At 61.6% G+C, this 56,608-nt stretch carries 55 protein-coding genes (2 of these 55 only partly in view); 38 read left to right on the top strand and 17 right to left on the bottom strand.

What is annotated here, in order from left to right:
* The 4 genes from recQ to AB4O16_RS24270 all read left to right on the top strand — a co-directional run.
* A protein-coding gene (gene recQ / locus AB4O16_RS24255; protein WP_160388197.1) for a DNA helicase RecQ crosses the window boundary here: on the top strand, positions 1-980 show its 3' portion. 1,147 nt of this gene lie to the left of the window's left edge; only the last 980 of its 2,127 coding nucleotides appear in the window; its start codon lies off the left edge, out of view; it ends in the stop codon at positions 978-980.
* A gap of 119 nt (positions 981-1,099) precedes the next feature.
* The gene (locus tag AB4O16_RS24260) at positions 1,100-1,534 is read left to right on the top strand and encodes a MarR family transcriptional regulator (RefSeq protein ID WP_160388198.1); all 435 of its coding nucleotides are present in this window, start codon (positions 1,100-1,102) and stop codon (positions 1,532-1,534) included.
* A gap of 127 nt (positions 1,535-1,661) precedes the next feature.
* Positions 1,662-2,852, top strand: coding sequence for a type IV pilus assembly protein FimV (locus tag AB4O16_RS24265; RefSeq protein ID WP_460156024.1), 1,191 nt, complete (start codon positions 1,662-1,664; stop codon positions 2,850-2,852).
* A gap of 33 nt (positions 2,853-2,885) precedes the next feature.
* Positions 2,886-3,173 carry an Rdx family protein gene (locus AB4O16_RS24270; RefSeq protein WP_160388200.1) on the top strand — a complete coding sequence of 96 codons (288 nt, stop codon included), beginning with the start codon at positions 2,886-2,888 and terminating at the stop codon, positions 3,171-3,173.
* Here the strand turns inward: AB4O16_RS24270 and AB4O16_RS24275 are convergent.
* Both AB4O16_RS24275 and AB4O16_RS24280 read right to left on the bottom strand, forming a co-directional pair.
* Positions 3,167-4,060, bottom strand: coding sequence for a DMT family transporter (locus AB4O16_RS24275; protein ID WP_460156025.1), 894 nt, complete (start codon positions 4,058-4,060; stop codon positions 3,167-3,169). The two genes, AB4O16_RS24270 and AB4O16_RS24275, sit on opposite strands and share 7 nt — an antisense overlap.
* A 71-nt stretch (positions 4,061-4,131) precedes the next feature.
* Positions 4,132-4,896 carry an AraC family transcriptional regulator gene (locus tag AB4O16_RS24280; RefSeq protein ID WP_160388202.1) on the bottom strand — a complete coding sequence of 255 codons (765 nt, stop codon included), beginning with the start codon at positions 4,894-4,896 and terminating at the stop codon, positions 4,132-4,134.
* A 134-nt stretch (positions 4,897-5,030) separates the two neighbouring features.
* Here AB4O16_RS24280 and AB4O16_RS24285 point away from each other — a divergent pair, with 134 nt between their 5' ends.
* On the top strand, positions 5,031-5,846 hold the full coding sequence (locus AB4O16_RS24285; protein ID WP_160388203.1) for a UDP-2,3-diacylglucosamine diphosphatase: 816 nt from the start codon (positions 5,031-5,033) through the stop codon (positions 5,844-5,846).
* Positions 5,847-6,023: 177 nt separating this feature from the next.
* Here the strand turns inward: AB4O16_RS24285 and AB4O16_RS24290 are convergent, their stop codons facing one another.
* Both AB4O16_RS24290 and AB4O16_RS24295 read right to left on the bottom strand, forming a co-directional pair.
* Positions 6,024-6,614, bottom strand: coding sequence for an HD domain-containing protein (locus tag AB4O16_RS24290; protein ID WP_160388204.1), 591 nt, complete (start codon positions 6,612-6,614; stop codon positions 6,024-6,026).
* Between the two features lie 27 nt (positions 6,615-6,641).
* A complete protein-coding gene (locus AB4O16_RS24295; RefSeq protein ID WP_460156026.1) occupies positions 6,642-6,953 on the bottom strand; it encodes an Mpo1-like protein in 312 nt (103 codons plus the stop codon).
* Positions 6,954-7,113: 160 nt separating this feature from the next.
* Between AB4O16_RS24295 and AB4O16_RS24300 the strand changes: the two genes are divergently transcribed.
* Positions 7,114-8,175, top strand: coding sequence for an AraC family transcriptional regulator (locus AB4O16_RS24300; RefSeq protein WP_460156027.1), 1,062 nt, complete (start codon positions 7,114-7,116; stop codon positions 8,173-8,175).
* On the opposite strand, the gene AB4O16_RS24305 is transcribed toward AB4O16_RS24300, so the two are convergent.
* Entirely contained in the window at positions 8,132-9,586 is a 1,455-nt protein-coding gene (locus AB4O16_RS24305) for a TrkH family potassium uptake protein (RefSeq protein ID WP_160388206.1), read from the bottom strand. The two genes, AB4O16_RS24300 and AB4O16_RS24305, sit on opposite strands and share 44 nt — an antisense overlap.
* 121 nt (positions 9,587-9,707) lie before the next feature.
* Between AB4O16_RS24305 and AB4O16_RS24310 the strand changes: the two genes are divergently transcribed.
* The gene (locus tag AB4O16_RS24310) at positions 9,708-10,274 is read left to right on the top strand and encodes an NAD(P)H nitroreductase (protein ID WP_460156028.1); all 567 of its coding nucleotides are present in this window, start codon (positions 9,708-9,710) and stop codon (positions 10,272-10,274) included.
* Positions 10,275-10,402: 128 nt separating this feature from the next.
* Here AB4O16_RS24310 and AB4O16_RS24315 read toward each other — a convergent pair whose 3' ends face one another.
* The 6 genes from AB4O16_RS24315 to AB4O16_RS24340 all read right to left on the bottom strand — a co-directional run bounded on the left by AB4O16_RS24315 (position 10,403) and on the right by AB4O16_RS24340 (position 14,678).
* The gene (locus AB4O16_RS24315; protein WP_460156029.1) at positions 10,403-11,746 is read right to left on the bottom strand and encodes a sensor histidine kinase; all 1,344 of its coding nucleotides are present in this window, start codon (positions 11,744-11,746) and stop codon (positions 10,403-10,405) included.
* Between the two features lie 182 nt (positions 11,747-11,928).
* Entirely contained in the window at positions 11,929-12,378 is a 450-nt protein-coding gene (locus tag AB4O16_RS24320; RefSeq protein ID WP_218475416.1) for a Spy/CpxP family protein refolding chaperone, read from the bottom strand.
* A gap of 193 nt (positions 12,379-12,571) precedes the next feature.
* Positions 12,572-13,249, bottom strand: a complete 678-nt coding sequence (locus tag AB4O16_RS24325) for a response regulator transcription factor (RefSeq protein ID WP_160388210.1) — start codon at positions 13,247-13,249, stop codon at positions 12,572-12,574.
* A gap of 7 nt (positions 13,250-13,256) precedes the next feature.
* Positions 13,257-13,670 carry a translation initiation factor 2 gene (locus AB4O16_RS24330; protein ID WP_460156030.1) on the bottom strand — a complete coding sequence of 138 codons (414 nt, stop codon included), beginning with the start codon at positions 13,668-13,670 and terminating at the stop codon, positions 13,257-13,259.
* 110 nt (positions 13,671-13,780) lie between these two features.
* Positions 13,781-14,080: a YciI family protein gene (locus tag AB4O16_RS24335; protein WP_007984134.1), complete on the bottom strand. Its 300-nt coding sequence runs from the start codon at positions 14,078-14,080 to the stop codon at positions 13,781-13,783.
* Between the two features lies 1 nt (position 14,081).
* Entirely contained in the window at positions 14,082-14,678 is a 597-nt protein-coding gene (locus AB4O16_RS24340) for a septation protein A (protein ID WP_160388212.1), read from the bottom strand.
* An 87-nt stretch (positions 14,679-14,765) separates the two neighbouring features.
* Here AB4O16_RS24340 and AB4O16_RS24345 point away from each other — a divergent pair, with 87 nt between their 5' ends.
* The 7 genes from AB4O16_RS24345 (at position 14,766) to arfB (ending at position 22,412) form a co-directional block, all read left to right on the top strand.
* On the top strand, positions 14,766-15,629 hold the full coding sequence (locus AB4O16_RS24345; protein ID WP_160388213.1) for a PHP domain-containing protein: 864 nt from the start codon (positions 14,766-14,768) through the stop codon (positions 15,627-15,629).
* Positions 15,630-15,642: 13 nt separating this feature from the next.
* Positions 15,643-16,272, top strand: a complete 630-nt coding sequence (locus AB4O16_RS24350; RefSeq protein WP_160388298.1) for an L-threonylcarbamoyladenylate synthase — start codon at positions 15,643-15,645, stop codon at positions 16,270-16,272.
* Positions 16,273-16,332: 60 nt separating this feature from the next.
* Positions 16,333-17,091: a segregation and condensation protein A gene (locus tag AB4O16_RS24355; RefSeq protein ID WP_173862173.1), complete on the top strand. Its 759-nt coding sequence runs from the start codon at positions 16,333-16,335 to the stop codon at positions 17,089-17,091.
* 11 nt (positions 17,092-17,102) lie between these two features.
* The gene (scpB, locus tag AB4O16_RS24360) at positions 17,103-18,062 is read left to right on the top strand and encodes an SMC-Scp complex subunit ScpB (protein ID WP_460156031.1); all 960 of its coding nucleotides are present in this window, start codon (positions 17,103-17,105) and stop codon (positions 18,060-18,062) included.
* A gap of 258 nt (positions 18,063-18,320) precedes the next feature.
* On the top strand, positions 18,321-19,541 hold the full coding sequence (gene rluB, locus AB4O16_RS24365; RefSeq protein ID WP_460156032.1) for a 23S rRNA pseudouridine(2605) synthase RluB: 1,221 nt from the start codon (positions 18,321-18,323) through the stop codon (positions 19,539-19,541).
* A 918-nt stretch (positions 19,542-20,459) separates the two neighbouring features.
* The gene (locus tag AB4O16_RS24370; RefSeq protein WP_160388216.1) at positions 20,460-21,872 is read left to right on the top strand and encodes an amino acid permease; all 1,413 of its coding nucleotides are present in this window, start codon (positions 20,460-20,462) and stop codon (positions 21,870-21,872) included.
* A gap of 126 nt (positions 21,873-21,998) precedes the next feature.
* Positions 21,999-22,412, top strand: coding sequence for an alternative ribosome rescue aminoacyl-tRNA hydrolase ArfB (arfB, locus tag AB4O16_RS24375; protein ID WP_460156033.1), 414 nt, complete (start codon positions 21,999-22,001; stop codon positions 22,410-22,412).
* Here the strand turns inward: arfB and AB4O16_RS24380 are convergent.
* The 6 genes from AB4O16_RS24380 to phhA form a co-directional block, all read right to left on the bottom strand.
* On the bottom strand, positions 22,409-23,608 hold the full coding sequence (locus tag AB4O16_RS24380) for an MFS transporter (protein WP_460156034.1): 1,200 nt from the start codon (positions 23,606-23,608) through the stop codon (positions 22,409-22,411). The genes arfB and AB4O16_RS24380 overlap by 4 nt on opposite strands.
* 98 nt (positions 23,609-23,706) lie before the next feature.
* Positions 23,707-23,892: a hypothetical protein gene (locus AB4O16_RS24385; protein ID WP_160388219.1), complete on the bottom strand. Its 186-nt coding sequence runs from the start codon at positions 23,890-23,892 to the stop codon at positions 23,707-23,709.
* Positions 23,893-23,964: 72 nt separating this feature from the next.
* Complete coding sequence (locus tag AB4O16_RS24390; RefSeq protein ID WP_008051162.1) at positions 23,965-24,096, bottom strand: hypothetical protein; 132 nt, start codon at positions 24,094-24,096, stop codon at positions 23,965-23,967.
* Between the two features lie 273 nt (positions 24,097-24,369).
* Positions 24,370-25,563: an amino acid aminotransferase gene (locus AB4O16_RS24395; protein WP_460156035.1), complete on the bottom strand. Its 1,194-nt coding sequence runs from the start codon at positions 25,561-25,563 to the stop codon at positions 24,370-24,372.
* Complete coding sequence (locus AB4O16_RS24400; RefSeq protein WP_046816880.1) at positions 25,563-25,919, bottom strand: 4a-hydroxytetrahydrobiopterin dehydratase; 357 nt, start codon at positions 25,917-25,919, stop codon at positions 25,563-25,565. Before AB4O16_RS24400 ends, AB4O16_RS24395 begins: the two co-directional genes overlap by 1 nt.
* Before the next feature lie 106 nt (positions 25,920-26,025).
* The gene (phhA, locus tag AB4O16_RS24405) at positions 26,026-26,817 is read right to left on the bottom strand and encodes a phenylalanine 4-monooxygenase (RefSeq protein WP_160388221.1); all 792 of its coding nucleotides are present in this window, start codon (positions 26,815-26,817) and stop codon (positions 26,026-26,028) included.
* 280 nt (positions 26,818-27,097) lie between these two features.
* Here phhA and AB4O16_RS24410 point away from each other — a divergent pair, with 280 nt between their 5' ends.
* The 24 genes from AB4O16_RS24410 to AB4O16_RS24525 form a co-directional block, all read left to right on the top strand.
* A complete protein-coding gene (locus tag AB4O16_RS24410; protein WP_095945466.1) occupies positions 27,098-28,657 on the top strand; it encodes a sigma-54-dependent transcriptional regulator in 1,560 nt (519 codons plus the stop codon).
* Positions 28,658-28,814: 157 nt separating this feature from the next.
* The gene (locus AB4O16_RS24415; protein WP_095945465.1) at positions 28,815-28,982 is read left to right on the top strand and encodes a periplasmic nitrate reductase, NapE protein; all 168 of its coding nucleotides are present in this window, start codon (positions 28,815-28,817) and stop codon (positions 28,980-28,982) included.
* A 37-nt stretch (positions 28,983-29,019) separates the two neighbouring features.
* Entirely contained in the window at positions 29,020-29,286 is a 267-nt protein-coding gene (locus AB4O16_RS24420) for a chaperone NapD (RefSeq protein WP_460156036.1), read from the top strand.
* Positions 29,277-31,781 carry a nitrate reductase catalytic subunit NapA gene (gene napA, locus AB4O16_RS24425; RefSeq protein ID WP_460156037.1) on the top strand — a complete coding sequence of 835 codons (2,505 nt, stop codon included), beginning with the start codon at positions 29,277-29,279 and terminating at the stop codon, positions 31,779-31,781. The genes AB4O16_RS24420 and napA overlap by 10 nt, the downstream gene beginning before the upstream one ends.
* A gap of 11 nt (positions 31,782-31,792) precedes the next feature.
* Complete coding sequence (locus AB4O16_RS24430; protein WP_460156038.1) at positions 31,793-32,284, top strand: nitrate reductase cytochrome c-type subunit; 492 nt, start codon at positions 31,793-31,795, stop codon at positions 32,282-32,284.
* A gap of 9 nt (positions 32,285-32,293) precedes the next feature.
* Positions 32,294-32,890, top strand: coding sequence for a cytochrome c3 family protein (locus AB4O16_RS24435; protein WP_085723386.1), 597 nt, complete (start codon positions 32,294-32,296; stop codon positions 32,888-32,890).
* Between the two features lie 203 nt (positions 32,891-33,093).
* Positions 33,094-33,834 carry a flagellar basal body rod protein FlgF gene (locus tag AB4O16_RS24440; protein WP_160388223.1) on the top strand — a complete coding sequence of 247 codons (741 nt, stop codon included), beginning with the start codon at positions 33,094-33,096 and terminating at the stop codon, positions 33,832-33,834.
* Positions 33,835-33,879: 45 nt separating this feature from the next.
* On the top strand, positions 33,880-34,665 hold the full coding sequence (flgG, locus tag AB4O16_RS24445; RefSeq protein WP_047532060.1) for a flagellar basal-body rod protein FlgG: 786 nt from the start codon (positions 33,880-33,882) through the stop codon (positions 34,663-34,665).
* A 52-nt stretch (positions 34,666-34,717) separates the two neighbouring features.
* Positions 34,718-35,413, top strand: coding sequence for a flagellar basal body L-ring protein FlgH (gene flgH, locus AB4O16_RS24450; RefSeq protein ID WP_150716535.1), 696 nt, complete (start codon positions 34,718-34,720; stop codon positions 35,411-35,413).
* A gap of 27 nt (positions 35,414-35,440) precedes the next feature.
* Positions 35,441-36,529, top strand: a complete 1,089-nt coding sequence (locus tag AB4O16_RS24455; protein ID WP_160388299.1) for a flagellar basal body P-ring protein FlgI — start codon at positions 35,441-35,443, stop codon at positions 36,527-36,529.
* A gap of 11 nt (positions 36,530-36,540) precedes the next feature.
* Entirely contained in the window at positions 36,541-37,827 is a 1,287-nt protein-coding gene (gene flgJ / locus AB4O16_RS24460; RefSeq protein WP_460156039.1) for a flagellar assembly peptidoglycan hydrolase FlgJ, read from the top strand.
* Between the two features lie 23 nt (positions 37,828-37,850).
* Complete coding sequence (gene flgK / locus AB4O16_RS24465; RefSeq protein ID WP_160388225.1) at positions 37,851-39,896, top strand: flagellar hook-associated protein FlgK; 2,046 nt, start codon at positions 37,851-37,853, stop codon at positions 39,894-39,896.
* Positions 39,897-39,909: 13 nt separating this feature from the next.
* Complete coding sequence (locus AB4O16_RS24470; protein WP_460156040.1) at positions 39,910-41,481, top strand: flagellar hook-associated protein 3; 1,572 nt, start codon at positions 39,910-39,912, stop codon at positions 41,479-41,481.
* Between the two features lie 113 nt (positions 41,482-41,594).
* Entirely contained in the window at positions 41,595-45,188 is a 3,594-nt protein-coding gene (locus AB4O16_RS24475; RefSeq protein WP_460156041.1) for a glycosyltransferase, read from the top strand.
* A 514-nt stretch (positions 45,189-45,702) separates the two neighbouring features.
* Positions 45,703-46,476 carry a glucose-1-phosphate cytidylyltransferase gene (gene rfbF, locus AB4O16_RS24480; RefSeq protein WP_160388228.1) on the top strand — a complete coding sequence of 258 codons (774 nt, stop codon included), beginning with the start codon at positions 45,703-45,705 and terminating at the stop codon, positions 46,474-46,476.
* Entirely contained in the window at positions 46,458-47,540 is a 1,083-nt protein-coding gene (gene rfbG / locus AB4O16_RS24485; RefSeq protein WP_160388229.1) for a CDP-glucose 4,6-dehydratase, read from the top strand. Before rfbF ends, rfbG begins: the two co-directional genes overlap by 19 nt.
* A complete protein-coding gene (locus AB4O16_RS24490; protein WP_460156042.1) occupies positions 47,537-48,097 on the top strand; it encodes a dTDP-4-dehydrorhamnose 3,5-epimerase family protein in 561 nt (186 codons plus the stop codon). The genes rfbG and AB4O16_RS24490 overlap by 4 nt, the downstream gene beginning before the upstream one ends.
* On the top strand, positions 48,094-49,320 hold the full coding sequence (locus AB4O16_RS24495; protein WP_460156043.1) for a methyltransferase domain-containing protein: 1,227 nt from the start codon (positions 48,094-48,096) through the stop codon (positions 49,318-49,320). Before AB4O16_RS24490 ends, AB4O16_RS24495 begins: the two co-directional genes overlap by 4 nt.
* Entirely contained in the window at positions 49,317-50,438 is a 1,122-nt protein-coding gene (locus AB4O16_RS24500) for a DegT/DnrJ/EryC1/StrS family aminotransferase (protein ID WP_460156044.1), read from the top strand. Before AB4O16_RS24495 ends, AB4O16_RS24500 begins: the two co-directional genes overlap by 4 nt.
* Entirely contained in the window at positions 50,435-51,100 is a 666-nt protein-coding gene (locus AB4O16_RS24505) for an acetyltransferase (protein WP_160388233.1), read from the top strand. Before AB4O16_RS24500 ends, AB4O16_RS24505 begins: the two co-directional genes overlap by 4 nt.
* A 30-nt stretch (positions 51,101-51,130) precedes the next feature.
* Positions 51,131-51,859, top strand: a complete 729-nt coding sequence (locus tag AB4O16_RS24510) for a cephalosporin hydroxylase family protein (protein ID WP_160388234.1) — start codon at positions 51,131-51,133, stop codon at positions 51,857-51,859.
* A 52-nt stretch (positions 51,860-51,911) separates the two neighbouring features.
* Complete coding sequence (locus AB4O16_RS24515) at positions 51,912-54,833, top strand: TIGR00180 family glycosyltransferase (RefSeq protein WP_460156045.1); 2,922 nt, start codon at positions 51,912-51,914, stop codon at positions 54,831-54,833.
* Positions 54,834-54,968: 135 nt separating this feature from the next.
* Complete coding sequence (pseC, locus tag AB4O16_RS24520; RefSeq protein WP_160388236.1) at positions 54,969-56,159, top strand: UDP-4-amino-4,6-dideoxy-N-acetyl-beta-L-altrosamine transaminase; 1,191 nt, start codon at positions 54,969-54,971, stop codon at positions 56,157-56,159.
* Positions 56,159-56,608 carry the 5' portion of a pseudaminic acid biosynthesis-associated methylase gene (locus tag AB4O16_RS24525; RefSeq protein ID WP_460156046.1) on the top strand. 171 nt of this gene lie beyond the right edge of the window, so only the first 450 of its 621 coding nucleotides appear in the window; it begins with the start codon at positions 56,159-56,161; its stop codon lies beyond the right edge, outside the window. The genes pseC and AB4O16_RS24525 overlap by 1 nt, the downstream gene beginning before the upstream one ends.

Genomic DNA, 56,608 nt, shown 5'->3' on the forward strand with positions numbered 1-56,608 from the left:
ACGAAGACATGCCCGAGCCTTGCGGTCATTGCGACAACTGCGTCGATGGCGTGCAGACCTGGGATGCCACCGAGCCTGCGCGTCAGGCGCTGTCGGCGATCTACCGCACCGGCCAGCGCTACGGCGTCGGGCACCTGGTGGATGTATTGCTGGGCAAGGACAACGAAAAGGTGCGCAACTTCGGCCATCAGCACCTGTCGGTGTTTGGTGTCGGCAAGGCGAGGGCGGAGGGCGAATGGCGCTCGTTGTTCCGTCAGTTGGTGGCCCGAGGTCTGGCCGACATCGACCTCGAAGGCTACGGTGGCTTGCGTCTGAGCGACAAATGCCGGCCGCTGCTCAAGGGCGAGGTGACGCTGGAGTTGCGTCGCGACCTCAAGGCGCAAACCGTGGCGAAAAGCAGCAAGAGCCAGGCGAGCCAACTGGTGCGCGGCGAAGAGCGCGAACAGTGGGAAGCCTTGCGCGCCCTGCGGCGCAAGCTCGCCGAAGAACATGGCGTGCCGCCGTACGTCATCTTCCCCGATTCGACCTTGCTGGAAATGCTCCGCAGCCAGCCCACCTCGCTGGCGGAAATGGCCACGGTCAGCGGCGTCGGCGCGCGCAAGCTCGAGCGTTATGGCGAGGCGTTCCTCGAAGTGCTCGGCGGCCAGGTCGAGGCGCCGAAGGTGGTGGCCGACGTGCGTCACGAACTGATCACCCTGGCGCGCGCCGGCATGACGCCGGTGCAGATCGCCGGTCAGTTGCAGTGCTCGGAAAAGAACGTCTACACCATGCTGGCCGAAGCCATCGGCAAACAGCAGTTGTCGCTGGAACAGGCGCTGGATCTGCCTGAAGAGCTGATGGGGGAAGTCCAGGACGCCTTCCTCGATGGCGAAGGCGAGTTGCCGCCGGTTTCCGAGATCGCTGCGCTGTTCGCAGGCAGGGTACCGGAAGGGGTTTTGTACTGCGTCCGCGCTGCCTTGCAGTCGGAATTCGAGATTTGAGACATCGGCAGTGCTGATGTAACGATTCACTACAGATCAAGCCTTGCCTCAAATCGAGGCTCATGCTTAGCTGACTAATAATTAGTTTTAATTTATTTCAGTCTAATCATGAGTGTTTTATGCCGTTAACCGATCAACACCGCTTTGGCATGCAATTGGCCCAGATGTCCCGTGGCTGGCGCGCCGAACTGGATCGCCGACTGGCGGGCCTGGGCTTGTCCCAGGCACGCTGGCTGGTGCTGCTGCACCTCGCGCGTTTCGAAGAAGCCCCCACCCAGCGTGAGCTGGCACAAAGCGTCGGCGTCGAAGGCCCGACCCTGGCCCGTTTGCTCGACAGCCTGGAAAGCCAGGGTCTGGTGCAACGCCAGGCCGTGCTGGAGGACCGTCGGGCGAAGAAAATCGTGCTCTGCGCGCCGGCCCGCCCCCTGATCGAACAAATTGAAACCATTGCCACGCAACTGCGCCACGAACTGTTCGAAGGCGTCGATGAGGCGGACTTGAAGGTGTGCATGCGGGTCCACGGGCATATCCTGGGCAACCTTGAAAAATCCTGAGGCATAACCGACCGCCAGGCTTTTGAGCCAGCGCATTGAGCAGACTATAAGAACTACTCGGCAATATCGTGTTCGTAACGGACGTACGAACCTGTTCGGGTAGTTTTTGCAGATCTCAAGGATGCTCATGCTCAAGTGTTGGCGATTGGTTTTACGCATTGGTTCTCTGGGGTTGCTGGCCGGGGTCGCGGTCACTTACTCGGCATGGACACTGGCGCTGGGCCTGGGGGAAATCACCCTGCATTCGGCGCTGAACCAGCCGTTGCGTGCCGATATCGCCCTGGTGGATGCGGCCGGCCTGGAGGAGAGCGAGCTGTCGGTGAGCCTGGCAACGGCAGACGAGTTCAGCCGCGCCGGGGTCGACCGGGTGTATTTCCTCGACAACCTGAAGTTCACCCCGGTCCTGCGCGGCAATCGCCGCCTGATCCAGGTGACTTCCAGCAAACCGGTCAGCGAACCCTTTCTGAATTTCCTCGTGCAACTCGACCAGCCCAACGGTCGGTTACTGCGCGAGTACACGGTGCTGATCGATCCGCCGGGTTCGCCTGGGGTTGTTCCTGCCACTGATGAAGTCGTTTCGATTTCGCCTGCGTCCGCATTTCCCAGTGTTCAACCGGTCACAGCGCCGTCACCCGTGGCCAGGACGACGCCGGAGGCCGACGCCCCCCCGGTCGACTCCGCTGACGAGCAACTGGCTGACAGCGCCCTGCAAACCACTGTCGATGAGCTCAACGCGAAGCTTCAGGGCCAGGAAGTGCTGATCGCCGAGCAGAAGCAGCGGTTGGCCGAGCTGCAGACCCAGCTGGCGGAACTCAAGAAGGTCAAGGCGCAACCGATGGCTTTCGATACCGTGGCGCCAGCCTCCGCCAAGGTTGAAAGCCCCGGGATTGGCTGGCTGCAGATTACCGGTGTGTCGGCGCTGGTGGTGTTGCTGGCGCTGCTCTGGTTTGTTCGTCGTCGGCGCCGGGAACATCAGGCCATAACGTCAGAGGATGGGCCTTCGCCGCATGAACCGTTGCCGGAGATTTTTACCGAGCCAGTGAAGTGGCCGACCGTCATGCCGCCGTCCCCTGCGTCGTGCGACGAGGTACCAGCCAGCGAAGGGCCTGAGCCGGTCGCAGCGGGTGTGGCGATAGCCGCTGAAACCGCGATTGACGATGGCTACCGGCTCAACCTGGATGAGCTGTCCATTGCGTCGAACTGGGAGGTGATCAACCCAGACGATAACAGCCAACCGGCTGCCCTGACCGCGCCTGCGTTCGCGTTGGAGGAACTACCTGCTCCAGCGACTCGGCAGCAGTCGGTCGGGCTATCATAGCGGCGTCGTCAAACTCTGGAGCCTTGTCCCATCATGACCGCTGCCAAACCCGAAATCGTCATCACCTATTGCACGCAATGCCAATGGCTGTTGCGTGCGGCCTGGCTGGCCCAGGAACTGCTCAGCACCTTTGGTGATGACCTGGGCAAAGTCTCCCTGGTGCCGGGCACCGGCGGGGTCTTTCATGTGTTCTGTGACGCTGTGCAGATCTGGGAGCGCAAGGCGGACGGTGGCTTCCCCGAGGCCAAGGTGCTCAAGCAACGGGTCCGCGACCAGATCGATCCGGACCGAGACCTGGGACACAACGACCGCACTCAGTGAGACGCGGCCTCGGCGGCAACGGCTTGCTTGCTGGAGCCACTTGAGAACCGGCTGGACACCACAATCGCCACAATGATCAGCGCGCCTCCGAGCAACATGCGCAGGGTCGGGTTTTCGTTGAACAGCAGCCACGCGACGGTGATGCCGTAGACCGGCTCCAGGGCGAACACCACGGCGGCGGTGCGTGCCTTGATCACCGCGAGGCTGGCGACGAACAGGCTGTGGGCGACGCCGGTACAGAACACACCGAGCAGGCCGATCCACAGCCAGTCGATGGCGCGCACGTCGCTCAACTGAGGCGCCGCCACCGGCAGCAGGCACAGGGCAACCACCACGTTCTGGCACAACGCTGCCTGCACGGGCGGAACGCGTCCGGAGCTGGCACGGTTGGTCAGCGACAGCAGGGCGAACAGCAACCCGGAAGCCACGGCCCACAACAGGCCGGTGGTGGCGCCGCTGGCCAGATCGAAGTCAGGCGTGACCAGCACCAATCCGACACTCACCAGCAACACCAGCACGATTTCATTGGCGCGAATGCGCTCGCGGAAGATCAGCCCTTCGAGGATCACGGTAAAGGCCGGGAAGCTGGCGAAGCCGAGCGTCGCAATCGCCACGCCTGCGACTTTCACCGCAATGAAGAAGCTCACCCAGTGCCCGGCTAGCAACAAGCCGCTGAGCAGCAGCCGACGCCAGTCCACGGCCTCGAGTTTTTGCCAGCGCGTCTGGCTGGCGAACCGTGCAAAAAACCCCAGCGCGAGCACAGCGAAAGCGGCGCGGCCGAACACGATGACCGCCGGTGACGCGGCAGCCAGTTTGCCGAACACGCCGGTCAGGCCGAACATCAGTGCGCCTATATGCAAGGCGCCAAGGGCGGTACGGGGAGTCATTGCAATCCTTAACGACAAACGAACAGAGGCCTTATTGAAGCGCGTAACCGCCCGGCAAGTCTGTCGGCAGACTAGCGTTTTTTGTCGCCAGTCTCGCGCCGCAGTTTGCTGGGCGATGCCCCGAACTCGCGCAGCACCGCCGCCGCGAACGCACTCTGGGAGCTGTAGCCGACGCGGCTGGCAATCTCGCCGATGGCCAGCGCCGAGTTGCGCAGCAAGCCCACCGCGATGTGCAAGCGTCGGCTGCGGATGTAGTCCATCGGCGTCTGCCCGCACTCGGCCACGAACCGCGCATGCAAACGGGCGCTGGAAAGGCCGGCCACCCGGGCCAGGTCGGCCACTTGCAGCGGGTAGGCCGCGTACTGATCGATGTGTGAGTTCAGCGCAGCGTAGGGCAGGCGCCGACCGCCGACGGCGTCGGGCCTGGCGTTGTTCAGACTGGCCAGCAACAGCACCGCGCCTTGCTGGGCGATCAGCGGGTCATCGACCGGACTGTTCGCCAGCCAACTGACGAGTTGGCTTTGTCCCGCGTCCAACGACAGGCGGCCGGGGTTGTCGAGCAAACGTCGGCTTGGCTCGGCGTGATCGCCCAACGACTGGGCGACCCATTGTTCACTGGGCACATCCAGCACCAGGCAGCGGCTGCCATTGGGGCTGCCACACGCATGATGAGCGCCCGACGGTATCACCACGAAGCTCTGCTGGACCACCTGGCTGCCACGGCCGTCAACCTCGAAATCCAGGGCGCCCGAAAGCCCGAACACCAGTTGCGCGTGGTCGTGGCTGTGGACGATCAGGTCGTGGCTGTATTGGCGCAGCGTGAGGATCGGTCTCATCGCGGGTCTCCCGGTTCAGGGCGTCAGTCTACACCGAGCGGGCCTGCAAGCGCTGTCACAGGACTGACTTGGCGCTGTCATGGACGATTAACCGGGCCGGAGCAGACTTGGCAAAACTTGCCTGAGGGTTGCCCATGACCAGCGCCGAGCTCGCCAAACCCACCCGTAAGCAACGCGTACGGACTTTATGGATTTCCGATGTGCATCTGGGCACCCGGGATTGCCAGGCTGAACACCTGTCGCGGTTTCTCAAGGGTTACCATGCGGACAGGATCTACCTGGTCGGCGACATCATCGACGGCTGGAAACTGCGCGGCGGCATGTACTGGCCGCAGGCACATACCAACGTGATCCGGCGCCTGTTGACCATGAGCAAGCGTGGCACCGAGGTGATCTACGTCACCGGCAACCATGACGAATTCCTGCGCCGCTATTCGAAGCTGATCCTGGGCAATATCCAGCTGGTGGACGAAGCCGTGCACGTCACCGCCGACGGCCGGCACCTGCTGGTGATCCATGGCGACCAGTTCGATGTGATCACCCGCTACCATCGCTGGCTGGCCTTTCTCGGTGACTCGGCCTACGAATTCACCCTGACCCTCAACCGCTGGCTCAATCATTGGCGCGCGCGATATGGCTATGGCTACTGGTCGCTGTCGGCCTATCTCAAGCACAAGGTGAAAACCGCGGTCAGCTTCATCAGCGACTTCGAAGAAGCCATCGCCCATGAATGCGTCAAACGCGAACTGCACGGGGTGGTGTGCGGGCACATTCACCATGCCGAGATTCGCAAGGTCGGCGAGGTGGACTATCTCAATTGCGGCGACTGGGTGGAGTCGTGCACGGCGCTGATCGAGCATTGGGATGGTTCGATCGAGCTGTATCGGTTGGCGGATGCGCAGGCGCGGGAGGCGCAGTTGAAGGCGGCTAAAGTCGCAGAACTGGCTTGATTGATTTGATTTTTGTGGCGAGGGGGCTTGCCCCGTTGGGCTGCGCAGCAGCCCCAAAACCATTCACCACGGAATGCCAATAGATCGGCACTTGTAGGTTTACGGCGGCTTCGCCACCGAACGGGGCGGTGCGGCGATCCGACAAGCCCCCTCGCCACAATGGTTCCGCCGGATCTGTCAGGCTGGCGAATGCTCTTGCATCGCCGCCTTGTAGATCGAATGCCTCGGGTGCGCAAACAGGCGCTCCATCATCGGCTCGAAAAAGCTCAATGGCAGCGTGTCATATTCCGGGTCAAACGCCGCCGCATCGTACCTGGCGCAGAACTCGACGGTCGCCTGGTATTGCGGATGGTCCTGGAATTGCTCGCGCAGATGCCGATCCATGCCCAGGTGATGAAAAAAGTAGTAGCCCTGAAAGATCCCGTGCTTTTCCACCATCCACAGGTTCTCGGCGCTGACGAACGGCTTGAGGATCGCCGCTGCGATGTCCGGGTGATTGTAGGAACCCAGGGTGTCGCCGATGTCGTGGAGCAGGGCGCAGACCACGTACTCTTCGTCGCGACCATCGCGCCAGGCGCGGGTGGCGGTTTGCAGCGAGTGGGTCAGGCGATCCACCGGGAACCCGCCAAAATCACCCTCCAGCAACTTCAGGTGCGCCACGATCCTGGTCGGCAATTGTCGTGCGTAGGCACTGAAGTCCGCGGCGATGATCGCCCAGTCTTCCTGAGTGCCGTCCTTCATGTGGGTGAAGCGGGCATTGGCATTCATGAGCAACTCTCTTGTGGCGGCTGTCGGCTAGAACGGAACGCGCCCCAGGACCATGTCCCGGTACATGACAAAATCGCCGAGCAGGCTATAGAAGGGGTGTTGGAAGGTGGCCGGACGGTTCTTCTCGAAGAAGAAGTGACCGACCCAGGCAAAGCTGTAACCTGCCAGAGGCAGGGCCCACAACAGCATCCAGGCACCCCGACCAATGGTCAGCGCCAGTATCAAGATAACCAGCGTTGTGCCGATAAAGTGCAGACGGCGACAGGTTCTGTTGCTGTGTTCGCTGAGGTAGTAAGGGTAGAACTCAGCGAAACTGTTGAATCGTTTGACGTTTTCCACGACTGCGATCTCTGTGGTTATTGTTCTGACGGCAAGTTGTTCTGCGGGTAGCTTATTTGAGTCTAGAGTGATCAATGGCATCAGCCAGTGACAATAGGCGCCACTTTAGTATCCTTCGGTCAATAGCCGTCACAGGCGGCTCACCATGTAAGAAAACGCCATGAGCGAACGAACGACTTCTGCAAGCTGGGCGATGGGGATTGTCAAAGCGCTGGAGATGGACGGCCTGGATTGCCGGGTTCTGTTCAAGCAGCTGGGGCTCGACTACGCGGCACTGGATGAGCCGGATGCACGCTTCCCGCAAGATTCCATGACACGACTGTGGCAACGCGCCGTCGAACTGTCCGGCAACCCGGCCATCGGCCTGAACATGGGCAAGGTGGTACGGCCGGCGCAGTTCCATGTGACCGGTTATGCCTTGATGTCCAGCCGGACGCTGGCCGAAGGCTTTCAGCGTCTGGTGCGCTATCAGCGAATCATCGCCGAAAGTGCCGACCTGAGTTTCAAGCTGCTGGAAGAAGGCTACGCGCTGATTCTGACGGTGCATGGCGACCATCTGCCACCGACCCGGCAAAGCGCCGAGGCTTCGCTGGCCTGCGCCCTGGCGCTGTGCGGCTGGTTGACCGGGCGAACGTTGCATCCACGCAAAGTGTTGGTGCAAGGCGCCGAGCCGGTCAACCTGGAACCCTACAAACAAGCCTTCCATGCACCGCTGGTGTTCAACGCGCCTTACGATGCGCTGATTTTCGAGCGCGCGGACATGGAAGCGCCACTGCCAACGGCCAACGAAGCCATGGCATTGCTGCATGACCGCTTTGCCGGTGAATACCTGGCACGCTTTTCCGAAAGTCGCGTGACCCACAAGGCGCGGCAGGTGTTGTGCCGGCTGTTGCCCCAGGGCGAACCCAAGCGCGACGCCGTGGCGCAGACCCTGCATCTGTCCCAGCGCACCTTGCAACGGCGCTTGCAGGAAGAGGGCACGAGCTTTCAGGTATTGCTGGACGATACCCGGCGCGAACTGGCCGAGCAGTACCTGGCGCAACCGACCATGACCTTGCTGGAGATCGCCTACCTGCTGGGGTTCGCCGACCCGAGCAACTTCTTCCGGGCTTTTCGCCGCTGGTTCGATGCCACGCCCGGCGAGTACCGGATGCGGCTGATGCAGGCTCCTGAAGCGGTCAATGACGCCAAAATGCCGGAATACAAAGCACAAACACAGTGATGATCTCCAGTCGGCCGAGCAGCATGCCGAACGACAGGATCCACTTGGCGGCATCCGGCAGGGTCGCGAAGTTGCCCGCCGGGCCGATGGTCTCGCCGAGCCCCGGGCCGACACCGGACACGGTACTGGCCGCGCCGGTGAGGGCGGTCATCCAGTCCACGCCGAGCAGCGACAGCAACAGCGCAATCACGCAGATAGTGATCGCAAAGAAGAACGAAAAGGTCAGGATCGAACGTACGATCTCTTCGTCGAGACGGTGGCCGTTGTACTTTTGCTTGATGACCGCGCGCGGGTGAATCAGTTGGTTAAGGTTGGCCTTGAGCAGGATATAGGCCACCTGGAAGCGGAAAATCTTGATGCCGCCCGCGGTCGAGCCTGAGCAACCGCCGACAAACCCCAGATAGAAGAACAGCATCAGCGAGAAATTGCCCCACAGGCTGTAGTCCCCCAGCGCGAAACCGGTCGTCGTCACCACCGACGTCACGTTCAGCGCCACATGCCGCAGCGCATCCAGCCAATGCAGCTGGGTCGTCCACCAGTACCAGGTGCCGAGCACCAGCCAGGTCACCAGCAGCATGCCGAGCAAACCTTGCACCTGCTGATCCTTGATCAACGCCCGACGGTTACCACGCAACGTTGCCACATACAGGGTGAACGGCAGGGCGCCGAGAATCATGATGACGATCGCGACCCAGTGCACCGCCGGTTGCGGCCACTTGGCCAAAGACTGGTCGGAGGTGGAGAAGCCGCCGGTGGAAATCGCTGACATCGCATGGTTGATCGCATCGAACAGGCTCATCCCGGCCCACCAGAACGCCAGGCTGCCGACAATGGTAATGCCGACGTAGGCCGCCACGATCAAGCGCGCCACCATGTGCGAGCGGGGCATGACTTTTTCCGAGCGGTCCGACGATTCGGTCTGGAACAGCCGCATGCCACCGATGCGCAGCAGCGGCAGGATCGCCACCGCCATGCCGATAAAGCCGATCCCGCCGATCCAGTGCAGCAACGAGCGCCACATCAGGATGCCGGGGGACATGGTGTCCAGGCCGTTGAGCACGGTGGCGCCGGTGGCGGTGATGCCGGACATGCTTTCGAAGAATGAATCGGTGTAGCTGATGTGCTGGGTCAGCAGGAACGGCAATGCGGCGAAGATGCACACCACCAGCCAGCTGCTGACGGTCAGCAGGTACATGTCCCGGGGGCGCAGGTGGATGTGCTCGGGGCGGCCCGGAATCACCAGCGCCAGCCCGGCGACAAAGGTGATCATGCTGGCCCAGAGGAACGACGGCAGATCGCTGGTGCGCTCGAAAATGACCAGCGTGGCCATGGGCACGACCATGGAGATCGCCAGCGTGATCAGGAAGATGCCGATGATGAAACCAATGATCCGTAAGGTCGGCAACGCCATGAGGTCCGCTCGGCTGATAGGGGAAAGGGCGCCATTCTACCCGTGAGACAGGGCATGTAAACCGGCACCGCTGCAACAGTTACAGCTAGAATAGCCGCACTCATTTTTCAGGAGGTGGCCGATGCAGGCTCTCGACGTTTTGCTCAACCGTGTTTCCGTTCCCCGACTTGTTGAACCTGCACCCACCGCCGAGCAGCGCGAGGTGTTGTTCGGCGCCGCCATGCGCGCCCCGGATCACGGTCACTTGCAGCCTTGGCGCTTCCTGACGGTGGAAGGCGCGGCGCGTGAGCAAATGGGCGAGTTGCTGGCTGAAGCGGCAAAGCTTGCGGACATTGAAGTCAATGAAGCGGCCATCGACAAGGCGCGCAATGGTCCGCTGCGGGCGCCGCTGGTGGTGGTGGTGATCGCCCGCGTGCAGGAGCACGTCAAGTATCCCAAGTCCGAGCAACTGCTGGCGGCGGGCTGCGCGGCCCACGGGATTTTGCTCGCGGCCTATGCCCAGGGCATTGGTGCGGTGTGGCGTACCGGCGACCTGGCTTACTCGGCGCATGTGGCCAAGGGGTTGGGCCTGGCGGAAGGGGAGGAGGTGATTGCCTTCCTGTATCTGGGCACGCCGCAAAAAGAACCGCGAGTGGCCGAGAAAGTCGACCTCGCCGAATTCGTCAGCGCCTGGCCAGGCAAGGCCTGACACCGCAAAACCTGTGGGAGCGAGCCTGCTCGCGATAGCGGCCGGTCAGTCAATTTGATTGTTGAGTGTGCCGCCGTCATCGCGAGCAAGCTCGCTCCCACAGTAGAGCTGTGTAGTTCAAACCAGGATCAGGGCTGAACGACAGCCCCAGGCACCAACGGCAATTCAATACTGGCAATGAACCCGCCCTCCGGGTGATTGGCCAGCACCAGGCTGCCGCCATGTCGCTCCGCCGCACGGCGGGCGATGGCCAGGCCCAGGCCATGTCCGGCCGCGGTCTGCCCCGGCGCCCGATAGAACGGCTCACCGAGCTGGCTCAAATATTCGGCACTGACCCCGGGCCCGTGATCGCGCACGGTCACGACGATCCGCTCACCCTGACGCAGCGCCTGCATCTCGATCGGCAGGCCACCCGCCGGATTGAAGCGCTGGGCATTGCGCAGCAAGTTGTCCACGGCCCGTTCGATCATGGTCGGCCAGCCCTTCAGGTTCAGTTGCGACTCGGCTTCGAGCTGCACGAGCTGCTCGGGTGAACCGAGTTGCGCATCCTTTTGCAGGGTACTGAGCAAGGCGTTCAAATCCACCTCTTCGGCGCTGGCGTTGTCGGAGTCGACCCGCGCCAGCACGAGGATTTCGCTGATCAGCGCTTCCAGCCGGTCGCACTCTCGGGTCAGGCGCGGCCAGAGCTGTTCGCGTTCCTGCGGGCCGGCCCGTTCGGCGAGCGCCAGCGCGATACGCAGGCGGGCGAGGGGCGAACGCAGTTCGTGGGAGACATCACGCAGCAATTGCCGCTGGCTGCCAATCAGGCTTTGCAGGCGCGCGCCCATGCGATTGAAGTCGTTGGCCAGCACACCAAATTCATCGCGACGATTGGCCAGTTTGACCAGGCTGTTCTGTTGATAGGTGGTTTGTCCAAGGTCATGCACCGCGCCGCGCAGACGGCTGAGCGGGCGGGTGATGGAAAAGGTCACCAACAGGCTGAACAGGGTCAGCACCACCAGGGCGATCCCCAGCGCACTGAGCGGCCAGAGCAGGCTTTCGCGGTGCCAGGCGTCCAGCTCCGGGTGCGGTATGCGGTAGATGAACAGGTAGGTGTCACCGGTTTTTTCGCTGGTGAACTCATCGGTCAGGCGCCGCCATGGCAGGCGTCGGTCATCGTTGTTCTGGCGCGCCTCAAAGGCCGCCGCACGTTTGGGGAAGGTGCCGCGCACCACCGGATCGCCGCTCTCGTTGAGCACCTGGACGTCGATGTGATACTGGTGTTTGCGCTCCTGCAGAAGATCCTGGGCAGCGTCTTCGCCCTGGGATTCGTAGGTTTGCGTCCATTGTTCGGCCAGCGTGTTGAGGCCCGGGTGACGGCTGAGAATCCAGGCGTCCTGGTTGAGCATGTGCCCGAGCAGGATGGAAAGCCCCGCAACCAGAGTGATGGCCAGCCAGAAGCTGGCCAGGATACGCCAGAACAATGAACGCACGGAAAATCCTCGAACAAACGCAAAATTCTATGTAGGAGCGAGCTTGCTCGCGATGGATGTCAACGATAACGCGCGGCATCAGGCAGCACGTGTTGTCTATTCGTTTTTCGCGAGCAAGCTCGCTCCTACAGTAAAAACATCAGACCCAACGGTGATAAGCCATTGGGTCCGGGGTCAGCGCATTATTGCGCTTTTTGCGGTTGCTGCGCTTTCCAGGCCTTGAATTCAGCCCACTCGGCGCGACGCTCGGCCTGTTTCTTCTGGATCTCGTCGAATTTCTTCTGTTGATCCGGTTTCAACACGGCGCGCACGTCAGCTTCGGCTTTCTGGTGCTTGGCCGCCATCTCGTCCTTCATGGCTTTCTGGTCCGCTGGCGAGAGTTTCTCTAGGTACTTGTCGACCAGTTGCTTACGCTCGTGCATCTGCTCGCCCATGATCTTGCGGATCTGCTCGCGCTGTTCGCGGCTCAGGTCCAGCTGACTGTACGGTCCTTTGCCGTGCATGCCGTGCATCTGACCGCCGTGGCGCGAGCCGTCCATCGGCCCACCCATCGGGCCTGCGCCTTCAGGCATGGCCATGGCAACGGTCGGCAGGGCGGCAGCGAACATCAGAGCGATAAGAGTCTTGCGCATGGTGTATCTCCTTGTCTCGTTCCCGGTACGTTCCGGATGAGTGCAGATTACGCAGATCAAGGTCAGCGGCAGTCAGCGAAGCGTAAAGCTTGGGTAAAGACGATTTCGCATCCGCCTGACACAACTCCGACCCTGTAGGAGCCGGGAGCGCCGCCATCGCCGGCAAGCCAGCTCCTACACAGGACGGTGGAGATCAGAGGCTGTAGTAGTAACCACGGCTGCGCAGCGCAACGATGCGCGGCCGGCCGTCGGGGTGCGGGCCGATCTTCTTGCGCAGATTGCTGACGTGCATGTCCAGGCTGCGGTCGTACAGGGTCAGCTTGCGGCCGAGGGCGATCTGCGCCAGCTCCTGTTTGTCCAGGGGCTCGCCGGGTTGCTTGAGCAGGGCTTCGAGCAGGCGGCTTTCGGAAACGGTGAGGGTGAACTCCTGTTCGTCGATGCTGACCACGCCGCGCACCGGGCTGAAACACAGGTCGCCCAGTTCCATCTGGCTGGACACCGCTGCCGGGTGGCTGCGACGCAGCACGGCGCGCAGACGGGCGGTCAGTTCCCGCGGGTCGCAGGGCTTGGCCAGGTAATCGTCGGCGCCGAGTTCCAGGCCGAGGATACGGTCCAGCGGCTCGCCCCGGGCCGAAAGCATCAGCACCGGCAAATCCGGGTGATCGTTGCGCAACTGCTTGAGCAGTTCCAGACCGCTGCCATCGGGCAGCATCACATCCAGCACCACGGCCGCCGGGGCGGTTTCGGCCAATGCCCGACGAGCGCTCTGGCCATCGTGACAGGCACGTACCTGAAAGCCTTCCTGGCTCAGCCAACTGCTCAGGAGCTCACACAGCTCCTGGTCATCATCAATCAGTAACAGCTCGCTCATGACTCACTCAATTTAGCCATTGTCGACGTTTTCGACTTGCTCCACTGGCGAAGATACCGCAGAGCAGAGCCAATAGCGCTACCCCGGCGCCAATGACAAACCATTGTTGCTGGTCTGTCAGCAAGCGCGGCAGCGGGCTGCTGGCCTGGGCTTCCTTGAGTTGCAGCTTCAAACGCTGATTCTCCTGGCGCAACCGGGCCAGCAGCGGGCTTTCGCGTTCGCCGTCGGCAGTTTGCAATTGTTTGTTCAATTCTTCCCGTTGCCGTTCGCTTTCTTTCAAGCGTTGCTGCAGCTCGGTGATCTGGCTGCCGGCGCTCAAGGACAGCGGCGTCGAGTTTCCACCCTCGGCGTAATCTTCACTGTGGGCGGGCGCCACGATCGATAACGTGACCAACATCAGGCACAACGGACCTTTGCGCATGGCGACTCCTGGTTCCAATACGAGTATTGGAAAAGTTGTCGGCCGGCAAACGAGAATAATGAGCGATTGAGAACGCGATGAACCGATATGGTTCACCGCGTGGGGACAAGTTATGGCAGGACTTGCTTGAACGGCTTCACCAGAACGTTGGCGTAGACGCCCGCGGCGATGTACGGATCGGCGTCGGCCCAGGCCTGGGCGGCGCTCAGGGAATCGAATTCGGCGACGATCAGGCTGCCGGTGAAACCCGCCGCGCCCGGATCATTGCTGTCGACCGCCGGGTGTGGACCGGCCAGAACGATGCGGCCTTCGCCCTTGAGCACTTGCAGGCGCTCGAGGTGCGCAGGCCGTGCGGCCAGGCGGGCTTCCAGGGAGTTGGCGACGTCTGTGGCAATGATTGCGTAAAGCATGTCAGTCCTCGGTTTTTGGCGTAGTGGTGTCGGCATCGTGCAGATGGCGGGACAGGTAGATGCCCTGGCCGACCAGGAACAGCAAAGTCATGCCCAGGCTGCCGAAGACCTTGAAGTCGACCCAGTAGCTCTGGAAGGTGAACGCGACAAACAGGTTGGCGGCGCCGCAAAACAGGAAGAAGGCGATCCAGGCGATGTTCAGGCGCGTCCAGACCGGTTCCGGCAAGGTCAGCGCGTGGCCCATGATGCGTTTGATCAGCAGGCTGTCACCGACGAAGTGGCTGCCGATGAACGCCAGGGCGAACAGCCAGTTGACCACCGGCGCTTTCCACTTCAGGAACGTTTCGCTGTGGAACGCCAGGGTCAGGCTGCCGAAAACCAGGCAGGCGATCAGGGTCAGCCACTGGCTCTTCTCCAGCTTGCGCTGCTTGATGAATAGCGTGCCGTAGACCACCAGGGAACTGATGATCAGCATCGCGGTGGCGCTGTAGATACCGCCTACAGTGACCTCATGGCCGGCAATGTCGACGACCCGTGGATCGATTTTGAAGACGATGAAAAACAGCAGGAGCGGGATGAAATCGATGAATTGTTTCACAGTGGCAGCCAGAAGCAGGATGTGGCGGCATAATAACAAACATACGGGCGCGCGATAGCGCCAGCTGAATTGAGGTTACAAACCCCTGTGAATGTTGATTTGCACTGCCATAGCACGGCCTCCGATGGCGCTTTGGCGCCTGCGGTACTGGTGGCGCGGGCGTTCGAGAAAGGCGTGCGAGTCCTGGCCTTGACCGATCACGACACCCTCGAGGGCCTCGACGAGGCCCGCCAGGCGGCTACCGCGCTGGGGATGCAATTGGTCAATGGCGTCGAACTGTCCTGCACCTGGGGCGGCGCGACCATTCATGTGCTGGGCTACGGTTTTGACGTGAATGCCGCACCGTTGGTCGAGGCCATTGCCAGACTGCATGATGGCCGCTGGCTACGCTCCGAGGAAATCAGCCGCAAACTGGCGCTCAAGGGCATGCCGGGGGCGCTGGAGGGCGCCCGGCAGATCCAGCAGGCGCTGGGCGACAGCGGCAACGCGCCGGCCCGCCCGCATTTCGCCGACTGGATGGTGCGCGAAGGTTTCGTCAAGGACCGCGCCGAGGCATTCCGCAAATGGCTGGGCGCCGGCAAGCTGGGTGACGTCAAGCAACACTGGCCGACGCTGGAAGAAACCGTCGAGACCCTGCGCGCGGCCAAGGCCTGGGTCAGCCTGGCGCATCCCTGGCACTACGAATTCACCCGAAGCAAGCGACGTCGCCTGATTGCCGACTATATTCAAGCAGGGGGCCACGCCATCGAAGTGGTCAATGGTTACCAGCCTGCCGAGCAAGTGGGCAGCCTGGCCATTCTCGCTCGCGAGTTCGGTCTGCTGGTCAGTGCCGGCAGTGATTTTCATGGCCCTGGAGGCTGGTCGGAGATCGGTGAATACCGGCCGCTCCCGGAGGATCTGCCACCACTATGGTGTCGATTCAAACATGACCCAATTATTGCCGCCGTCTGAACAGGTAGAGAACGTGAGTCAATTTTTCCAGATTCATCCGGAAAACCCGCAAGCGCGCCTGATCAAACAGGCCGTCGAAATCATCCGCAAGGGCGGGGTGGTGATTTATCCCACGGACTCTTCCTACGCCATTGGTTGCCAGATCGGCGACAAGGTGGCTGTGGAGCGTGTACGACGTTTGCGCGGGCTGGATGAAAAGCACAACTTCGCGCTGATTTGCTGCGACCTGTCGCAACTCGGGCTGTTCGCCAAGATCGACACCGGCACTTTCCGCTTGCTCAAGGCCCATCTGCCGGGCCCGTACACCTTCATTCTCAACGCTACCCGTGAAGTGCCGCGGCTGTTGCTGCACCCGAAAAAACGCACCATCGGCCTGCGGGTGCCGAGCCATCCGATTGCCTTGGCACTGCTGGAGCAACTCGGCGAGCCGTTGATGAGCGTGAGTCTGATCATGCCCGGCGAAACCGACCCGATGTATGACCCCTATGAAATGCGCCAATTGCTCGAGCACCAGGTCGACCTGATCATCGATGGCGGCTTTGGCGGGATCAAGGCGTCCACCGTGATCAACCTCGCCGACGGCGAGCCGGAAGTCATTCGCGTTGGTTGCGGTGACCCGACGCCGTTCATGGTCGAGGCCTAGATGTCCGCAGTAGAACCCGTCGACAGTCAGGCCGGAGCGCAGCAGGAACTGCCCTTCGCCATGGTCTATGGCCAGGCGGTCATGGAAATGCCGCTGGACCTGTACATCCCGCCGGATGCCCTCGAAGTCTTTCTCGAAGCCTTTGAAGGCCCCCTCGACCTGCTGCTGTACCTGATCCGCAAACAGAACATCAACATCCTCGACATCCCGGTGGCGGAAATCACTCGCCAGTACATGGGCTACGTCGAGTTGATGCAGTCGGTGCGCCTGGAACTGGCCGCCGAGTACCTGGTGATGGCCGCGATGCTGGCCGAGATCAAGTCGCGGATGCTGCTGCCGCGGGCCGAAACCGTCGAGGACGAAGAGGACGACCCGCGCGCCGAACTGATCCGCCGCTTGCAGGAATACGAGCGCTTCAAGGCTGCCGCCGAAGGCATCGATGGCTTGAGTCGCGTCGGTCGCGACGTGGTGGTGCCCAAGCTGGACGCCCCGGAAGCCCGGGCACGCAAGCTGCTGCCGGACGTGCGCCTGTCAGAGTTGCTGTTGTCCATGGCCGAGGTGTTGCGCCGTGGCGACATGTTCGAAAGCCACCAGGTCAGTCGCGAGGCGCTGTCGACCCGCGAACGCATGAGCGATGTGCTGGAACGCCTCAAGGGCGGCGGTTTCGTGCCGTTCGTCGAGCTGTTCACCGCCGAAGAGGGGCGCCTGGGGGTGGTGGTGACCTTCATGGCGATCCTTGAATTGGTCAAGGAATCCCTGGTCGAGCTGGTGCAGAATGAGCCATTTGCCGCGATCCACGTGCGAGCCCGAGCCGAATAACGAGTTGAATCATGAACCTGACTGAACCCCGCGAGCTGGCGCCATTGCTTGAAGCCTTTCTGTTGGCCTCGGGAAAACCGCAATCCCTGGAAAGCCTGTTCGAGCTCTTCGAGGAAGGCGAACGGCCGGAGCCGCAGGTCTTCAAGAAGGCCCTGACGATTCTCGCCAAGTCTTGCGATGGCCGCGCCTTTGAATTGAAGGAGGTGGCCTCGGGGTATCGCCTGCAAATCCGCGAGAAATTTTCGCCGTGGGTCGGTCGTCTCTGGGAGGAGCGCCCGCAGCGTTATTCCCGGGCCATGCTGGAAACCATGGCCCTGATTGCCTATCGCCAGCCGATCACCCGAGGTGAAATCGAAGATGTGCGGGGCGTGGCGGTCAACAGCAACATCGTCAAGACACTGATGGAGCGCGAGTGGATTCGCATCGTCGGCTACCGCGACGTGCCCGGCAAACCGGCGATGTTCGCCACCACCAAGGCGTTCCTCGACCACTTCAACCTGAAAAACCTCGACGACCTGCCGCCGCTGGCGGAGCTGCGCGAGCTGGAACCGGACCCGGTGCTCGATTTCGACGACGCCCCCGTGCCCGCCGGGCTGCAAGAGCTGGCCGATGCCAGTGCCGAGCCGGAAGAGCCAAAGGAAGAAACCAGTTTCCACACGCTGTTGTTGGAGCTGGACAGCATGGAAGAGGGGCTCAAGACCGACTTCGACGACTTGCTGCGCGATGGCGCGTCGCCTGAGTTCGATCCGGAACAGTCGGAAGTCGAACCGGCACAGCCCGAGCCTGAGCCTGAAATCGAGCCGGAGCCGGAAGACGACATCCTCGGCGTTGCCGAAGCCCGCGAGAAGCTGCTGGCCGCTGTAGCCGCCCTCGAACAGCCGAAACCCGAGTCGCAGCTGTCGGACGAAGAAGCCGAAGCCCTTGCCCTGGCTGAAGCCATCGAAGCCGAACGCCGCGAATTCGAAGACTGACCCTGTAGGAGCCGGCTTGCTGGCGATGCGGCCAACGCGGTATCTCTGAGGGACCGCGGTGACCTCATCGCCAGCAAGCCGGCTCCTACAGGAAGTGGGTGACCTTGCGCGATCACCGATCGGCGGAAAAACCAATAACCTTGCCTTGATCAGCTAGTCTCTGATGCGCAAACGCCCGCATGCGCGTATGATTCGCGACCCTTCGGCGATCCCTTCGCCAAAGTACCCAGTTTCAAGACCACACCGGGAGGTGCCCAGATGAGTATCAAAGACCAGAAAGACGACCAGGAAATCGGCCCAGCAGGCGAAAAACTGCAGAAAGTCCTCGCCCGTATCGGCGTCGGCTCGCGCCGTGACGTGGAAGCCTGGATCAGCCACGGCCGCATCAAGGTCAACGGCAAAGACGCCACCCTTGGCCAGCGCGTCGACATGCACGACGCCATCACCATCGATGGCAAGGTGATCAAGCGCGAAGAGGCCGCCGAGTCGGTCCGCCGCGTGATCATGTACAACAAGCCCGACGGCGAGATCTGCACCCGTGTCGACCCGGAAGGTCGCCCGACCGTGTTCGACAAAATGCCAAAGCCGAAAGAAGGCCGCTGGATCAACATCGGTCGTCTGGACATCAACACCACCGGTTTGCTGATGTTCACCACCGACGGTGAGCTGGCCAACCGCCTGATGCACCCATCCTACGAGATGGACCGTGAGTACGCGGTACGTGTGCGTGGCGAAGTCGATGACGAGATGATCGAGCGCCTGAAGGCTGGCGTTGTCCTTGAAGATGGCCCGGCCAAGTTCACCGACATCAAGCAGGCTCCGGGTGGTGAAGGCTTCAACCATTGGTACCACTGCGTGGTGATGGAAGGTCGTAACCGCGAAGTTCGTCGCCTGTGGGAATCCCAGGGTCTGGTGGTCAGCCGCCTGAAGCGCGTGCGTTTCGGTCCGGTGTTCCTCAACTCGGACCTGCCGATGGGTCGCTGGCGCGAAATGAGCCAGTACGAAGTCGACATCCTCAGTGCCGAGGTCGGCCTGACGCCGGTCGCGATGCCGCAGATGAACGCCAAGAGCAAAGACAAGCTTGACCGTATGCAGCGCAAGTCGTCGCGTCCGATGGCCAAGGCCGAGCGCGTGCGTACCCTGCGTCCAGCGACTGGCGCAGCCACCGCACCTGCCGCGCCACGTGCCAGCCGCGAGCCGCAGATCGAAGGCGAGCGTCCAGGCCGCAAGCCAGCTGCGCGTCAGGACGGCGAACGCGGTCCACGCACGCCACGTCCGGCCAATGGCCGTACCGAGCGTGGCGAAGGTCGTGGTACGCCGGTAGCCGACCGCCCGGCCGACACCAAGCGCCCGGCCAAGCCGGCGCCGAAGCGTCCGGGGATCAAACTGGTCGATGGCGACAAGCCATCGGGCAAGCGCCGTGGCGCACCGGCCGGTTCCGGCCAGCGTCCGGGCTTTGGTCGTCGCAAGCCTGAGTAATCGGCTGAGCGCTTGATAAAAAACGCCAACCTTCGGGTTGGCGTTTTTTTTGGGGGGGCTTTCAATGGTTTGGAGTCCACTTCATTTTCAGCGTAGCCACGGTCCCTAGTAGGAGCCGGCTTGCTGGCGATGGACTCAAGTGCACCGCGTTTATCCAGTTCATACGCGTTATCGGTAACGACCATCGCCAGCAAGCCGGCTCCTACAGGTATTGCGTTATGTGTCTTTCCCGCGATAGCGCCAGTTGCCGCGCCGGGATGTCCGAAGTGGAAAGCCTAAATTACGCCCTGTAAAGAAAACCTGACGAAATCCGCAGATTAACCCCGTGAAATCGCCTTCTCTCGAACACTGTAAGAAAAGTCTTACGCATCATTGCCTTGCATCCTTCTCCCAACCCTCTAGCCCGCTTGTTTCAACACGCCATGCAGGGTCAGATGCGCGCCATGCCTGTCGTGCAGGTGCATAACAAAAAGGAGGCGCAATGAACGCCGCAATCCATCTCCATCTCTCTGCGAGGGGCGGTTTTCCTGCCTTTCCCGTCGATGATCCGCAAGGGTCTGACCCATTTTTTGCAGCCGCCCGGGCTCTTCGGGGCGGACACAGGCAATCCCGGCCATAGACACGCTTGTCCAGCGGGTCTGGCAGCAGGGGGTTACAGGTGTACAATGCGCCGCGTTTTACCTGTGACCTCCTGCGCATCAGCGCAAACCTCAAGGCTATCCGCCTTGTTCACTCCGTCGCGTCACGAGCGTGTCGGGTTCGATTTCGTCACAGATAAAAACAAACAGGTGACGCATGACCGTTGTAAATACGCTGAACTCCTGGTGCCTGCGCTGGGGTTTGATCGGTGCCGCTTAACGCCTTTGCTGAGCAGCAACGTCTACTGAACATCATCAAACCTTGCGTGAGACCCTTTTCATGAGTGGACAAAACCCGCAATCAGGCGAGCTGAAACGCGGCCTGAAAAATCGCCACATTCAATTGATCGCCCTCGGTGGCGCAATCGGTACCGGCTTGTTCCTCGGCTCGGCCGGGGTACTGAAATCCGCCGGCCCGTCGATGATCCTCGGCTACGCCATCTGCGGCTTCATCGCCTTCATGATCATGCGCCAACTGGGCGAAATGATCGTCGAAGATCCGGTGGCCGGCTCCTTCAGCCACTTTGCGCACAAGTACTGGGGCGGCTTTGCCGGCTTCCTGTCGGGCTGGAACTGCTGGATCCTGTACATCCTGGTGGGCATGTCCGAGTTGACGGCCGTCGGCAAATACATCCACTACTGGGCGCCGGACATCCCGACCTGGGTCTCCGCAGCGGCCTTCTTCGTGCTGATCAACGCGATCAACCTGGCCAACGTCAAAGTGTTCGGCGAGGCCGAGTTCTGGTTCGCGATCATCAAGGTCGTGGCGATCGTCGGCATGATCGCCCTGGGCAGCTACCTGCTGGTCAGCGGCAATGGCGGCCCGCAAGCAGCGGTCAGCAACCTGTGGTCCCACGGTGGCTTCTTCCCGAACGGCATCAGCGGTCTGGTGATGGCCATGGCGTTCATCATGTTTTCCTTCGGTGGCCTGGAAATGCTCGGCTTCACCGCTGCCGAGGCCGACAAGCCGAAAACCGTGATCCCGAAAGCCATCAACCAGGTGATCTACCGGATCCTGATTTTCTACATCGGTGCCCTGATCATCCTGCTGTCGTTGACCCCGTGGGACAGCTTGCTGACCACCCTGAACGCTTCCGGTGATTCCTACAGCGGCAGCCCGTTCGTGCAAGTGTTCTCGATGCTGGGCAGCAACACCGCCGCGCACATCCTCAACTTCGTGGTCCTGACCGCGGCGTTGTCGGTGTACAACAGCGGCACCTACTGCAACAGCCGCATGCTGCTGGGCATGGCCGAACAGGGCGACGCGCCGAAAGGCCTGGCGAAGATCGACAAGCGTGGCGTGCCGGTGCGTTCGATCCTGGCCTCGGCCGCCGTGACCCTGATCGCGGTACTGCTGAACTACCTGATCCCGCACAGCGCGCTGGAACTGCTGATGTCGCTGGTGGTGGCCACCCTGGTGATCAACTGGGCGATGATCAGCTACTCGCACTTCAAGTTCCGCCAGCACATGAACAAGACCAAACAGACGCCGTTGTTCAAGGCCTTTTGGTACCCGTACGGCAACTACATCTGCCTGGCGTTCGTGTTGTTCATCCTTGGCGTGATGCTGTTGATTCCGGGGATCCAGACATCGGTGTACGCGATTCCGGTTTGGCTCGTGTTCATGTGGGTCTGCTACGGCATCAAGAACAAGCGCAGTGCGCAACACGCATTGCAGGCTGCAGTGAAGTAACTCAGTCGCAGAAACAACGAACCCGGCCATGTGCCGGGTTTTTTGTGTGCGCTGCAAAAACCTGTGGGAGCATTCATTCAAGCTAATCGCGGTATCCTGAACACCCTCGAATACGGACGCTTTTCCATGCTGGTGATTTCCAACAACGTGCATCTGCCGGATACCGAGATCGAGTTGACGGCCATTCGCGCCCAGGGTGCCGGTGGGCAGAACGTCAACAAGGTCTCCAGCGCGGTGCACCTGCGCTTCGACATTCCGGCGTCGTCTTTGCCCGAGTTTTACAAGGAGCGGCTGCTGGCACTGCGCGACAGCCGCATCACCAGCGACGGGGTGTTGATCATCAAGGCCCAGCAGTACCGAACGCAGGAGCAGAACCGTGCTGATGCGCTGGAGCGTTTGGTCGAGTTGATCCAGGGCGCCACCAAGGTCGAAAAGAAACGCCGCCCGACCAAGCCGACCCTCGGCTCGAAGACCCGTCGCCTCGAATCCAAGAGCAAGCGCGGCAACATCAAGGCCGGGCGCGGCAAGGTCGATTTCTAGCGGGCGTCCCGCGCTTCGCGTTGCTTGGGTGCCTGCCGGTACAGGTAAAGGCTCAGGATCAATCCGCTCACCGCGGCGAGGGCGGCGAACAGGAAGATCGAAGCGAAGCCGAACCCGGCTGCAATGGCCCCGGCCAGCGGCCCGGTGATCCCCAGCGACAGGTCGATGAACAGCGAGTAGGCGCCGACGGCAGCACCACGGCTGGAGGCCGGGACCAGGTTGACCGCTTCCACCCCCAGTGCCGGAAACACCAGCGAAAAGCCGAAGCCGCTCAGTGCCGCACCCGCCAGCGCCCAATGCGCATCCGGTGCCAGCCATAGCAACAGCAATCCCAGGGTTTCCACGGACAGGCAGGCAATGGCCACGCGAAAGCCGCCGAGGCGGTTGATCAGGCTGCCGAACAGCAGGCGCGCGCCGATGAAGCTGGCGCCGAACAGGCTCAGGCACAGCACCGCGTTGTCCCAGTGTTGCGTGGCGTAATACAGGGTGATGAAGGTGGCGATGGTGCCAAAACCGATGGAACCCAGGGCCAGGCCGCAACCGTGGGGAAACACCCGCCCGAGCACGTGCATGAACGGCAGGCGTTCACCGGCCACGATCGGTGCGGCGGTTTTCGGCCAGGCCAGCAGCAGGCCGAGCACGGCCAGCAAGACAATGCTCACGCCCATGCTCCACAAGCCCAACTGGTGGACGATCAGCACGCCCAAAGGCGCGCCCACGGCCAGTGCGCCGTAGCTGGCGATCCCGTTCCAGGAGATGACTTTGGCGGTGTTCGCCGCGCCGACCCGGCCGATGCCCCAGCCGATCGAGCCCGAGCCCACCAGGCTTTCCGCGCTGCCGAGCACCAGGCGGCCGATCAACAGGCTGATCAGGCTCAGGGTCGGCAGGCTTTGGGTCCAGGCCGAGATCAACATGAACACACCGCTCAGGCCGCAACCGGCCAGGCCATACATCACCGCCAGTTTGCTGCCCTTGTTGTCGATGATTTTCCCGGCATACGGGCGGCTGAGCAGGGTGGCCAGGTATTGCACGCTGATCACCAGGCCCGCGATCACCGCGCCAAAGCCCAGGTCGCTGTGGACATAGCCGGGCAATACGGCCAGGGGAATGCCGATGTTCAGGTAGCCGATGAAGGTGAAAAGGACGATGGAAACGACTTGCAGCGTGACCGCCAGGGGGCGCTGGTTTTCAGGCATGGGAAAGGTCCACGGTAAAGCAGGATAGATAGGCTGCTTATGATAGCGGTGTGGACGGTTGCAGGTTGTGAAAAAGTAAAACTATTTGCCCGGTGGTGTCATTCGGCCTTGATGGGGGCGACCAGTTGCGTGGTGACCAGGGCGGCCAGCGCATTTTCCTGGGTGCCGAAACGGGCGAGCAAGGCGGCTTGTTTCTCGGGGGAGAGGCGATTCCAGATTTCGATCATTTTTTCGGCGGTGCCGATCAGGACGCCGGCCTGCGCTTCGCTGAATTCGTCGGTCATGGGGGAGGCTCGTTTCAGGCAGTGTGGAAAGCGCATGTTAGCGCTTTCCACACGGTCTGTACGGCGGGTGTTTCAGTCTTCTCTGTCAGCCTGGCGGCTGTCAGTGGCTTCTTTCGGCTCGGGCTGTTGGGCGCCGGCTTGCTGCGTGGTCGTCTGCTCAGGTACGTGCAGGCTTGGGAAGGGGAGATTGGGAATCTCGTGCATGGTTGCGCTCCTCGCTAAGTCTGTTGATAGATCTGGTCGATCCGCGCTTTAGAAAAAGCCTTGGCAGGATACAGCACTGAAAATGACAAACAGACTTTTATATCTATTTGTTTCGACGGACGGGGTTGTATAGACAGATCCAGAGGGGCAACACAAACAAATGTGGGAGCGAGCTTGCTTGCGATGGCGGTGTGTCATCCAACATACATGTCGTCTGATAGACCGCTATCGCGAGCAAGCTCGCTCCCACAGGGGATTTGCAGTGTGTGAGGGTTACTTGCAGACGCTGGCAATCGCCTCGGCCAGCAAATCCAAACGCGTAGCATCAATGCCGGCGACGTTGGCTCGCCCTGAGCTGACCATGTACACGCTGTGGTGATCGCGCAGGTTCTTCACGTGTTCCGGCGACAGACCGGTGTAGGAAAACATCCCGCGTTGCACGCCAATGTGCGCAAAACGCTCGCGCAAACCATGAGGCTCCAGTGCCTCCACCAGACCGCTGCGCAGTTGGGCGATGCGCAGGCGCATGGCTTCCACTTCGTCGGCCCAGAGGTTTTTCAACTCTGGGTCGCCGAGGATGGTCGCGACGACGGCCGCACCGTGATCCGGTGGTGTCGACCACAGGTTGCGGGCGATGTTGGCCAACTGGCTGCGAATGTCGGTGAGCTTGTCGGCGCTTTTCGCGCAGACAATCAGCGCACCGGTGCGGTCGCGGTACAGGCCGAAGTTCTTCGAGCAGGAGCTGGTGATCAGCAGTTCCGGCAACTCGGCGGCGAACAGCCGGGTCGACCAGGCGTCCTGTTCCAGGCCGTCGCCGAATCCTTGATAGGCGAAGTCGATCAGCGGCAGCAGTTCGCGCTTGCGTACGACCTCCAGCACCCGCTGCCAGTCATCCCGGGACAGGTCGAAACCGGTCGGGTTGTGGCAGCAGGCGTGCAGCAACACCACGTCGCCCTTGGGAGCTTCATTGAGCGCCGCCAGCATGCCGTCGACATCGAGACGGTTGTCGCTGCCCACGTACGGGTAGTGGCTGACCTTGACCTTGGCTGCCGCGAAAATCGTTTCGTGGATTGGCCAGGTCGGGTTGCTCAACCACACGCCGCGCCCTGGCAGGCACTGGGCGATGAAGTCCGCGCTCAGGCGCAAGGCCCCGGTGCCACCCGGCGTCTGGGTGGCGCCGGCGCGTTGTGCGTCGATCAGTTTCGAATCGGCGCCCAGCACCAGTTCATTGATGGCCTTGCCGAACGCCGGCTCGCCGTGGCCGCCGATGTAGGTCTTGGTCGGCTGACTGTCCACCAGGCGTTGCTCGGCAAGTTTCACCGATTCGAGAATCGGCGTCAGGCCCAGGGCGTCCTTGTAGACACCCACGCCCAAATCGAACTTGCGCGGGTTCGGGTCCTGCGCGTAGGCCTCCATCAGGCCCAGGATCGGGTCGCCGGGTACTCGACCGATGGCGTCGAAATGCATTACTTGCGCCCCTCAGCGTCCTTGGCAACGATGTCGGTGCGCGCGGCCATGATGAAGTCGTTGCGATGCAGCCCCTTGATCGAGTGGCTCCACCAGGTCACGGTGACTTTGCCCCACTCGGTCAGCAGGCCCGGGTGGTGGCCTTCAGCCTCGGAGATTTCACCGACGGCGTTGGTGAACGCCAGGGCGTGCTTGAAGTTCTTGAACAGGAAAACCTTTTCCAGCTGCATGATGCTGTCGCGTACTTCGATGTTCCAGTCCGGGATCTGCTTGATCAGGATCGGCAGTTCTTCGTCGCTGACTTGTGGAGCGTCGGCGCGGCAGGCTTCGCAATGGGCTTGGTTCAAAGTGGACATTGGTGTGCTTCCTGAAATCGAGTGTTTTTATATCGGTCGACAGTGCCGTCACGCTAAACCAAAGCGACGGTGACTGACAGACTCACTTGTCAGCAAAAGTCGCGGTTCACGCAGCTTTTGGTTTTGGCGGAAATTTCGGTGCGTGCAGACCCATCTGCATCGCTTGCTTGACCATGCCCATGATGTCTTCGCGAGCGAGGTCGAACAGACGCTTGAGATTGGGCAACGCGAAGTACAGTGGCTGCAGGATGTCGATGCGGTACGGCGTGCGCATGCATTCCAGCGGGTCGAAGGCTTGATGCTCAGGCTCGTCCGACAGGCAATACACGGTCTCTTTCGGTGAAGACAGGATGCCGCCGCCGTAGATGCGCTGGCCTTGCGGGGTGTCGACCAGGCCGAACTCGATGGTCATCCAGTACAGGCGCGCCAGGTACACGCGTTCTTCCTTGGACGCCTTGAGGCCGAGCTTGCCGTAGGTGTGGGTGAATTCGGCGAACCACGGGTTGGTCAGCAGTGGGCAGTGGCCGAAGATCTCGTGGAAAATGTCCGGCTCTTGCAGGTAGTCCAGTTCCTCGCGGGTACGAATGAAGGTCGCTACCGGAAACTGCTTGCTGGCCAGCAATTCAAAAAAAGTCTGGAAGGGAATCAGTGCGGGAACCCGGGCAACCTGCCAGCCGGTGGTTTCACCGAGGACCTTGTTGATTTCGCCGAGTTGAGGAATGCGGTCGTGGGGCAGACCGAGTTTTTCGATACCGTCCAGGTACTCCTGGCACGCACGCCCTTCGATCACTTTCAGTTGGCGAGTGATCAGCGTGTTCCACACCGCGTGTTCTTCGGCGGTGTAGTCGATAAAACCTTGCGCATCGGGCTCGCGAGCCACGTATTGCGTCTGCTTCATGCTGCTCTCCTGCTAAGGGATTTCGTTCTTGTTATGTGCTGCTATGGACCTAGAAATACCCCATGGATTGCATCGTTGCAGCAGGTGGTTTGCGGCCAGCGTAGGAAAAAACCTCGAAAATCGTAAAGTTTTCGTTACGAAAGCTCGTTCGGCGCGTGCCGACTGAGATTTTCGGGTTTGAAAAACGCCTTCCCTGTCACATAATCTTGACGACTATCTGAGCGCTCATGCAGAAAAATCTCTGCCAATGGCCTCATCCTTCACTGTTTGGGCCTTTTTCATGCGTATCAAAGTCCACTGCCAGAACCGCATCGGCATCCTGCGCGACATTCTCAACCTGCTGGTGGAGTACGGGATCAACGTGGCCCGCGGTGAGGTGGGCGGTGAGCATGGCAATGCCATCTATCTGCATTGCCCGAACCTGATCAACATCCAGTTCCAGGCCTTGCGTCCCAAGTTCGAAGCGATTGCCGGAGTCTTTGGCGTCAAGCGTGTAGGGCTGATGCCCAGCGAGCGTCGGCACATGGAACTCAATGCACTGCTCGGCGCGCTGGAATTTCCGGTGCTGTCGATCGACATGGGCGGTTCCATCGTCGCGGCCAACCGGGCAGCGGCGCAGTTGCTCGGGGTGCGGGTCGACGAGGTGCCGGGTATTCCCCTGTCGCGCTACGCCGAAGACTTCGATCTGCCGGAGCTGGTGCGCGCCAACAAATCGCGGATCAACGGGCTGCGGGTCAAGGTCAAGGGTGATGTGTTCCTCGCCGACATCGCGCCATTGCAATCGGAACATGACGACAGCGAGGCCATGGCCGGTGCGGTGCTGACGCTGCACCGCGCCGACCGCGTGGGTGAACGCATCTATAACGTGCGCAAGCAGGAGCTGCGCGGCTTCGACAGCATCTTCCAGAGTTCGAAAGTCATGGCCGCCGTGGTCCGCGAAGCGCGGCGCATGGCACCGCTGGATGCGCCTCTATTGATAGAAGGCGAAACCGGCACCGGCAAGGAGTTGCTGGCGCGGGCCTGCCATCTGGCCAGTCCGCGCGGGCAGTCGCCGTTGATGGCGCTCAATTGTGCCGGTCTGCCGGAGTCGATGGCCGAGACGGAGTTGTTCGGGTACGGCCCGGGTGCCTTCGAGGGCGCGCGGGCCGAAGGCAAGCTCGGGCTGCTGGAGCTGACGGCGGGCGGTACGCTGTTTCTCGATGGCGTCGGCGAAATGAGCCCGCGCTTGCAGGTGAAATTGCTGCGCTTTTTGCAGGACGGCTGCTTCCGTCGCGTGGGCAGCGATGAAGAGGTCTATCTCGATGTGCGGGTGATCTGCGCGACCCAGGTCGACCTGTCCGAATTGTGCGCTCGCGGCGAGTTCCGCCAGGACCTCTATCACCGCTTGAACGTGTTGTCGCTGCACATCCCGCCGCTGCGCGAGTGCCTCGACGGATTGACACCGCTGGTGGAGCATTTCCTCGATCAGGCCAGTCGGCAGATTGGCTGCCCGTTGCCCAAGCTCGCCCCGGCGGCCATGGAGCGGCTCAGTCATTACCATTGGCCGGGCAACGTGCGGCAACTGGAGAACGTGCTGTTCCAGGCGGTTTCCCTGTGCGACGGCGGCACGGTCAAGGCCGAGCACATTCGCCTGCCGGACTACGGCGTGCGTCAGCCGTTGGGCGACTTTTCGCTCGAAGGCGGTCTGGATGAAATTGTCGGACGCTTTGAAAAAGCAGTGCTGGAACGGCTTTATTCGGAACATGCCAGCAGCCGATTGCTCGGCAAGCGGCTGGGTGTTTCCCATACAACGATTGCCAACAAGTTACGTGAATATGAAATAGGGAAGCTGGAGCGTTAATAACTCATTTAAATAAGAATATTTATCGAGTGTAAATAATTAACCAGCGCCTTCACTTCGTATTTGAAGCACTAAAACTGCTGCTGTTGATCTGAATCATGGAACTTGTCGAGTTAGCCATCTAGGCTCTCCTCACAGTTTGGCAGGAGCGCTAACCATGCCATCAATGGATGACTCTACCCGGCGAGTTCGCAAAGAAACTCGCCTGTTCTATTTCCTGATCATTGTTCTGTTCCCACTGTTATCGGTGGCGATAGTCGGTGGTTACGGTTTTTTCGTCTGGTTTCTGCAAATGCTCCTCGGTCCGCCAGGCCCTCCTAACTGATCGCCATCCATCTCTAATTCAGCATGGAGTACGGGTCATGGAAAAGACGTTGCACATCGCCAGCCTGGTGGTACATGCCCGTCCTGCCTTGTTCGAGGCGGTGAAAGCCAATCTGCGTTTGCTCAAGGGCGTTGAGCTTCATCAGGAAAGTCCCGCCGGCAAACTGGTGGTTGTGCTGGAAACCGAACACGAAAGCCAGATCCTTCAGCGAATCGATCAGATCAACCGCTTGCCGGGTGTGCTCAACGCCGCCCTGGTTTATCACGAAATTCTCGATGTAACGGGAGAAAGCACATGCCTATGACGCGGCGAGAGTTTGTCAAAGCCCAGGCTGCCGGGATCGCGGCAGCGGCTGCGGGCCTCCCGGTGTTTACCTCTGCCAGCAACCTGGTTACCGAAGAAGACATGGTTGCCCTGGATTGGAACAAGGCGCCCTGTCGTTTTTGTGGTACCGGTTGCAGCGTCATGGTGGCGACCAAGGACAACAGGGTTGTTGCAACCCACGGCGATGTAAAAGCCGAGGTCAATCGCGGGTTGAACTGCGTCAAAGGCTACTTTCTATCCAAGATCATGTACGGCGTTGATCGGCTGACTCAGCCGCTGTTGCGCATGACCAATGGGCAATATGACAAACAAGGCGAGTTTCACCCGGTGTCCTGGAAGCAGGCGTTCGATGTGATGGAGTTGAAGTACAAGGAGGCGCTGAAGAACAAGGGTGGTGAATCCATCGCCATGTTCGGTTCCGGACAGTGGACGGTCTGGGAAGGGTACGCAGCCAACAAGTTGATGAAGGCGGGGTTTCGCTCGAACAACATCGACCCCAATGCACGCCATTGCATGGCCTCGGCGGTCATGGGGTTCATGCGCACTTTCGGTATCGATGAGCCGATGGGCTGTTATGACGATATCGAAGTCACCGATGCGTTCGTCCTGTGGGGTTCAAACATGGCGGAAATGCATCCGATTCTGTGGAGTCGGGTGACCGATCGCCGTTTAAGTCAGCCAAATGTGAAAGTGGCCGTGCTCTCTACGTTCGAACATCGCAGTTTTGAACTGGCCGACATTCCGATGGTGTTCAAGCCACAGACTGATTTGCTCATTCTCAACTACATCGCCAACCACATCATTGAAAGCGGTTCGGTCAACAAAGACTTCGTCAGCAAGCACACCAAATTCGCCAAAGGCACCGATGACATCGGCTACGGTTTGCGTGCCGATAATCCGCTGGAGATGAAGGCCAAGAATGCCGACAAGGCGAACACCTGGACCGACATCGACTTCGAGCAATTTGCCGCTTTCGTCAAACCCTACACCCTCGAGCGCACCGCGAAGGAAACCGGGGTGCCGGCCGAGCGCCTCAAGGCATTGGCCGAACTGTATGCCGACCCCAAGCGCAAGGTGGTTTCGTTCTGGACCATGGGCTTCAACCAGCATACCCGGGGTGTGTGGGCCAATAACCTGATCTACAACATTCACCTGCTGACCGGGAAAATCAGCGAACCGGGCAACAGTCCTTTCTCGCTGACGGGCCAACCTTCGGCCTGCGGGACGGCGCGTGAGGTGGGCACGTTCTCCCATCGCTTGCCTGCCGACCTGGTGGTTACCAACCCGGCGCACCGCGCCACCGCGGAAAAAATCTGGAAGCTCCCGGCGGGCACCATCAAGGAAAAGGTCGGGTTCCATGCCGTGCAGCAGAGTCGCATGCTCAAGGATGGCGTGCTCAATGTGTATTGGACCATGGCCAGCAACAACATGCAGGCAGGGCCCAACATCATGCAGGAAGTGCTGCCGGGGTGGCGCAACCCCGAGAACTTCGTGGTGGTGTCGGATGTGTATCCCACCGTCTCGGCACAGGCGGCGGATCTGATTTTGCCCACGGCCATGTGGGTCGAGAAAGAAGGTGCTTACGGCAACGCGGAGCGGCGTACGCAATTCTGGCATCAACTGGTTTCGGCGCCGGGTGACGCCAAGTCGGACCTCTGGCAATTGGTCGAGTTTTCCAAGCGCTTTAAAACCGACGAGGTGTGGTCGCAGGAGCTGTTGGACGGTTCACCGCAATACAAGGGCAAGACCCTGTATGAGGTGCTGTTCAAGAATGGCCAGGTCGATCAGTTCCCGGTTGAGCAAATGGCGGCAGGCTATCAGAACGACGAAGCCCGGGATTTCGGTTTCTACCTGCAAAAAGGCCTGTTCGAAGAATATGCCCAGTTCGGCCGTGGACATGGTCATGACCTTGCACCCTTTGATCGTTATCACTCCGAGCGCGGGTTGCGCTGGCCTGTCGTCGAAGGCAAGGAAACGCTTTGGCGCTTCCGTGAGGGTTACGACCCCTATGTCGAGAAGGGCAGCGGCGTGCAGTTCTACGGCTACCCCGACAAGAAGGCGATCATCTTCGCGCTGCCCTACGAGCCACCCGCGGAAGCCCCGGACGCGGACTTCCCGTTCTGGTTGAGCACCGGTCGGGTGCTTGAGCATTGGCACACCGGGACCATGACCCAGCGTGTCGAAGAACTCTATAAAGCGGTCCCCGACGCGCTGGTCTACATGCACCCGGCCGATGCCAAGGCCTTGAATGCCCGGCGTGGCAGCGAAGTGAAACTGATCAGTCGGCGCGGCGAAATGCGTGCGCGCATTGAAACCCGAGGGCGCAACAAGCCGCCCCAAGGTCTGGTGTTCGTGCCGTTTTTCGATGCCAACAGGTTGATCAACAAAGTCACGCTCGATGCGACGGACCCCATCTCCAAGCAAACCGATTACAAGAAATGCGCGATCAGGATTGAGTTGATCAAGACGGCATAAGGAGAGCTTTCATGAATTATCGTTCGCTGCCCCTGATTGCCGCTCTGCTGGTGTGGTTGCCCGCAGCGTTTGCGGCAGACCCCGGTTACCCACTGGATGCGCCGGCGCCGGACGGGCGGCGAGTCGGCGGGACCCTGACCCAGGAGCTGCCGGCGCCGCCCATCGCGGAAGACGAGAACAAGGACCTCAAGCGTGAGCGCAATTACCCCGAGCAACCGCCCACCATTCCCCACAGCATTCGCGGCTATGCCATCGACAAGAACAGCAACAAGTGCCTGTCCTGCCACAGTCGCGCCAACAGTGCGCGTACCCAGGCGCCGATGATCAGCATCACGCACTACATGGACCGTGACGGCCAGGCATTGGCGGCGGTGTCGCCGCGCCGATACTTCTGCAACCAGTGTCACGTGCCGCAAAAGGATGTGAAGCCACTGGTGAACAACAGCTTCAAGAACATCGACCAGGTCTTGCAAGACGAAATCAACCATCAGCCGAAACCTTGAGGAGAGGCCATGAAATCTTTGCTTGCCTTGCTCAAGGATTATTGGGGTGTGCTGCGTCGGCCCAGCGTGCATTACAGCCTGGGCTTCCTGACCCTTGGCGGGTTTATCGCCGGGGTGATTTTCTGGGGTGGGTTCAACACCGCGCTGGAAGCGACCAACACCGAGAAGTTCTGCACGTCCTGCCATGAAATGCGCGACAACGTTTTTGTCGAGTTGCAGGAAACCATTCACTACACCAACCGCTCGGGCGTGCGCGCCACGTGCCCGGACTGCCACGTCCCCCACGAGTGGACGCACAAGATCGCCCGCAAGATGCAGGCTTCCAAGGAAGTCTGGGGCAAGCTGTTCGGCACCATCAGTACCCGGGACAAGTTTCTGGGCATGCGCCGGGAGCTGGCCGAACACGAGTGGGCACGGCTCAAGGCCAACGATTCCCGGGAGTGTCGCAACTGCCACAACTTCGAGTTCATGGACTTCACACGCCAGGGCAAACGCGCCGCCAACATGCACTCCACGTCATTGGCCAGTGGCCAGGCAACCTGTATCGACTGCCATAAGGGCATTGCCCACAAACTGCCCGACATGAGCGGTGTGAAAGGCTGGTAGCCGGCTTTTCACGGCGTTGCCGCCAAACGGCATATCCGCGCCGGTTTTTCGTCTTCGATACCTTGTTCGATTCCCCTCCGATTAGCCTCGAACCCCGTGTTTCAAGGGGGTTCGAGCCTCTGCGCGCAAGTTGGTCTGCAAATTGCTACAACCTGCGCAACACAGCAGTGGGCGGCAAACGTCCGGCAGGCAGAGGAAAGAGTGTGGACAAGTACCTTTATGTGGCTATGACCGGCGCCAGCCAGAATGCACTGGCGCAAAAGGCGCATGCCAACAACCTCGCGAACATCTCCACCAACGGCTTCCAGAAAGACCTGGAGCAGGCCCGTTCGATGCCGGTGTTCGGTGACAGCTTTCCGGCGCGTGCGTTTGCCATGGCCGAACGCCCGGCCACCGATTTCTCCCCTGGCTCGCTGGTGGAAACCGGCCGTGACCTCGACGTTGCCGTGCAAGGCAACGGCTGGATTGCCGTACAGAATCCCGATGGCGGTGAAAGCTACGTGCGCACCGGCAGCCTGAACGTCGACGCCCTTGGCGTGTTGCGCGCCGGCAACGGCATGCCGGTCATGGGCAATGGCGGGCCGATTGCCGTGCCGCCCGAGCAGCAGATCGAAGTCGGCGAGGACGGCACCATCAGCATCCGCGCGATGGGCGAAGGTCCCCGGGTGATGGCTGAAGTCGACCGCATCAAGCTGGTCAACCCGGACTTCAAGAACATGACCAAGGGCCTGGACGGCTCGATCCACACCAAGGACGGCCAGCCTGCGCAGGCAGACGCCGACGTCAAGCTGGTGTCGGGGTTCCTCGAGTCGAGCAACGTCAATGCCGTGGAAGAGATGACCTCGGTGCTGGCCTTGTCCAAGCAGTTCGAGCTGCATATCAAGATGATGAACACCGCCAAAGACGATGACCAGGCCATGGCTCGGGTCTTGCAGATCAGCTAATTACCAGAACGTCGCGCCGTAAAACAGGCGCACGAGGAGAATCGAATGCTTCCGGCTCTATGGGTTGCCAAAACAGGTCTGTCCGCCCAGGACACCAACCTGACCACCATTTCCAACAACCTGGCGAACGTGTCGACCACGGGTTTCAAACGTGACCGCGCCGAGTTCCAGGATCTGCTCTATCAGATCAAGCGTCAGCCTGGCGCCCAGTCGACCCAGGACAGCGAACTGCCGTCGGGCCTGCAACTGGGTACCGGTGTGCGCATCGTCGGCACCCAGAAAAACTTCACCGCCGGCAGCCTGCAAACCACCGAGCAGCCGCTGGACATGGCCATCGACGGTCGTGGTTTCTTCCAGATCCTGCAACCGGACGGCACCACCTCCTATACCCGTGACGGTACCTTCCACCTGGACTCCAACGGGCAGATCGTCAACGCCAGCGGCTTTGCCCTGGAGCCGGCCATTGTCATTCCGAACGATGCGCAGACCTTCACGGTCGGCCGCGACGGCACCGTGTCCATCACCGTTGCCGGCAACCCGGCTGCCCAGGTGATCGGCAACCTGCAAACCGCCGACTTCATCAACCCGGCCGGCCTGCAGGCCGTGGGCAACAACCTGTTCCTGGAAACCGCCGCCAGCGGCGCGCCGCAAGTCGGCACCCCGGGCCTGGCCGGTTTCGGTACCACGCTGCAGAACACCCTGGAAACATCGAACGTCAGCACCGTTGAAGAGATGGTCAACATGATCACCACCCAACGCGCCTACGAGATGAACTCCAAGGTGATCTCCACCGCCGACCAGATGCTCTCGTTCGTAACGCAGAATCTGTAATCAAGTCTATGAGGCGGCCATGAGGTCGCCTGCAACACCGTGAGGTAGGGTCATGAATCGCTTCGTCTCTGTTCTGGCATTGAGTGGGATTACCGTGCTCGCAGGCTGCGTGCCTGTGTCGCCCAAGCCCAATGACCCTTACTACGCCCCGGTGTTGCCGCGCACGCCGTTGCCGGCGGCGGCGAACAATGGCTCGATCTATCAGGCCGGTTTCGAGCAGAACCTGTACAGCGACCGCAAGGCGTACCGGGTGGGCGACATCATCACCATTACGCTGAACGAAAAAACCCAGGCCAGCAAAAATGCCAACTCGCAGATCGGCAAGAACAGCAAGACCGACATTGGCCTGAGCTCGTTCTTTGGCGGTGGCTTGAGCACCAACGATCCGATCGGCAGCGGCGACCTGAGCCTCGATGTCGGCTACAGCGGTGACCGTGCGACCAAGGGTGACAGCAAGGCGGCGCAGGGCAACACCCTGACCGGCTCGATCACCGTGACCGTCGCCGATGTATTGCCCAACGGCATCATCGCGGTGCGCGGCGAGAAGTGGATGACCCTCAACACCGGCGATGAGCTGGTGCGGATTGCCGGGCTGGTTCGCGCCGATGACATCGCCACCGACAACACCGTGTCGTCGACCCGGGTCGCCGATGCGCGCATCACCTACTCGGGCACCGGTTCGTTTGCCGATGCGAGTCAGCCAGGCTGGTTCGACCGTTTCTTCCTCAGCCCGCTGTTCCCTTTCTAGGTGGTCAGTTTGAATCTTAAACACCTCATGGTGGCCGCCTTGATGTTGTCTGCAGCCTTCAGCGCTCAAGCCGAGCGCCTGAAGGACATCGCCAGCATTTCCGGTGTGCGTTCCAACCAATTGATCGGTTACGGCCTGGTGGTCGGGCTTAACGGCACCGGCGACCAGACGACGCAAACCCCGTTCACCCTGCAGACCTTCAACAACATGCTCTCGCAGTTCGGCATCAAGGTGCCGCCGGGTTCGGGCAACGTGCAGTTGAAGAACGTCGCGGCGGTGTCGATCAGTGCCGATCTGCCGGCGTTCGCCAAGCCGGGGCAGCAGGTCGACATCACCGTTTCGTCCATCGGCAACTCCAAGAGTCTGCGTGGCGGCACCTTGCTGCTGACGCCGCTCAAGGGTATCGACGGCAACGTCTATGCGGTGGCCCAGGGCAACCTCGTGGTCGGTGGTTTCGATGCCGAAGGTCGCGACGGCTCGAAGATCACCGTCAACGTTCCGTCGGCCGGGCGCATCCCCGGTGGTGCCTCGGTGGAACGTGCGGTACCGAGCGGTTTCAACCAGGGCAACAGCCTGACGCTGAACCTCAATCGTTCCGACTTCACCACGGCCAAGCGCATCGTCGACAAGATCAACGACATGCTCGGCCCTGGCGTGGCCCAGGCCATCGACGGCGGTTCGGTTCGCGTCACCGCGCCGCTCGATCCGAGCCAGCGCGTCGACTACCTGTCGATCCTCGAAAACCTCGAGATCGACCCGGGCCAGGCGGTGGCGAAAGTCATCATCAATTCCCGTACCGGCACCATCGTGATCGGCCAGAACGTCAAGGTGTCTCCGGCGGCCGTGACCCACGGCAGCCTGACCGTGACCATCACCGAAGACCCGATCGTCAGTCAGCCAGGCCCTCTGTCCAACGGCACGACGGCGGTGGTGCCGCGTTCGAAGGTCAATGCCCAGCAGGAAGCCAAGCCGATGTTCAAGTTCGGCCCGGGTACCACCCTCGACGAGATCGTGCGGGCGGTGAACCAGGTCGGCGCGGCACCGGGTGACTTGATGGCGATCCTCGAAGCGCTGAAACAGGCCGGCGCGCTGCAAGCCGACCTGATCGTGATCTGAGGACGGCCATCGTGGATATGCGCAAGAGCGGTCTGGTCAGCAGCAGTGATTCAGGTTCCTACTCGGACCTCAATCGTCTGAATCAGCTCAAGGTCGGCGACAAGAACAGCGACGGCAACATGCGCAAGGTCGCGCAGGAGTTCGAATCGCTGTTCCTCGGCGAGATGCTCAAGTCGATGCGTTCGGCCACTGAAGCGCTGGGCCAGGACAATCCGATGAACACCCCGGCGGCCAAGCAGTACCAGGAAATGTACGACCAGCAACTGGCCGTTTCCATGTCTCGCGAAGGCGGTGGTATCGGTCTGGCGGACGTGTTGATGCGCCAGATGTCGAAGAACAAACCGCTGGCGCCGGGCGAGGCTGCCGCTGCGTCCCTGGCCAAGCAAGAGGCCGCGAAAGCCGCCGTGCAAACGCCGGTGGCGGCAGGCACGGTGGCAATCAACGGGCCGCTGTCGCGGGTCAATGGCCAGCGTCCGTTGTGGGCGTCGCGCTCGGTCCATGCGCCGCAAGAGGCGGGCGAGGGCGGTCATCGCAATGACATGGCGCTGATCAATCAGCGTCGCCTGGCATTGCCGCCGAAGCTGGCCGACCGGCTGCTGGCCGGGCTGGTGCCTTCGGCGACGACCGTGGCTACGACAGTCAACAAAACTCAATTGCCAGAGCGCACAACGACTACCGGTGCGGGACCGCTGTACAACGGCGACTGGCTGGCGAACGCGCAGCAGGCCTCCAGCGGCGGCATGCAGGTTTACGGTCGCGCCATGGCACAGATTCCTCTGGCGCCGCCGAAGAAAGCCTTCAGCTCCGCCGACCAGTTCGTCAACACCATGTTGCCGATGGCCAGGGAAGCGGCGGCGCGGATCGGTGTCGATCCACGTTATCTGGTGGCCCAGGCGGCCCTGGAAACCGGCTGGGGCAAATCGGTCATGCGTGCCCAGGACGGCAGCAGCAGCCACAACCTGTTCGGCATCAAGGCCGGCAGCAGTTGGCAGGGCGGTTCGGCGCGGGCGATCACCAGCGAATTCAGAAACGGGCAGATGGTCAAGGAGACGGCCCAGTTCCGTTCCTACGACTCCTACAAGGACAGTTTCCACGACCTTGTGACTTTGCTGCAGACCAATAATCGCTATCAAGATGTCGTGAAGTCGGCCGATAACCCAGAACAGTTTGTGCGCGAGTTGCAGAAGGCCGGTTACGCAACCGACCCGGACTACGCAAGCAAGATTTCGCAGATAGCCAAGCAGATGACGAGTTACCAGAACTACGCTGCGGCGGGCGTTTCCACCACGCCTTTATAGGCACAAGGTATAAGGTCTGAAACATGAGTTTGCTCAATATCGGGATGTCGGGGCTCAGTGCTGGCCACAACTCGTTGGTCACGACCGGCAACAACATTGCCAACGTCGACACCGCCGGATACTCGCGCCAGCAATCCGTGCAGAGCACCAAGGGCTCGATTCAGTACGGCAACGTGTTCATCGGCACCGGCACCACGCTGGCCGATGTGCGTCGCGTGTATAACTCGTACCTCGATGCGCAGCTGCGCACCGCGACCTCGCTCGACAGCGAAGCCTCGTCGTTCAACGCTCAGGCCACTCCGCTGGACGCCACGCTTTCCGATAGCAACACCGGGCTGACCGGCGTGCTGCAAAAGTTCTTCACCTCGATGCAGGGCGTTTCGACCTCCGCCACCGACGACACCTCGCGCCAGTCGGTGCTGACCGGTGCCCAGGCCTTGTCCGCGCGCTTCAATTCGATTGCCAAGCAGTTGAACGATCAGAACACCAACCTGAACGGCAGCCTCGGTGACATGGCGGATCAGGTGAACAAGCTGTCCACCACGATCGCCACGCTCAACCAGAAAATTGCCGAGCTCTCCACCGGCAGCAGCCAGCCGAACGACCTGCTGGACGCGCGCACCGAAGCCGTGCGCCAACTGTCCGGGCTGGTCGGCACCCAGGTGGTCGAGCGCGGCAACAGCTACGACGTCTACATCGGCAGCGGTCAGCCATTGGTGGTCGGCAACACCACCAACACACTGCAAACCGTGCCGAGCCAGAGCGATCCATCGCGCATGGCGCTGCAGCTCAACCGTGGCTCCAGCACCATCGACGTGACCTCGGTGGTCAGCGGCGGTGAAATCGGTGGCCTGCTGACCTACCGCAAGGAAGTGCTCGACCCTTCGCTCAATGAACTGGGGCGCGTGGCACTGGTGGTTGCCGACCAGATCAACCGCCAGCAAGCGCAAGGCATCGACAAGAACGGTGATTTCGGCGCGGCGATCTTCAACAACATCAACAGTGCCGCGCTGGTCAGTCAGCGCAGCATTGCAGGGGCGAGCAACAGTGCCGGCTCAGGCAACCTGGATGTCACCATCAAGGACACCGGCAAGCTCACCGCCAGCGACTATCAGGTGACGTTCACCAGCGCGACCGACTACACCGTCAAGCGCTCGGACGGCACCGACCTGGGCGCGTTCAGCACCACGACGACCCCGGCTCCGGTGATCGACGGCTTCAGCCTGAACCTCAACGGCGGTGCGCCGAGCGCCGGCGATTCGTTCAAGGTGACGCCGACCCGTGGCGCGGCGGCCAGTATCCAGACCGTGCTCACCGACCCGAAAAAAATCGCTGCCGCCGCCCCTTTGACCGGCGTGACCACTGCCAACAACACCGGCACCTACACCCAGCCGACGCTGACCAGCACCATCGACATCTACAACCCGGCGGCCCAGGCGGAAATGCAGACCGCGCTCAAGTACTCGACGCCGGTCAAACTGGTTTTCGGCGGCGCCAGCGGCGGTAGCCAGAGCTACAACATGGTCGATGCCAAGGGCAACTCGATCGGCACCGGCACCATCGTTCCCGGTCAGAGCAACACCCTGAACCTGAAAGTCGGCATGGTCGATGCCAGCGGTGCTCCGGTCATGGACACCAGCGTCACGCCGGCCGTGCAGAAGACCTTCACCGTGCAGACCACGGTCGGCGCCACGCCAGCCAGCGGCGAAAGCTTCACCATCAACCTGGCCGGCGCGGCGTCTTCGGACAACCGCAATGCTCAAGCGTTGGTGGGTTTGCAAACCAAACAGACCGTAGACACCGGCACGGCGAGCAAGGGCATCAGCCTGACCGACGCCTACAACAAGCTGGTGACCAACGTCGGCGCCAAGGCTGCCCAGGGCAAGTCCGACAGCGAAGCCACCACGGCGATCCTGGCCAACGCCAAGGGTGCTCGTGATTCGAACTCCGGCGTCGACCTGGATGAAGAAACCGGCAACCTGGTCAAGTACCAGCAGTACTACACCGCGTCTTCGCAGATCATCAAGGCTGCGCAGGAAATTTTCACAACGCTGATCAACAGCCTTTAAGGAGTCGTAATTCATGCGCATTTCCACCGCCCAGTATTACGAAATCACCGCTGCCAACTACCAGCGTAACTTCAACAAGGCCATCGCGACCAGTAACGAAGCCAGCAGCCTGACCCGCATCAACACCGCCGCCGATGATCCGATCGGTGCCGGTCGTTTGCTGCAACTGGGCCAGCAGAGCGCGATGCTTGATCAGTACGGCACCAACATCGAAAGCACCAAGAGTGCGTTGAGCCTGCAGGAAACCACGCTCAGCTCCATCGGTACCGCTTTGCAGCGCGCCAAGGAGCTGGCCCTCGCCGCCAGCAACGGCATTGCCACCGACGCGGACCGCAAGGCCTATGCATCGGAATTGGGCCAGATCCAGCAACAGGTGCTGGGCCTGATGAACACCCGGGACGCGAGCGGCAACTACCTGTTCTCCGGTTCGAAAACCGACACCGCGCCTTACTCGCAGAACTCGGACGGCACCTACAGCTACAACGGCGACCAGACCACCGTCGACCTCGGCATTGGCGATGGCATGACGGTCGGGACCAACACCACGGGCTGGGATGCTTTCCAGCAGACCATCAATACCAATCGCACCCAGACCACCATGACCGCTCCGGCGGTGGATGACGGGCGCGTGGTGCTGTCCAACGGTACGGTCGGCACCAGCTCCACCTACAACGCCAAATTCACCGGCGGCCAGCCTTACACCGTCAGCTTCCTCAGCAGCACCCAGCTGAAGATCACCGACGCGCTGGGTAACGACGTGACCGCCGAAGCCAGCCAGAACGGTGTCATCAGCAACGCCAACGGGGCCAACCAGACGGTGAGTTTCCGTGGCATTGACATGAAGCTGAACATCAACCTCAAGTCCGGTGATACCAACCCGGATGCGGTGATCGCCGGGCACAGTTTCAATCTGTCTTCCTCCTCGGATACCTTCAACACGTCGCGCAGCGCCGGCAACGCGTCGACCGCGGTCATCACCGGTTCCACCGTGACCAACCCGACGGCGTACACCAATGCTTTCCCGTCGGGCGGGGCAATCCTCAAGTTCACCAGCGCGACCGCTTTCGACCTGTACGCGGCCCCGATCAGCGCCGACAGCAAGCCGGTGTCGTCGGGCACCGTATCCGGCGGCAACGCTACCGCCGCGGGCGTGACCTTTGCCCTGGGCGGTGGCGCTCCGGCGTCCGGCGACCAGTTCGTGATTCAGTCCAACAACCATCAGACCCAGAACGTGCTCGACACCCTGGGCCAGATGATGACTGCGTTGAATACGCCAATCGACGGCGACGCGGTGGCCAAGCAGAAGTTTCTCGGCGCCATGGAATCGGGAATGGGCAACATCGACAGTGCGGCCAACCAGATCGGCTCGGCCATCACCACCATCGGTGCGCGCGGTCAGGCGCTGGACAACCAGACCGCGACCAACGAAAGCCTGACTCTGGCGAACACCGCGAGCCAGTCGTCGATTCGCGATTCGGACCCGGCCGAAGTCATGACGCGCCTGACCTTGCAGCAGACCATGCTGCAGGCTGCGCAGCTGGCGTTCAGCAAGATTTCCCAGCTGGGTCTGTTCAACAAGATCTGACGGTGGTCGGGCGCGCAGGCGCCCGATTGCTTGCCCCTTCAGTATTTATCGTCTTTTTGCGGTAACAAAGGGCTCGCTTTTCAGGGCGGGCTCGCGCCGCCTGTGAGCCCGCCGTGAATTCACTCCCGCTTGTCAGCCTGGTCATCCCCGCCTTCAATCCACGCTTTTTCGCTCGTGCGTTGCGCACGGCTGTGAGCCAGAGCTACGGCAATCTGGAAATCATGGTTTGCGATGACAGTCGCGGTCATGAGATCGAAGAGATCGTCGCTTCGACGGTTGAGCAGGGCGCGGCCGTACGCTACGTGCGAAATCCGCGAACCCTGGGACTGGTGGGTAACCTTCAGGCTTGCCTGGCGCAGACGCAAGGCGAGTACATCAAGTTTCTGTGTGACGATGACCAGTTGTTCTCGGCCTGCATCGAGTATCAGGCCCAGGCCCTCATCGACTGTCCTGACGTCAACCTGGTGGTGGCCCAGCGGCTGCTCTGGGATGCCGACGACATGCCGCTGCCTTCGCGCCTGGAAAACACCCCGCTGTCCCCGGTGGGCGGGGTGTTCAAGGGTGATGACCTGCTGGCAATCTTCGAAAATTTCCCGGTCAACATCCTCGGCGGCTTCAGCAATGCGATGTTCCGTCGGGCCGACGTGCTTGAACTGTTGCCGGCACTGACTCAGCCCGGCCATTGCTTCGTCGCGACCCTGGATTTCGCCTTGTACGTCTGCCTGATGCGCCGCGGCAATCTGGCGGTGTCCAATCACGTGCTCGGCATCGAACGCCTGTACCCGGAGCGTTTGAGCGGCCAGCAGGCGATGAAGGATGCGGCCGAAACCGAGCGGCAATGGCTGTCGCAAATGCTCAAGGCCCGTGGTGGCGAATCCGCGCCGGCCCAGGGTTGGGTGCGCTATGTGCCGCTGACCCAGGTGGACGAGTCGCCGCGGGTTTGGGAGGAGTTGCCGCTGAGCCGGACCCTGGGGACAAAACAGACCACCCAGGATTGGCATGTCGGCATCGCCAGCGTCAGTTTCGCGCAGTTGTATGCCCAGTGGCTGGCGTGCCGCAGTCTCACCGAGGGTCAGCGTGAGTTGCTGGCGGACACGTTGGAAGCCTGGCCGACCCGACCGAAAATCGTTCCGATCATCATCGATGAGCAAGGCAGCCGTTCAGCGCTGGAGCTCACTCTGCAATCGCTGGCCGATCAGGATTACGCCCCTGAACTGACACTGGTGCTGTCCACATCCTGCATTGAAGCCGGGCTGGACGAGCGGGTGTTCCGCTTGCCGCTGCAGGACGACTGGCAGCAGCAGATCAACGAGCTGTTACCGCAACTTGAAGGCGCCGGCTGGTTCTATCTGCTGCGTGCCGGTGATCGCCTGGTGGCGCCGGCCTTGCTGGTCATGGCTGAACGAATTGCCCTGTCGCGCACGCTGACCTGCCTGTACAGCGACGAAGGCGGGCTGCTTCAGGGCGAGTCGACCGAACCTGCATTCAAACCGGATTTCAACCTCGATCTGATGCGCAGCTATCCCTACGTGGGTCGAGCGCTGGCGTTCGAGCGCGAGCAGTTCCTGGCACTGGGCGGTTTCGATTCGGCGCATGGCGAACTGGCGCCCCACGATGTGTTGTGGCGCATGGTCGAGAGTGCCGGCACGCAGGTGGTCGGGCACATTTGCGAGGTGCTGCTGGAGTCGGCGTTCGACCTGGCCAAATGGCTGTCGCAGCCGCAGGTGGTGGATAACAACCCGCGGCTGCTGGAGGCGCACTTGCAGCGCCTGGGCGTCGCCCACGACATTCGCCAGGGCAGTTCCGAGCTGCTCAATCGGGTCGACTATCGCCATGATGACCGGCCGCTGGTGTCGATCATTCTCGTCAGCAAGGACCAGACCCTGGCGTTGCAACGCTGTGTCGAGAGCCTGCTGGAGAATACCGCCTACGGCGAATACGAATTGCTGTTGGTGGACAACGGCAGCGAAAGCGCCGAGGCGCTTGACTGGTTCGCCGGCATGGCGCAACTGGGCAGCGACCGGGTCCGCGTGCTGCGCTGCGAGCTGCAGGGCAATGCGGCGGCGGTACGCAATTTCGCCGCGCAGCAGGCGGCTGGCGAATACGTGTTGATGCTCAATCCGTACACGGTGATCACCCAGGCGCAATGGCTGGACGAGTTGCTCAATCATGCGCAGCGTCCGGAAGTCGGCGTGGTCGGCGCCAAGCTGTTCAACCCCGATGGCCGCGTGCTGCATGCCGGTCTGATCCTCGGGTTGCAAGGGCCGGCCGGCGTGCCGTTCCATGGCGAGACGCTGCATGCGGCGGGCTACATGTACCGCTTGCAGGTCGCTCACAATTACAGTGCCGTCGGTGGTGATTGCCTGATGGTGCGCAAGGCGATCTTTGACGCCGTCGGTGGCCTCGATGAGCAAGGCCTGGCGCAGTCTCTCAACGAGGTGGATCTGTGCCTGCGCGTCGGCCAGGAAGGTTATCTGGTGGTGTGGACACCGCACGCGCAACTGGCGCTGGGCGCACAACCGGCGGGGGTTGCACGGGAAGGTGATCAGGCCCGCAGCGAGCAGGAGCAGGAAGTTTTCTATAAGCGCTGGCTGCCGATCGTGGCCCGTGATCCGGCCTACAACACCAACCTGGCGCTGCAAGGGTTGGGCGGGGCGAGCTTCAGCCTCGAGCCTGGCCTGCGTTCCGGCTGGAGCCCGTTTTCCAAGGCGCAGTTGCCGAAGATTCTCGCGTTGCCGGTCAACGCCTCCGCCATCGGCCATTACCGGGTCACGCAGCCGCTGATCGAGCTGGAAGCAGCCGGCAGGGCCCATGGGCGCATTCATTACAACCTGCCGACCATCATCGAAGTCGAGCGTCATTCGCCTGACGTGATCATCTTGCAGGGGCGCTATTCCGAAGGGCCGATCAACGAAATCCCAAGCCTGCAAAAATACTCCGGCGCGCGGCGCATCTATGAGCTGGACGACTTCGTGATCAACGTTCCGCACCGCAATGCGCATATCCGCAACATGCCGGGCAAGGACGAAATGGAGAAGCTGGTGCGGCGCGCCATCGGCATGTGCGATCGCGTGGTGGTCTCCACCGAGCCGCTGGGCAATGCGTTGTCGGACATGCATCACGACATTCGTGTGGTGCCCAACATGTTGGCCTCGCACCTGTGGACCGATCTGCGCAGTCAGCGCCGCACCTCGAAAAAACCTCGGGTCGGCTGGGGTGGCGGCACCAGCCACCACGGTGACCTGGCGGTGATCGCCGATGTGGTCCGCGAACTGGCCAATGAAGTCGACTGGGTGTTCTTCGGCATGTGCCCGGACGATCTGCGCCCGTACATGCATGAGTTCCATGGGGTGATCGGGCTGGATGTCTACCCGGCCAAGCTGGCCAGCCTGAACCTGGACCTGGCGCTGGCGCCGCTGGAGTTCCACATCTTCAACGACTGCAAGAGCAACCTGCGCTTGCTGGAGTACGGCGCTTGCGGCTACCCGGTGATCGCCACCGACACCGAGGCCTATCGCGGCTACCTGCCGTGCACCCGGATCAAGACCAACTCCACGGATGAATGGCTGCAGGCGATCCGCATGCACCTGGCCGATCCGGACGCCAGCTATCGCATGGGCGACGAGCTGCGCGAGATCGTGCTGCGCGACTACGTGCTGCGCGGCGACAATTTGCGCTACTGGGAGAATGGCTGGCTGGCAGACTGATCCTTCAGGCTGTTGCGCGCAAAGGCAGTCGACATGTAGGAGCCGGCTTGCTGGCGATGGACTCAAGTGCGCCGCGTTTATCCGGTTTGCACGCGTTTTCGTTAACGACCATCGCCGGCAAGCCGGCTCCTACAGTGCGCCGCGTTTACCCGGTTCATACGCGTCATCGTTAACGACCATCGCTGGCAAGCCAGCTCCCACAAGGGACCGCGCAATCCCTGTAGGAGCCGGCTTGCTGGCGATGGACTCAAGTGCGCCGCGTTTATCCAGTTTGCACGCGTTATCGTTCACGACCATCGCCGGCAAGCCGGCTCCTACAATTACCCGCAGCGCGTTGGCGGGCAGCGGACCCAAAGAGCTGGCGCGTTTCCTGCAAGTCCCCCTCATATCGCCATAAAACGAGCACTTCCGGTGAGTCCGGATGCGCCCTTAACGGCGGCAGGTTTAACCCAGATGGCCCGCAAAAGCTTGATACAGCTTGGCTGAGCCCTGTGACGAACAAGAGGGGAAGGGGATGAAGGCAGTTATTTTGGCGGGTGGCCTGGGTACGCGGATCAGCGAGGAGTCGCACCTCAAGCCCAAGCCAATGATCGAGGTCGGCGGCAAGCCAATTCTCTGGCACATCATGAAGCAGTACTCCGCACACGGAATCCATGATTTCGTGATCTGCCTTGGCTACAAGGGCTATGCGATCAAGGACTTCTTCGCCAACTATTTCCTGCACACCTCTGATGTCACCTTCGACATGCGCAACAACCGCATGGATGTTCACCAGAACTACAGCGAGCCATGGCGCGTCACGCTGATCGATACCGGCGAAGAGACCATGACCGGCGGCCGTTTGCGCCGCGCCCGCCGCTATCTTGAAGACGAAAAAGCCTTCTGCTTTACCTACGGCGACGGCGTGTCGGACCTCAACATCGGGGCGTTGGTGGACTTCCATCTCGAGCACGGAAAACTGGCGACCGTCACCGCGGTACAACCGCCTGGCCGCTATGGCGCGCTCAATCGCGATGGCGACAAGGTCCTGGGTTTCACCGAAAAACCTCGCGGCGACGGTGGCTGGATCAATGGCGGCTTCTTCGTCCTGTCGCCCAAGGTCCTGCCGCTGATCGAAGGCGACGAGACCTCGTGGGAATCCGGCCCGCTGGATGGCCTGGCCGCGCGCGGCGAGCTCATGGCGTACCAGCACGACGGCTTCTGGCAACCGATGGACACCCTGCGTGACAAGAATCACCTCGAGGCGTTGTGGCAGAGCGGGGAGGCCCCATGGAAGCAATGGGACTGAGCCCGCAATTCTGGCGCGGCAAGCGGGTGCTGGTCACCGGCCACACCGGTTTCAAGGGCAGTTGGCTGACGCTGTGGCTGCAAAGCCTGGGGGCCGAGGTCAGCGGGTTTTCCCTCGACCCGTCCACCGAGCCGAGCCTGTTCGAGCTGGCGCGCGTTCACGAAGGCATCAACGATCAGCGCGGCGACCTGCGTGACCTGGGTGCGTTGCTGGAGTTGATCGCTGAAACCCAACCGGAAATCGTCCTGCACCTGGCGGCACAACCGCTGGTGCGCGAAGGTTATCGCGACCCGCTGGGCACTTACTCCAGCAACGTCATGGGCACCCTCAACCTGCTCGAAGCGATCCGCCAGGTGGGCGGCGTGCGTGCCTGCGTACTGGTGACCACCGACAAGGTCTACGCCAACCAGGAATGGCTGTGGCCGTATCGCGAAAACGAAGCGTTGGGCGGTCACGATCCCTACAGCAGCAGCAAGGCTTGCTGCGAATTGCTGGCGCAATCCTATGCCGCCTCGTTCTTTGCCCCTGAAAAGCATGCCGAGCATGGCCTGGCATTGGCCACGGCGCGGGCCGGCAACGTGCTCGGCGGCGGCGATTTCGCCCCGGAGCGGTTGATTCCCGATGTACTCAAGGCCTGGTCGGCGGACGAGCCGGTGACCTTGCGTTACCCGCAAGCTGTGCGCCCGTGGCAGCACGCCCTGGAGCCGCTGGCCGGCTATCTGCAACTGGCTGCCGGCCTGTTCGAGCAAGGCCCGGCATTCGCCGGGGCGTGGAATTTCGGCCCCGGTGAAGCGGACATGTGCAGCGTCGGTGAAGTGGTCGAACTGCTCGCCAGCCGCTGGCCGCAAGCGCGCGGGCTGCGTATCGAACCGAGCGATATGCATGAGGCCGGCCTGTTGCGCCTGGACAGCAGCCGTGCCCGTCAATTGCTCGGCTGGCAACCGCGCTGGTCGCTGCAGCAGTGCCTGACCCAGACCCTGGACTGGCACCTGGCGTGGCAGAACGGCGATGACATGCGCGCCGTCAGCCTGGCGCAATTGAACCTGTACCGAGGCGCGCTGTGAGTGAATTCCTGCTGAAGGCGTTGCCGCTGAGCGGATTGTTCAGCGTGCAGCACAAGCGTTTCGAAGACGAGCGCGGGCACTTTTCCCGGTTGTTTTGCGAGGGCAGCCTGAGTGCGTTCGGCCAGGCGTTCCACATTCGCCAGATCAATCACTCCTGCACCCGCGAGCGCGGCAGCGTGCGTGGCCTGCATTACCAGAACGAGCGCGCGCCGGAAGCCAAGTTGATCAGTTGCCTGCGCGGTGAAGTCTGGGATGTCGCGGTGGATTTGCGTCCCGACTCCGAGACCTTCCTGCACTGGCACGCCGAACACCTGCGGGCCGGCGATGGCCGCAGCCTGTTGATTCCGGCCGGGTTCGCCCATGGCTTCCAGACCCTTTCTGCCGATGCCGAGCTGCTTTACCTGCACAGCAACGACTACACGCCTGAACACGAAGGCGGGTTGTCGGTGCTCGATCCACGGCTGGCGATTGCCTGGCCGTTGCCTGTCAATAATCTGTCGGTGCGCGATGCGAGTCATCCGGCGCTCGATGAACACTTCGCCGGAGTGCGCCTATGAACTGCCGTGGTTGCGCCGCCGCGCTGACCCTGCCGCTGATCGACCTGGGCACCTCGCCGCCGTCCAACGCCTACGTGCGTGCCGACCAGCTGGAGCAGGCCGAGCAATGGGTGCCGTTGAAGGTTGCCGTGTGCCAGCAATGCTGGCTGGTGCAGACCGAGGACTACACCAGCGCCGACAGCCTGTTCGATGCCGAGTACGCCTATTTCAGTTCGTTCTCCAGCACCTGGCTGGCCCATGCCGAGCGTTATGTGGCCGAGATGGTCGAACGCTTCGGCCTGACCGCCGACAGCCGCGTGGTGGAAATCGCGGCGAACGACGGTTACCTGTTGCAGTACGTGGCCAGGCGCGGCGTCCCATGCCTGGGCGTCGAGCCGACCCGCAGCACCGCGCAGGCGGCGCGGGAAAAAGGCCTGGAGATCCGTGAGCTGTTTTTCGGTCGCGACAGCGCCGCGCAATTGCATGGCGAGGGCTGGGGCGCCGACCTGATGGCCGCCAATAACGTGCTGGCCCACGTCCCGGATATCAACGATTTCCTCGGCGGTTTCGCGACCTTGCTCAAGCCGACCGGTGTGGCGACTTTCGAGTTTCCGCAGTTGTTGACGCTGATGGCCGGCCAGCAGTTCGACACGCTGTACCACGAGCATTATTCCTACCTGTCGCTGACCGCTGTGCAGACCCTGTGCGAGCGCAACGGTCTTCAGGTGTTCGACGTCAGCCAGCTGCCGACCCATGGCGGTTCGCTGCGGGTGTTCGTACAGCGCCTGGACGGCGAGCGTCGCGACGTGCAACCGGCGGTCCGGCAACAGCTGCAGGCCGAACTCGCGGCCGGGGTGAAAACCCCGGCGTTCTACGCGACCCTGGCGCCCGCCGCCGAACGCATCAAGCATGACCTGCTGCGCTTCCTGTTGCAGGCCAGGGCCGATGGCAAGCGTGTGGTTGGCTACGGCGCCGCCGCCAAGGGCAACACCCTGCTCAACTACGCCGGCGTCAAGCCGGACCTGCTGGCCTGGGTGGCCGATGCCAACCCGCACAAGCAAGGCAAGTACCTGCCCGGCAGCCGCATTCCGATCGTGTCGCCGGAGCGGATCGACCTCGAGAAACCGGACTACGTGCTGGTGCTGCCGTGGAACCTGCTGGACGAGATCACCCAGGCCTTTGCCGGCATTCGTGCATGGGACGGTCGTTTTGTCATTGCCATTCCCGAGTTGATCATTCGATGAGCCGAATTCATTACACCAAGCCCAGTGTCGGTGAGCTGGAAGCCGACTACGTACTCGATGCCGTCCGCCATGGTTGGGGAGAGCGCTGCTACGAGTACCTGACGCGGTTCGAGAAGTCCTTTGCCGAGCACGTGGGTGCGACGTACGCGATCGCAACCTCCAGTTGCACCGGCGCGCTGCACATGGGGATGGCGGCGCTGGGCATCGGTGCCGGCGATGAGGTGATCCTCGCCGATACCAACTGGATCGCCTCGGCCGCGCCCATCACCTATCTGGGTGCTACGCCGGTGTTCGTCGACGTGCTCGCAGACAGTTGGTGTCTCGACCCGCAGCAGGTTCGCCGGGCAATTACCCCACGGACCAAGGCGATTCTGGCGGTTCACCTCTACGGCAATCTCTGCGACATGGATGCGTTGCTGGCCATCGGCCGCGAGTTCGGCCTGCCGGTCATCGAAGACGCGGCCGAGGCGATTGGCTCGCAGTGGCGCGGTCAGGCGGCCGGTTCGCTGGGCGCGTTCGGTGCGTTTTCCTTTCATGGCACCAAGACCATGACCACCGGCGAAGGCGGCATCTTCGTGACGTCGGACAAGGCCCTGTATGACCGCGTACTGACCCTGTCCAACCATGGCCGGGTGGCGGGCAGCAGCAAACAGTTCTGGCCGGATTTCCTCGGTTTCAAATACAAGATGAGCAACCTGCAAGCCGCCGTCGGTTGCGCGCAGGTCGAGCGGATCGACGAGTTGATCGAGCGCAAGCGTGCGATCTTCGCCCGTTACGCCGACGCCCTGGCTGCATTGCCTGGCTTGACCATGAACCCTGAGCCCGGGCATGCGCGCAACGGCTACTGGATGCCCACCGTGGTCTTTGACCGCGAACTGGGGATCACGCGGGACATGTTGAGCGCAGCCTTCCAGGCCGCCGATATCGACGCGCGGGTGTTCTTCTGGCCGCTGTCGTCCTTGCCGATGTTCAGCGAACTGACGGCCGACTCGCCGGTGGCGCATGCGCTGCCGGAGCGCGCGATCAATCTGCCGAGCTACCACGACATGACCGATGACGATCAGCACCGGGTCATCGAGGTGTTGCGCGCACTGGTACTGAAAAGGACCCGGCTATGAAGGTTTACCTGCTGGGGGCGGCCAATCCTGAAGCGGTACGGATGATCCTCACCCTGCAACGCAGCCAGCCGGACCTGCAGTTCGCCTTTCTCGATAACGATCCGGCGAAGCAGGGCACGCTGTTTCATGGCGTGCCGGTGGTGGGTGGCACCGACAGGGTGGCCGAGCTGAAAGGCCCCGACACGCGCTTTGTCAATTTGATCACCGGCAGTACCGCGCTGCGTCACCGGACCACCTGCGAGATCGTCGAGGCCGGTGGCACCCTGGGCAACTTCATCCACCCGGGCATCGATCTGACGATGATCACCATGGGCGTCGGCACCTATCTGCAAGAGGGCGTGATCATGCAGGCGCAAGTCAGCCTGGGTGACAACACCAGCATCAGCGCCGGCAGCGTGGTCGGGCATGAGGGGCAGATCGGTCATTCGGTGTTCATGGCGCCGGGTGTCTGCATTGCCGGTTGTGTCGAGATCGGCGACGGCACCTTCATCGGCACCAACGCCACGATCCTGCCGCGTTTGCGCATCGGCCGTTGGGTCACCATCGGTGCGGGCGCCGTGGTCACCAGAGACGTTCCAGACTATGCGGTCGTGGTGGGCAGCCCCGCCAGGACCATCAAGACCAATCCTGCTTCCTTTCAAGACGGTCGGGTTTTCAACTAACCACCGCGACTAATTTCCGGAGAGTCTGTAATGAATCCTCATGAGCAGTTTCGTGAAGAAGTAAAAGACAACATCGAAGGTCTGCAACAGGACAAAACCTTGCAAGCCACCTCGCTGGACTGGGTCGGCACGACCGCCAAACACAAGTACACCTACAACTTCAGCTGGATGGGCCGCCCGATCATTCAATTCCCCCAGGACATGGTCGCCATGCAGGAGATCATCTGGGCGCTGCAACCGGACATCATCGTCGAGACCGGTATCGCCCACGGCGGCTCGCTGGTGTTTTACGCCTCGATGCTGGAACTGCTCGGCCATGGTGAGGTGCTGGGCGTCGACATCGATATCCGCCAGCACAACCGTGAGGCGATCGAAGCGCACCCGATGAGCAAGCGGATCCAGATGATCCAGGGGTCGAGCATCGATCCTGCGATCGTCGAACAGGTTCGCCAGCGCGTCGAAGGCAAGAAAGTGCTGGTGGTACTGGACTCCAACCATACCCACGAGCACGTACTGGAAGAGCTGCGGGCCTATGCCCCGATGACCTCGGTGGGCAGTTACTGCGTAGTGATGGATACCGTGGTCGAAGACATGCCGGAAGATGCCTTCCCGGACCGCCCGTGGGGCAAGGGCGACAACCCGAAAACCGCGGTATGGGCCTACCTGGAAGAAAACCGCGATTTCGAGATCGACCAGGCCATTCACAGCAAGCTGCTGATCACCGTCGCGCCGGATGGCTATCTGCGCCGCGTACGGTAATCGACAAGACATCGTTGGGTTTTTTCGGCGATTCGCCGATGCGGGGAAATGTATGCAAGGCAATAATTCTGAACACGGGCTGGCACTCAACGAACAGTTGACCGTGGTGCTGATGTCTCACGAGCGGCCGGCGTTCTTGCGCCGCGCTGCGCGTTTCTACAGCGGCTTGCCTTGCAGGATCCTGGTGCTGGACTCTTCGGCTGAAGGTCAGCCAAGCCTGGCCGGACAGTTTGAAAATGTGGATTACCAGCATGTTCCGCAGTTTGGCTACTGGGGCGTGCGCGCCAAGCTGGCCTTTGGCGTGGAGCAAGTGACCACGCCGTTCATGGTGTTTGCCGCCGACGATGACTTCCATGTGCATGACGCCCTGCGCGCAGCCGTGGCGTTCATGCAGGCCAATCCCGACTACGGCCTGTGCCACGGCTACAGCATGATGTACCTGTCACAACCCAACACCGTCAGCTACTTCCGGCGTGACAAGAAAGTCTGCGAAGACTATTGCTCCGAGAACGCCGAGGAGCGTGTGCTCGATTACATGCACCAGTACCTCCCGCCATTCTATGCGGTACAGCGCACAGACCTGGTACGTGACTGGTATCAGGCCATGCCTCACGATACGTCCTTCCAGTGGCAGGAAATCGGTCATACGTACTACATGCTGGCGCGGGGCAAGGCGCGGATTCTGCCGATCCCGTATGTGGTGCGCGAGATGAACTACGGGTACTCGGACCACAACACCGAGATCTTCCACACGCTGGCGCATACCGATGCCAGGACGGTCGCCGAACGCGAAGACTTTGCCGCGTTCCTTTTCGGGCTGCCGACTCAGGTTCAAGGCAAGGACCCGGAGCAAGGCCGGCAGTTCGCGCTGCAAAGTTTTGAAGCCCTGGCCGATAGCCTGCGCACAGGCCGGGCGCTGACGACAGAGCTGATTTTCGAGTCTGCGTGGACCAGTGTCGAGACCGGCCCTGTGCGCCGTTTCGGTCCCAAGCAATACGTTGAAATGCCGTTCTACAATCAGCAGTTTTTCGATCAGTTGACCCAGTTCGAATTCCTCTTGCACGCCATGCCGGCCGGTCGTGTTCAGTTGCAAGGCCTGGAGGGTGTCTGGACCCGTCAGCAGAGCCTGATGCTCGCGCGTAACAATGACACGCCGGAAAGTGTGGTCGACCGTTTGTGGCAAGCCCACGACAGCAACGTGTTCAACCGCACGGTGGTCAAGCGCCTGGCGGCGCAGCTCGAACTGCTGGGCGAAGACGAAGAAGCGCAGGCCATGACTGACTGGGCCGCGCGTCTCGAGGCAGTGTCGGTCGAAGGCAACCGTGCGACATTCGACAAGATGCTCTCCGGTCGACTGCTCAAATGGCTCGCGCCCCGCCAGCCGGATGCCGAAGAGGCAGAGTCGATCAACCGGTACCTGGCGGCCAACGACGGAGGTCCACAGTTCGGGATCTTCCTGCTGGACATGGATAACGATATCGACAAGCTGCAAGTCTCTCTCGACAGCCTGCTCGAAGGTCACGGCAAGGCCTTCAGGATTGTGATCTTCACCACCGGTGAAGCACCGGCGGCGACCACGGCGCAGAACACCTTGCACTTTGTCCGGGTCACGCAAAGCAACTATGTCGACAAACTGAACCAGAGTGCTCGTCAGTCGCCTTGCGACTGGTTGATGCTGGCTGAAGCCGGCGACGAGTTCACCGCCGGCGGCCTGTTGCGCGCCAGCCTGGAACTGCTGTCTGACACGCAATGCCGCGCCGTCGCCACCGACGAAATCCAGCGCACCCCGGAAGGCGCACTGGTGGATGTATTCCGTCCGGGCTTCAACCTGGATTTGCTGCAAAGCCTGCCGGCCCTGATGGCGCGTCACTGGTTGATCCGTCGGGAAGTGTTCATCGAAGTCGGCTGCTACCAGCCTGACTTCAGCAAGGCCCTGGAATTCGACTTGCTGCTGCGCATCATCGAACAGGGCGGCCTCAACGGGCTGGCCCACCTGGACGAGCCGCTGGTGATTGCACGGGCGCCGGCACTGGAAGAAAACGCCGATGAGCGCCTGGCGTTGATGCGTCACCTGGGCAACCGTGGCTACAAGGCCAAGGTCACGTCGACGGTGCCTGGCACCTGGCAGATCGATTACCGCCATACCGAACGCCCGCTGGTGTCGATCATCCTGCCGGCCGGGGATGACCTGGCGGCGTTGCAACAGTGTCTGCAAGCCGTGTTGCTGCGGACCCGCTACATCCAGTACGAAGTGCTGATAGCGCTCAACCCGAATCAGTCGGCCGAGGTCAACGATTGGCTGGGCACCTACCAGCATCCGAAAGTCAGCGTGTTGCGTGCCGACCAGACCCTGAGTGAAGTGGCGTTGTACAACGCGGCCAGCCAGCAGGCGCAGGGCGAGTACCTGGTGCTGTTGGCCGCAGACAGTGAAGTGGTCAACCCGAACTGGCTCGAATCGCTGCTCAATCACGCCCAGCGTCCGGAAGTCGGCGTAGTCGGTCCCAAGTTGATCGACCGCGACGGCAAGGTCACCCAGGCCGGCCTGATCCTCGGCATGAACGGTGGCGTGGGCTCAGCCTTCGTCGGCGAAAAACAGGACGCCGAAGGTTACCTGCACCGCTTGGCGCTGGAGCAGAACTACTCGGCGGTGTCGATGGCGTGCCTGATGGTGCGTAAAGCCTTGTTCGACGAGCTGGACGGCCTGGACAGCGTGACCTTCGCCGACGGCTTGAGCGACGTCGATCTGTGCCTGCGGGCTGGCCAGGCCGGATACCTCACCGTGTGGACGCCGCTGGTACAGGTCATTCATTCGGGTGAAGTGCCACAGGCGCCGCAGACCCTCGATGCGCTGCGTGACAAGTGGGCGGCAGGCTTTGCCCAGGACCAGGCCTACAACGCCAACCTGGCCTTGAGCGGCAAAGGCTTTGTGCTGGGTGAAAGCGCTTCGGTGAACTGGGTGCAGTTGCTCGGGTAGGCCCGGCGAACAGGTATAAGGGATTCAAGGCATGTTCAACGCAAAATCGATCTTCATCTCAGGCGGTACCGCTGCGTTCGAGCGTCATGGCGCCCGTCGTGTGCGGGACACGCTTGCCCATGCCTGGATGCCAGCATGATTCCTTACGCTCGGCAAAGCCTTGATCAGGCGGACATCGACGCCGTGGTCGATGTATTGCAGTCTGACTGGCTGACCCAGGGGCCGACCATCGAGCGCTTCGAGCGGGCGATGGCCGAGCGCTGCGAAGCCGGTTTTGCGGTGGCGGTGTGCAATGCCACGGCGGCCCTGCACATCGCTTGCCTGGCGGCGGGGCTCGGTCCGGGCGACTGGTTGTGGACGACGCCGAACACCTTCCTCGCCTCGGCGAACTGTGGACGCTACTGCGGCGCCGAGGTGGATTTTGTCGATATCGACCCGCTGACCTGGAACCTCGATGCCACGGCGTTGGCCGTCAAGCTCGAGCGTGCGGAGCGTGAAGGCCGGCTGCCGAAAGTGCTGGTGGCCGTGGCGTTCTCGGGGCAGAGCTGCGACATGCGCAGGATTGCCGCACTGTCCAGGCGCTACGGCTTTACCGTGATCGAAGACGCGGCCCATGCTGTCGGGGCGTCCTACGCAGGGCGACCGGTGGGGTGTGGCGAGTTCGCCGCGATGACCGTGTTCAGCTTTCATCCGGTGAAAATCATCACCAGTGCCGAGGGCGGCATGGTCATGACCAACAGCCCGGAACTTGCCGAGCGCCTGCAACGCCTGCGCAGCCACGGCATGACCCGCGACCCGCAGCAAATGAGCGGCCCCAGCCACGGCCCCTGGTACTACGAACAGGTGGAGTTGGGTTTCAACTACCGCATTACCGACCTGCAAGCGGCGCTCGGCTTGTCGCAGTTGAACAAACTGGATGAGTTCATCGAGCGCCGGCGCGAACTGGCGGCACGCTATGAGCGCCTGCTCGCGTATTTGCCGCTGACCCTGCCCGGTGCGCAGCCTGAGGCCGAGTCGTCTTGGCATCTGTATGTGGTGCGCCTGCAACTCGATCAGATCAGCCTCACTCATCGTGAGGTGTTCGAGGGCTTGCGGGCCGCCGGGATCGGGGTGAACCTGCACTACATTCCCGTGCATTTGCAGCCTTACTATCGGGACCTTGGGTTCGCCGAAGGTGATTTCCCGCAGGCCGAGCGTTACTACGCCGAAGCCATCAGCCTGCCGTTGTACCCGTTGCTCAGCGATGAGCAGCAGGACTATGTGGTCGAGCAAATGCGCCAGTTGATCGAGATAATCCAGCCATTGCGGCGCGTGGGAAATGTGTGATGCGTGAGCTGACCGAGCAGGAAACTTTCTGGCAGGGCGAATTCGGCAACCAGTACGTCGAGCGCAATCTCGGGCAGTCGCTGGTGGCAGCCAACCTGGCGTTGTTTGCCAAGGCGCTGACACGGGTCGGGCACATCGACAGCCTGGTGGAGCTGGGCACCAATGCCGGCAACAATCTGCAGGCGCTGCATCAGCTGTTGCCGCGCTGCGAATTGTTCGGCGTGGAGATCAATGCCAGTGCCTGTGCCGCTGCCCGGGCGTTGGACATTGCCCACATCTGGCACGGCTCGCTGTTCGATTTCCCTCGCGAGCGCACCTTCGACCTGACCCTGAGCAAGGGCGTGCTGATTCACCTGGCGCCGGAGCTGCTGCCGGCCGCCTATGCGCAACTGTATGAACTGAGCCAGCGCTACATTCTGATCGCCGAGTACTACAACCCAGCACCGGTC

It is taken from the genome of Pseudomonas sp. S2_H10, assembly GCF_054668285.1.

Excerpts from the sequence above, each read along its gene's own strand:
- AB4O16_RS24260 (WP_160388198.1), top strand. The coding sequence starts at position 1,100 with ATGCCGTTAACCGATCAACACCGCTTTGGCATGCAATTGGCCCAGATG.
- AB4O16_RS24265 (WP_460156024.1), top strand. The coding sequence starts at position 1,662 with ATGCTCAAGTGTTGGCGATTGGTTTTACGCATTGGTTCTCTGGGGTTG.
- AB4O16_RS24270 (WP_160388200.1), top strand. The coding sequence starts at position 2,886 with ATGACCGCTGCCAAACCCGAAATCGTCATCACCTATTGCACGCAATGC.
- AB4O16_RS24275 (WP_460156025.1), bottom strand. The coding sequence starts at position 4,060 with ATGACTCCCCGTACCGCCCTTGGCGCCTTGCATATAGGCGCACTGATG.
- AB4O16_RS24280 (WP_160388202.1), bottom strand. The coding sequence starts at position 4,896 with ATGAGACCGATCCTCACGCTGCGCCAATACAGCCACGACCTGATCGTC.
- AB4O16_RS24285 (WP_160388203.1), top strand. The coding sequence starts at position 5,031 with ATGACCAGCGCCGAGCTCGCCAAACCCACCCGTAAGCAACGCGTACGG.
- AB4O16_RS24290 (WP_160388204.1), bottom strand. The coding sequence starts at position 6,614 with ATGAATGCCAATGCCCGCTTCACCCACATGAAGGACGGCACTCAGGAA.
- AB4O16_RS24300 (WP_460156027.1), top strand. The coding sequence starts at position 7,114 with ATGAGCGAACGAACGACTTCTGCAAGCTGGGCGATGGGGATTGTCAAA.
- AB4O16_RS24305 (WP_160388206.1), bottom strand. The coding sequence starts at position 9,586 with ATGGCGTTGCCGACCTTACGGATCATTGGTTTCATCATCGGCATCTTC.
- AB4O16_RS24310 (WP_460156028.1), top strand. The coding sequence starts at position 9,708 with ATGCAGGCTCTCGACGTTTTGCTCAACCGTGTTTCCGTTCCCCGACTT.
- AB4O16_RS24320 (WP_218475416.1), bottom strand. The coding sequence starts at position 12,378 with ATGCGCAAGACTCTTATCGCTCTGATGTTCGCTGCCGCCCTGCCGACC.
- AB4O16_RS24325 (WP_160388210.1), bottom strand. The coding sequence starts at position 13,249 with ATGAGCGAGCTGTTACTGATTGATGATGACCAGGAGCTGTGTGAGCTC.
- AB4O16_RS24330 (WP_460156030.1), bottom strand. The coding sequence starts at position 13,670 with ATGCGCAAAGGTCCGTTGTGCCTGATGTTGGTCACGTTATCGATCGTG.
- AB4O16_RS24335 (WP_007984134.1), bottom strand. The coding sequence starts at position 14,080 with ATGCTTTACGCAATCATTGCCACAGACGTCGCCAACTCCCTGGAAGCC.
- AB4O16_RS24355 (WP_173862173.1), top strand. The coding sequence starts at position 16,333 with ATGGTCTATGGCCAGGCGGTCATGGAAATGCCGCTGGACCTGTACATC.
- scpB (WP_460156031.1), top strand. The coding sequence starts at position 17,103 with ATGAACCTGACTGAACCCCGCGAGCTGGCGCCATTGCTTGAAGCCTTT.
- rluB (WP_460156032.1), top strand. The coding sequence starts at position 18,321 with ATGAGTATCAAAGACCAGAAAGACGACCAGGAAATCGGCCCAGCAGGC.
- AB4O16_RS24370 (WP_160388216.1), top strand. The coding sequence starts at position 20,460 with ATGAGTGGACAAAACCCGCAATCAGGCGAGCTGAAACGCGGCCTGAAA.
- arfB (WP_460156033.1), top strand. The coding sequence starts at position 21,999 with ATGCTGGTGATTTCCAACAACGTGCATCTGCCGGATACCGAGATCGAG.
- AB4O16_RS24380 (WP_460156034.1), bottom strand. The coding sequence starts at position 23,608 with ATGCCTGAAAACCAGCGCCCCCTGGCGGTCACGCTGCAAGTCGTTTCC.
- AB4O16_RS24385 (WP_160388219.1), bottom strand. The coding sequence starts at position 23,892 with ATGACCGACGAATTCAGCGAAGCGCAGGCCGGCGTCCTGATCGGCACC.
- AB4O16_RS24390 (WP_008051162.1), bottom strand. The coding sequence starts at position 24,096 with ATGCACGAGATTCCCAATCTCCCCTTCCCAAGCCTGCACGTACCTGAG.
- AB4O16_RS24395 (WP_460156035.1), bottom strand. The coding sequence starts at position 25,563 with ATGCATTTCGACGCCATCGGTCGAGTACCCGGCGACCCGATCCTGGGC.
- AB4O16_RS24400 (WP_046816880.1), bottom strand. The coding sequence starts at position 25,919 with ATGTCCACTTTGAACCAAGCCCATTGCGAAGCCTGCCGCGCCGACGCT.
- phhA (WP_160388221.1), bottom strand. The coding sequence starts at position 26,817 with ATGAAGCAGACGCAATACGTGGCTCGCGAGCCCGATGCGCAAGGTTTT.
- AB4O16_RS24410 (WP_095945466.1), top strand. The coding sequence starts at position 27,098 with ATGCGTATCAAAGTCCACTGCCAGAACCGCATCGGCATCCTGCGCGAC.
- AB4O16_RS24415 (WP_095945465.1), top strand. The coding sequence starts at position 28,815 with ATGCCATCAATGGATGACTCTACCCGGCGAGTTCGCAAAGAAACTCGC.
- AB4O16_RS24420 (WP_460156036.1), top strand. The coding sequence starts at position 29,020 with ATGGAAAAGACGTTGCACATCGCCAGCCTGGTGGTACATGCCCGTCCT.
- napA (WP_460156037.1), top strand. The coding sequence starts at position 29,277 with ATGCCTATGACGCGGCGAGAGTTTGTCAAAGCCCAGGCTGCCGGGATC.
- AB4O16_RS24430 (WP_460156038.1), top strand. The coding sequence starts at position 31,793 with ATGAATTATCGTTCGCTGCCCCTGATTGCCGCTCTGCTGGTGTGGTTG.
- AB4O16_RS24435 (WP_085723386.1), top strand. The coding sequence starts at position 32,294 with ATGAAATCTTTGCTTGCCTTGCTCAAGGATTATTGGGGTGTGCTGCGT.
- flgG (WP_047532060.1), top strand. The coding sequence starts at position 33,880 with ATGCTTCCGGCTCTATGGGTTGCCAAAACAGGTCTGTCCGCCCAGGAC.
- flgH (WP_150716535.1), top strand. The coding sequence starts at position 34,718 with ATGAATCGCTTCGTCTCTGTTCTGGCATTGAGTGGGATTACCGTGCTC.
- AB4O16_RS24455 (WP_160388299.1), top strand. The coding sequence starts at position 35,441 with ATGGTGGCCGCCTTGATGTTGTCTGCAGCCTTCAGCGCTCAAGCCGAG.
- flgK (WP_160388225.1), top strand. The coding sequence starts at position 37,851 with ATGAGTTTGCTCAATATCGGGATGTCGGGGCTCAGTGCTGGCCACAAC.
- AB4O16_RS24470 (WP_460156040.1), top strand. The coding sequence starts at position 39,910 with ATGCGCATTTCCACCGCCCAGTATTACGAAATCACCGCTGCCAACTAC.
- rfbF (WP_160388228.1), top strand. The coding sequence starts at position 45,703 with ATGAAGGCAGTTATTTTGGCGGGTGGCCTGGGTACGCGGATCAGCGAG.
- rfbG (WP_160388229.1), top strand. The coding sequence starts at position 46,458 with ATGGAAGCAATGGGACTGAGCCCGCAATTCTGGCGCGGCAAGCGGGTG.
- AB4O16_RS24495 (WP_460156043.1), top strand. The coding sequence starts at position 48,094 with ATGAACTGCCGTGGTTGCGCCGCCGCGCTGACCCTGCCGCTGATCGAC.
- AB4O16_RS24500 (WP_460156044.1), top strand. The coding sequence starts at position 49,317 with ATGAGCCGAATTCATTACACCAAGCCCAGTGTCGGTGAGCTGGAAGCC.
- AB4O16_RS24505 (WP_160388233.1), top strand. The coding sequence starts at position 50,435 with ATGAAGGTTTACCTGCTGGGGGCGGCCAATCCTGAAGCGGTACGGATG.
- AB4O16_RS24510 (WP_160388234.1), top strand. The coding sequence starts at position 51,131 with ATGAATCCTCATGAGCAGTTTCGTGAAGAAGTAAAAGACAACATCGAA.
- AB4O16_RS24515 (WP_460156045.1), top strand. The coding sequence starts at position 51,912 with ATGCAAGGCAATAATTCTGAACACGGGCTGGCACTCAACGAACAGTTG.
- pseC (WP_160388236.1), top strand. The coding sequence starts at position 54,969 with ATGATTCCTTACGCTCGGCAAAGCCTTGATCAGGCGGACATCGACGCC.